The sequence below is a fragment of the Ornithinibacillus xuwenensis genome, assembly GCF_039614845.1.
GTDB classification, from domain to species: Bacteria; Bacillota; Bacilli; order Bacillales; family Amphibacillaceae; genus Ornithinibacillus; species Ornithinibacillus xuwenensis.
Genome location: NZ_JBDIML010000002.1, coordinates 115,344 through 173,014, shown reverse-complemented (window position 1 = coordinate 173,014; position 57,671 = coordinate 115,344). Strand labels below are relative to the sequence as shown.

Annotated in this window: 57 protein-coding genes; 27 read left to right on the top strand and 30 right to left on the bottom strand. The window is 36.8% G+C overall.

Annotated features, from left to right (window positions below):
* Positions 1–74: 74 nt before the first annotated feature.
* The 3 genes from chbG to ABC228_RS06680 all read right to left on the bottom strand — a co-directional run bounded on the left by chbG (position 75) and on the right by ABC228_RS06680 (position 3,524).
* Complete coding sequence (gene chbG, locus ABC228_RS06690; RefSeq protein ID WP_345824334.1) at positions 75–824, bottom strand: chitin disaccharide deacetylase; 750 nt, start codon at positions 822–824, stop codon at positions 75–77.
* Positions 825–896: 72 nt separating this feature from the next.
* Positions 897–2,201, bottom strand: a complete 1,305-nt coding sequence (gene celB / locus ABC228_RS06685) for a PTS cellobiose transporter subunit IIC (RefSeq protein WP_345824838.1) — start codon at positions 2,199–2,201, stop codon at positions 897–899.
* 12 nt (positions 2,202–2,213) lie between these two features.
* On the bottom strand, positions 2,214–3,524 hold the full coding sequence (locus ABC228_RS06680) for a 6-phospho-beta-glucosidase (RefSeq protein ID WP_345824333.1): 1,311 nt from the start codon (positions 3,522–3,524) through the stop codon (positions 2,214–2,216).
* 257 nt (positions 3,525–3,781) lie between these two features.
* Between ABC228_RS06680 and ABC228_RS06675 the strand changes: the two genes are divergently transcribed.
* Positions 3,782–4,510 carry a GntR family transcriptional regulator gene (locus ABC228_RS06675; RefSeq protein WP_345824332.1) on the top strand — a complete coding sequence of 243 codons (729 nt, stop codon included), beginning with the start codon at positions 3,782–3,784 and terminating at the stop codon, positions 4,508–4,510.
* 115 nt (positions 4,511–4,625) lie between these two features.
* On the opposite strand, the gene ABC228_RS06670 is transcribed toward ABC228_RS06675, so the two are convergent.
* From ABC228_RS06670 to ABC228_RS06655, 4 genes are all read right to left on the bottom strand, one after another.
* The gene (locus ABC228_RS06670; RefSeq protein ID WP_345824331.1) at positions 4,626–4,757 is read right to left on the bottom strand and encodes a hypothetical protein; all 132 of its coding nucleotides are present in this window, start codon (positions 4,755–4,757) and stop codon (positions 4,626–4,628) included.
* Between the two features lie 147 nt (positions 4,758–4,904).
* Positions 4,905–5,981, bottom strand: coding sequence for a helix-turn-helix transcriptional regulator (locus tag ABC228_RS06665; protein WP_345824330.1), 1,077 nt, complete (start codon positions 5,979–5,981; stop codon positions 4,905–4,907).
* 184 nt (positions 5,982–6,165) lie between these two features.
* Positions 6,166–6,879 (bottom strand): SDR family oxidoreductase, encoded by a 714-nt coding sequence (locus tag ABC228_RS06660; protein ID WP_345824329.1) that lies wholly within the window; start codon positions 6,877–6,879, stop codon positions 6,166–6,168.
* Positions 6,876–7,574, bottom strand: coding sequence for a DUF4386 domain-containing protein (locus tag ABC228_RS06655; protein ID WP_345824328.1), 699 nt, complete (start codon positions 7,572–7,574; stop codon positions 6,876–6,878). Before ABC228_RS06655 ends, ABC228_RS06660 begins: the two co-directional genes overlap by 4 nt.
* A 617-nt stretch (positions 7,575–8,191) precedes the next feature.
* Here ABC228_RS06655 and ABC228_RS06650 point away from each other — a divergent pair.
* Entirely contained in the window at positions 8,192–9,361 is a 1,170-nt protein-coding gene (locus ABC228_RS06650; RefSeq protein ID WP_345824327.1) for a hypothetical protein, read from the top strand.
* 51 nt (positions 9,362–9,412) lie between these two features.
* Positions 9,413–10,654: a metal-dependent hydrolase family protein gene (locus tag ABC228_RS06645; RefSeq protein WP_345824326.1), complete on the top strand. Its 1,242-nt coding sequence runs from the start codon at positions 9,413–9,415 to the stop codon at positions 10,652–10,654.
* Positions 10,655–10,840: 186 nt separating this feature from the next.
* On the opposite strand, the gene ABC228_RS06640 is transcribed toward ABC228_RS06645, so the two are convergent.
* From ABC228_RS06640 to ABC228_RS06630, 3 genes are read right to left on the bottom strand one after another with little or no spacing between them, the layout of a single operon-like run.
* The gene (locus ABC228_RS06640; RefSeq protein ID WP_345824325.1) at positions 10,841–11,353 is read right to left on the bottom strand and encodes a restriction endonuclease; all 513 of its coding nucleotides are present in this window, start codon (positions 11,351–11,353) and stop codon (positions 10,841–10,843) included.
* A 36-nt stretch (positions 11,354–11,389) separates the two neighbouring features.
* Entirely contained in the window at positions 11,390–12,283 is an 894-nt protein-coding gene (locus ABC228_RS06635; protein ID WP_345824324.1) for a DnaD domain-containing protein, read from the bottom strand.
* A gap of 49 nt (positions 12,284–12,332) precedes the next feature.
* Positions 12,333–12,890, bottom strand: a complete 558-nt coding sequence (locus ABC228_RS06630) for a sigma-70 family RNA polymerase sigma factor (protein WP_345824323.1) — start codon at positions 12,888–12,890, stop codon at positions 12,333–12,335.
* 316 nt (positions 12,891–13,206) lie between these two features.
* Between ABC228_RS06630 and ABC228_RS06625 the strand changes: the two genes are divergently transcribed.
* The 7 genes from ABC228_RS06625 (at position 13,207) to ABC228_RS06595 (ending at position 19,382) form a co-directional block, all read left to right on the top strand.
* Complete coding sequence (locus tag ABC228_RS06625; RefSeq protein ID WP_345824322.1) at positions 13,207–13,476, top strand: helix-turn-helix domain-containing protein; 270 nt, start codon at positions 13,207–13,209, stop codon at positions 13,474–13,476.
* Between the two features lie 7 nt (positions 13,477–13,483).
* A complete protein-coding gene (locus tag ABC228_RS06620; protein ID WP_345824321.1) occupies positions 13,484–13,951 on the top strand; it encodes a competence protein ComK in 468 nt (155 codons plus the stop codon).
* 889 nt (positions 13,952–14,840) lie between these two features.
* Positions 14,841–15,755, top strand: a complete 915-nt coding sequence (locus ABC228_RS06615; RefSeq protein WP_345824320.1) for a hypothetical protein — start codon at positions 14,841–14,843, stop codon at positions 15,753–15,755.
* Position 15,756: 1 nt separating this feature from the next.
* The gene (locus ABC228_RS06610; RefSeq protein WP_345824319.1) at positions 15,757–16,158 is read left to right on the top strand and encodes a hypothetical protein; all 402 of its coding nucleotides are present in this window, start codon (positions 15,757–15,759) and stop codon (positions 16,156–16,158) included.
* Positions 16,100–16,402: a hypothetical protein gene (locus ABC228_RS06605; RefSeq protein WP_345824318.1), complete on the top strand. Its 303-nt coding sequence runs from the start codon at positions 16,100–16,102 to the stop codon at positions 16,400–16,402. The genes ABC228_RS06610 and ABC228_RS06605 overlap by 59 nt, the downstream gene beginning before the upstream one ends.
* A 346-nt stretch (positions 16,403–16,748) precedes the next feature.
* Positions 16,749–18,677, top strand: coding sequence for a hypothetical protein (locus ABC228_RS06600; protein WP_345824317.1), 1,929 nt, complete (start codon positions 16,749–16,751; stop codon positions 18,675–18,677).
* Between the two features lie 435 nt (positions 18,678–19,112).
* Entirely contained in the window at positions 19,113–19,382 is a 270-nt protein-coding gene (locus ABC228_RS06595; RefSeq protein ID WP_345824316.1) for a hypothetical protein, read from the top strand.
* Positions 19,383–19,534: 152 nt separating this feature from the next.
* On the opposite strand, the gene ABC228_RS06590 is transcribed toward ABC228_RS06595, so the two are convergent.
* From ABC228_RS06590 to ABC228_RS06580, 3 genes are all read right to left on the bottom strand, one after another.
* The gene (locus tag ABC228_RS06590; protein ID WP_345824315.1) at positions 19,535–20,770 is read right to left on the bottom strand and encodes an IS110 family RNA-guided transposase; all 1,236 of its coding nucleotides are present in this window, start codon (positions 20,768–20,770) and stop codon (positions 19,535–19,537) included.
* A 241-nt stretch (positions 20,771–21,011) separates the two neighbouring features.
* The gene (locus ABC228_RS06585) at positions 21,012–22,676 is read right to left on the bottom strand and encodes an AlwI family type II restriction endonuclease (RefSeq protein ID WP_345824314.1); all 1,665 of its coding nucleotides are present in this window, start codon (positions 22,674–22,676) and stop codon (positions 21,012–21,014) included.
* Between the two features lie 17 nt (positions 22,677–22,693).
* A complete protein-coding gene (locus ABC228_RS06580) occupies positions 22,694–24,622 on the bottom strand; it encodes a Dam family site-specific DNA-(adenine-N6)-methyltransferase (protein WP_345824313.1) in 1,929 nt (642 codons plus the stop codon).
* 192 nt (positions 24,623–24,814) lie between these two features.
* Between ABC228_RS06580 and ABC228_RS06575 the strand changes: the two genes are divergently transcribed.
* Complete coding sequence (locus ABC228_RS06575; protein ID WP_345824312.1) at positions 24,815–26,599, top strand: DUF6119 family protein; 1,785 nt, start codon at positions 24,815–24,817, stop codon at positions 26,597–26,599.
* An 80-nt stretch (positions 26,600–26,679) separates the two neighbouring features.
* On the opposite strand, the gene ABC228_RS06570 is transcribed toward ABC228_RS06575, so the two are convergent.
* The 4 genes from ABC228_RS06570 to rlmH form a co-directional block, all read right to left on the bottom strand.
* On the bottom strand, positions 26,680–27,483 hold the full coding sequence (locus ABC228_RS06570; RefSeq protein ID WP_345824311.1) for a hypothetical protein: 804 nt from the start codon (positions 27,481–27,483) through the stop codon (positions 26,680–26,682).
* A 57-nt stretch (positions 27,484–27,540) separates the two neighbouring features.
* A complete protein-coding gene (locus tag ABC228_RS06565; RefSeq protein WP_345824310.1) occupies positions 27,541–28,242 on the bottom strand; it encodes a hypothetical protein in 702 nt (233 codons plus the stop codon).
* Positions 28,243–28,326: 84 nt separating this feature from the next.
* The gene (locus ABC228_RS06560; RefSeq protein ID WP_345824309.1) at positions 28,327–28,512 is read right to left on the bottom strand and encodes a hypothetical protein; all 186 of its coding nucleotides are present in this window, start codon (positions 28,510–28,512) and stop codon (positions 28,327–28,329) included.
* 206 nt (positions 28,513–28,718) lie between these two features.
* Positions 28,719–29,198: a 23S rRNA (pseudouridine(1915)-N(3))-methyltransferase RlmH gene (gene rlmH, locus ABC228_RS06555; RefSeq protein ID WP_345824308.1), complete on the bottom strand. Its 480-nt coding sequence runs from the start codon at positions 29,196–29,198 to the stop codon at positions 28,719–28,721.
* Positions 29,199–29,354: 156 nt separating this feature from the next.
* On the opposite strand from rlmH, the gene ABC228_RS06550 reads away from it, so the two are divergent.
* The 6 genes from ABC228_RS06550 to ABC228_RS06525 all read left to right on the top strand — a co-directional run bounded on the left by ABC228_RS06550 (position 29,355) and on the right by ABC228_RS06525 (position 34,195).
* Positions 29,355–30,158: a DUF2935 domain-containing protein gene (locus tag ABC228_RS06550; RefSeq protein WP_345824307.1), complete on the top strand. Its 804-nt coding sequence runs from the start codon at positions 29,355–29,357 to the stop codon at positions 30,156–30,158.
* Between the two features lie 213 nt (positions 30,159–30,371).
* Positions 30,372–31,127 carry a hypothetical protein gene (locus tag ABC228_RS06545; protein ID WP_345824306.1) on the top strand — a complete coding sequence of 252 codons (756 nt, stop codon included), beginning with the start codon at positions 30,372–30,374 and terminating at the stop codon, positions 31,125–31,127.
* A gap of 49 nt (positions 31,128–31,176) precedes the next feature.
* Positions 31,177–32,400, top strand: a complete 1,224-nt coding sequence (locus ABC228_RS06540; protein WP_345824305.1) for a polysaccharide deacetylase family protein — start codon at positions 31,177–31,179, stop codon at positions 32,398–32,400.
* A 29-nt stretch (positions 32,401–32,429) separates the two neighbouring features.
* Positions 32,430–33,347, top strand: coding sequence for a M23 family metallopeptidase (locus ABC228_RS06535; protein WP_345824304.1), 918 nt, complete (start codon positions 32,430–32,432; stop codon positions 33,345–33,347).
* A 24-nt stretch (positions 33,348–33,371) separates the two neighbouring features.
* Positions 33,372–33,767: a bactofilin family protein gene (locus ABC228_RS06530; RefSeq protein ID WP_345824303.1), complete on the top strand. Its 396-nt coding sequence runs from the start codon at positions 33,372–33,374 to the stop codon at positions 33,765–33,767.
* A gap of 143 nt (positions 33,768–33,910) precedes the next feature.
* Positions 33,911–34,195 (top strand): hypothetical protein, encoded by a 285-nt coding sequence (locus tag ABC228_RS06525; protein WP_345824302.1) that lies wholly within the window; start codon positions 33,911–33,913, stop codon positions 34,193–34,195.
* Positions 34,196–34,350: 155 nt separating this feature from the next.
* Here the strand turns inward: ABC228_RS06525 and ABC228_RS06520 are convergent, their stop codons facing one another.
* Positions 34,351–34,704 (bottom strand): MerR family transcriptional regulator, encoded by a 354-nt coding sequence (locus ABC228_RS06520; protein WP_345824301.1) that lies wholly within the window; start codon positions 34,702–34,704, stop codon positions 34,351–34,353.
* 81 nt (positions 34,705–34,785) lie between these two features.
* On the opposite strand from ABC228_RS06520, the gene ABC228_RS06515 reads away from it, so the two are divergent.
* The 8 genes from ABC228_RS06515 (at position 34,786) to ABC228_RS06480 (ending at position 40,038) form a co-directional block, all read left to right on the top strand.
* A complete protein-coding gene (locus ABC228_RS06515) occupies positions 34,786–35,118 on the top strand; it encodes a hypothetical protein (protein WP_345824300.1) in 333 nt (110 codons plus the stop codon).
* 105 nt (positions 35,119–35,223) lie between these two features.
* Positions 35,224–35,775 (top strand): GNAT family N-acetyltransferase, encoded by a 552-nt coding sequence (locus ABC228_RS06510; protein WP_345824299.1) that lies wholly within the window; start codon positions 35,224–35,226, stop codon positions 35,773–35,775.
* Between the two features lie 2 nt (positions 35,776–35,777).
* Positions 35,778–36,161 carry a nucleoside 2-deoxyribosyltransferase gene (locus ABC228_RS06505; protein WP_345824298.1) on the top strand — a complete coding sequence of 128 codons (384 nt, stop codon included), beginning with the start codon at positions 35,778–35,780 and terminating at the stop codon, positions 36,159–36,161.
* 36 nt (positions 36,162–36,197) lie between these two features.
* Complete coding sequence (locus ABC228_RS06500; protein ID WP_345824297.1) at positions 36,198–36,791, top strand: histidine phosphatase family protein; 594 nt, start codon at positions 36,198–36,200, stop codon at positions 36,789–36,791.
* A gap of 109 nt (positions 36,792–36,900) precedes the next feature.
* Positions 36,901–37,893: a phosphotransferase gene (locus tag ABC228_RS06495; protein ID WP_345824296.1), complete on the top strand. Its 993-nt coding sequence runs from the start codon at positions 36,901–36,903 to the stop codon at positions 37,891–37,893.
* A gap of 5 nt (positions 37,894–37,898) precedes the next feature.
* Positions 37,899–38,648, top strand: coding sequence for a class I SAM-dependent methyltransferase (locus tag ABC228_RS06490; RefSeq protein ID WP_345824295.1), 750 nt, complete (start codon positions 37,899–37,901; stop codon positions 38,646–38,648).
* A 73-nt stretch (positions 38,649–38,721) separates the two neighbouring features.
* The gene (locus tag ABC228_RS06485; RefSeq protein ID WP_345824294.1) at positions 38,722–39,183 is read left to right on the top strand and encodes a DinB family protein; all 462 of its coding nucleotides are present in this window, start codon (positions 38,722–38,724) and stop codon (positions 39,181–39,183) included.
* Positions 39,184–39,198: 15 nt separating this feature from the next.
* Positions 39,199–40,038: an alpha/beta fold hydrolase gene (locus ABC228_RS06480; RefSeq protein ID WP_345824293.1), complete on the top strand. Its 840-nt coding sequence runs from the start codon at positions 39,199–39,201 to the stop codon at positions 40,036–40,038.
* A gap of 39 nt (positions 40,039–40,077) precedes the next feature.
* Here ABC228_RS06480 and ABC228_RS06475 read toward each other — a convergent pair whose 3' ends face one another.
* The 6 genes from ABC228_RS06475 to ABC228_RS06450 form a co-directional block, all read right to left on the bottom strand.
* On the bottom strand, positions 40,078–41,793 hold the full coding sequence (locus ABC228_RS06475) for an ABC transporter ATP-binding protein (RefSeq protein WP_345824292.1): 1,716 nt from the start codon (positions 41,791–41,793) through the stop codon (positions 40,078–40,080).
* Between the two features lie 205 nt (positions 41,794–41,998).
* The gene (locus ABC228_RS06470; protein WP_345824291.1) at positions 41,999–43,342 is read right to left on the bottom strand and encodes a GH1 family beta-glucosidase; all 1,344 of its coding nucleotides are present in this window, start codon (positions 43,340–43,342) and stop codon (positions 41,999–42,001) included.
* 11 nt (positions 43,343–43,353) lie between these two features.
* Positions 43,354–44,382, bottom strand: coding sequence for a LacI family DNA-binding transcriptional regulator (locus tag ABC228_RS06465; RefSeq protein ID WP_345824290.1), 1,029 nt, complete (start codon positions 44,380–44,382; stop codon positions 43,354–43,356).
* 25 nt (positions 44,383–44,407) lie between these two features.
* Positions 44,408–45,241, bottom strand: a complete 834-nt coding sequence (locus ABC228_RS06460; RefSeq protein WP_345824289.1) for a carbohydrate ABC transporter permease — start codon at positions 45,239–45,241, stop codon at positions 44,408–44,410.
* The gene (locus ABC228_RS06455; protein WP_345824837.1) at positions 45,238–46,191 is read right to left on the bottom strand and encodes a carbohydrate ABC transporter permease; all 954 of its coding nucleotides are present in this window, start codon (positions 46,189–46,191) and stop codon (positions 45,238–45,240) included. Before ABC228_RS06455 ends, ABC228_RS06460 begins: the two co-directional genes overlap by 4 nt.
* Before the next feature lie 91 nt (positions 46,192–46,282).
* Positions 46,283–47,557: an ABC transporter substrate-binding protein gene (locus tag ABC228_RS06450; RefSeq protein ID WP_345824288.1), complete on the bottom strand. Its 1,275-nt coding sequence runs from the start codon at positions 47,555–47,557 to the stop codon at positions 46,283–46,285.
* 366 nt (positions 47,558–47,923) lie between these two features.
* Between ABC228_RS06450 and ABC228_RS06445 the strand changes: the two genes are divergently transcribed.
* Positions 47,924–48,295 (top strand): DoxX family protein, encoded by a 372-nt coding sequence (locus ABC228_RS06445; protein ID WP_345824287.1) that lies wholly within the window; start codon positions 47,924–47,926, stop codon positions 48,293–48,295.
* 282 nt (positions 48,296–48,577) lie between these two features.
* On the opposite strand, the gene ABC228_RS06440 is transcribed toward ABC228_RS06445, so the two are convergent.
* Positions 48,578–49,765, bottom strand: coding sequence for a S1C family serine protease (locus ABC228_RS06440; protein ID WP_345824286.1), 1,188 nt, complete (start codon positions 49,763–49,765; stop codon positions 48,578–48,580).
* 188 nt (positions 49,766–49,953) lie between these two features.
* Here ABC228_RS06440 and ABC228_RS06435 point away from each other — a divergent pair, with 188 nt between their 5' ends.
* Positions 49,954–50,856 (top strand): nuclease-related domain-containing protein, encoded by a 903-nt coding sequence (locus tag ABC228_RS06435; protein ID WP_345824285.1) that lies wholly within the window; start codon positions 49,954–49,956, stop codon positions 50,854–50,856.
* Between the two features lie 1,142 nt (positions 50,857–51,998).
* On the opposite strand, the gene ABC228_RS06430 is transcribed toward ABC228_RS06435, so the two are convergent.
* Genes ABC228_RS06430 through yycF form a run of 5 tightly spaced genes read right to left on the bottom strand, consistent with a single transcriptional unit; the run spans position 51,999 to position 57,565 of the window.
* On the bottom strand, positions 51,999–52,784 hold the full coding sequence (locus ABC228_RS06430; protein ID WP_345824284.1) for an MBL fold metallo-hydrolase: 786 nt from the start codon (positions 52,782–52,784) through the stop codon (positions 51,999–52,001).
* A complete protein-coding gene (locus tag ABC228_RS06425) occupies positions 52,781–53,713 on the bottom strand; it encodes a two-component system regulatory protein YycI (RefSeq protein ID WP_345824283.1) in 933 nt (310 codons plus the stop codon). Before ABC228_RS06425 ends, ABC228_RS06430 begins: the two co-directional genes overlap by 4 nt.
* Before the next feature lie 2 nt (positions 53,714–53,715).
* On the bottom strand, positions 53,716–55,029 hold the full coding sequence (locus ABC228_RS06420; protein ID WP_345824282.1) for a YycH family regulatory protein: 1,314 nt from the start codon (positions 55,027–55,029) through the stop codon (positions 53,716–53,718).
* Positions 55,026–56,855, bottom strand: coding sequence for a cell wall metabolism sensor histidine kinase WalK (walK, locus tag ABC228_RS06415; protein WP_345824281.1), 1,830 nt, complete (start codon positions 56,853–56,855; stop codon positions 55,026–55,028). Before walK ends, ABC228_RS06420 begins: the two co-directional genes overlap by 4 nt.
* Positions 56,856–56,860: 5 nt before the next feature.
* Positions 56,861–57,565, bottom strand: coding sequence for a response regulator YycF (gene yycF / locus ABC228_RS06410; RefSeq protein WP_345824280.1), 705 nt, complete (start codon positions 57,563–57,565; stop codon positions 56,861–56,863).
* Between the last annotated feature and the right edge of the window lie 106 nt (positions 57,566–57,671).

Here is a 57,671-nt window from a genome sequence, read left to right as displayed (position 1 = left end):
TCTATTTCCTACTATACCACTAACATCATAGTGTGATAGTCCGTTATAGTAATAGCCTAACATGGGCAGGCAGCTTATAGCATTCTATAATTCATTAGCTGAATCCCTAATTCATGGACGTAGTTTTTGATTCTGTCCGAAGTCAGAATTTCATACTCTTTCAATCGTGTATCGATATAGGAGCTTTTCGAGACGAGATCAGAATCAATATATGCTGGATGACAGTTAATCTCCACTGTCTCATCTTCATTTAGCTGCGAGACATTTCTCAATTGGCCTTCAAGCGTTTCATAGCTTACCTGCTCCCCATAAAAATCCCGCATCATAAAGGTTGTTTGTTTCACCGTGTTATAGTTTATAGCTGTTTTCGGTTCATTATTTGCCCTTCTAAGTGGGAGGCCATATTTATCCGCTATAGAAATGGCAATTGGTAATGCCAAGTCATGCTCGTGAACATTATGGTGACTATCCAGATGAGTGGGACTTAAACCAGTAGCTAAAAATCTTTCCACTTGGGCCGTCCATTCACGTTCAATATCTTCCGGCTCTGCATGATTGAAAATAACATGTTGGCTATAAAAGCTCCCATTAGGATCTGTTATGGATGGAACAGCTTGGGAAAGTGGTGTCCCACTTGTTAAAACGAGATGAACCCCAACCCCTAAATCGGGATTCTGATTAGCTAGTTCAACGGCATGATCGATGTGAGGTGAATTACACATCATCGTCGTTGACGTAACAATCCCATTTTGAAATGCATCTACAATTCCATACGTAACGGCACGTGTATAGCCAAAATCGTCAGCATTTACAATTAACTTCATATGATTACCTCAATTCTGTTAAGATGTTGAACGTACATTCCAACTACTTACGACGAATGATGCCTAGCAATTTTATACGGCCTCTTTCTTGCTTGTGTTCGCATTTGTTGCATTCTTTACCATGGTCCTGTCTAGGACCTTTAAGAATGGCAGATAAAGTAAAGCACCGACAGCCAAGTTAAATAGTTGTAAAACGGACCCCGCTATGGACCCACCTGTAGCCAAGTATCCACCGATAATCGGAGGTGTCGTCCACGGTACCATCACGACCGTTTTTGGAACAAATCCGATTGATGTAGCAAAGTATGCGATTGTCACGTTAACAAGTGGTACCAAAAGAAACGGAACAAATAATATCGGGTTTAAAACAATTGGCAATCCAAAAATTATCGGCTCATTAATATTAAACAATGCTGCTGGTGCACTCATTTTCCCTAAGCTTCTTACTTGCTTTGCCTTCACGGTTATAAATATCGCAATTAGAAGGGAAATACCTGTACCCGTGCCACCCATCGCAACAAACACATCCAGGAATGGTTTTGTAATAATGTTTGGAACATCGTGTGCAGACACTCCTTGTTCAAATAACGCTGTATTCTCTAACAATCCTGGTAGATACACCGATTCAATAACTGGTTCTAATATGTTGGATCCATGCAACCCAAAGAACCATAGGAATGACTTGGTAAATTCAATACCTAATACAGCTGGCAACGTACCAGCTACGTTTTGGAATGGTGCTTGAACAGCCTTATAAATTAAGTCTTGCAGGCTTGTGCCAATTACATCAATGAATAATACCTGTAATAAACCAAAGATAAAAAGTACAATCATGGCAGGAATAAGAGATGCAAATGATCGTGATACAGCCTCCGGAACACCATCAGGCATTTTAATCGCAAGATTCATCTGTGCTAATTTTCTGAATATTTCGGTTGCAACTACCGCTACCAAAAGCGAAACAAATAACCCCGATGCAGACATCCAATGAAGAGAAAGTCCACTACCATCCTCGGTCAATGGCGTTAAAATAATGAAAGAAGAAACAGATACTAACGCTGCTGCTAATGCATCCACATTATACGCTCTTGCTAGACTATAGCTGACCCCTATAGCCACGACTAATGATATGATTGCAAAGGTCCCATTCCATATATATCCCCCAAGATCCTTCCAGCTTTCTCCAAATATATTCACCATAAAGTTTTGAAACGGTTCGATTGGTAGATTATTAATAAGAACTGCTAATGACCCAATGATAATCAACGGCAAGATAGCTGCGAATCCATCACGTATTGCTACTAAATGTCGTTGTGCCCCTATTCTTCCAGCGACAGGAAGAAACTTATCCTCAAAAACTCCGAAAACCTTATTCATCATAATTCCCCCTTATTTGAATTGTGGTAAATAATGTTTATGTGCTTCTAATAACTCATCTAAAACTATTTTACTACGCTTTTCATCTGCCATTAATGGATTCATCACCAATGCCAAGTACGCATCATGATAATCTCCCGTCATGGCTGCACGAATGACAAGCTCTTCAAATGCCTTCATTTGCTGAATGATTCCCTTAACACTGAGTGGAAGCGACCCTACGGAAATTGGCTTTGGACCATCCTTCGTGATAACACAGTTAATTTCGACAACCGCATCATCTGGCAAATCAGAAATCGCGCCATTATTACGTATGTTCACGGTTTGAATATCTTGCTTATTATTATAGATTGAATCCATTAGACTACATGCGACATCACTATAAAATGCACCCCCTCGTTCCTCTAATTCCTTTGGCTTTTCGCGTAATTCAGGGTCTTTATATAGTTCAAAAAGGGATTCCTCTAGTTGTTGAACAACCTCTGCTCTTGTTCCATTCGCTTCATATGCTGCTAGGTCCTTCTCCAATACATCTCTAGTTTGAAAATAGTATTGATGATACGGATTCGGTAGTAGTCTAGTAGATTCTATAAATGTTTTGGACCAGCCAAGGCTAACGATATTTGCTGGCGAATAATCAAGCCCATCACTATCAATCAGCTTTTCCAGCACCTCATCGATTCGGTCGATACCTTTCACAAACACTTTCTGCCCAAATACAAAATGATTCATGCCGACAAATTCTATCCGAACATCATCAGGTGCTACATGTAGAATTTCAGCAACCGAATGGCGCATATTATACGGAATATTACAAACACCAATTATCTTTTTATGTGCTGCATATTTTAACAGTGCTTCTGTCACAATTCCAGCCGGATTGGTAAAGTTTATCATCCACGCATCTGGGCAAATGGCGTGCACATCATTGGCAATCTCCATCAGTACTGGTATCGTACGGAATGCTTTCAATACACCACCAGCACCATTCGTTTCCTGGCCAATGAAACCATGACGCAATGGAATTCTCTCATCCTTCGCACGTGCATCCAAACGCCCAACGCGAATTTGTGTGGAAACAAAATCTGCATTCTTTAGTGCTTCCTTACGATCCAATGTCCATGTTAGCTGAATAGGCTTCGACGATTTTTCAATCATTCGCCTTGCCAAATTCCCTATAATTTGGAGCTTTTCCTCTCCCTCCTTAATATCAACCAGTACAAGTTCCGTTACTGGAAAGCTATCATAGCGTTTAATAATTCCTTCGATTATTTCTGGTGTATAACTGGATCCACCACCTATAATAACGAGTTTTAATGCCACTAAAAGCTCACTCCCTAGTTCTTTGTTGTAAGCGCTTAAATTTTTAACGATTTAAATTTAAGCATCCACTATTGGTTTCTTATTTTAAAATGTATCATACATATTTTTAATTGTCCATACATATTTGGGCGTAATGTTTATATTGTACGTACATTTAAAATTAGGGAGTGAATTGTAATGCTCTTTGTTGCCGATTGTTATTATTTATATTATCTTGTACACTAAAAATATACAGAAAGTTTTAAGGAGTTACGACAATGGAAAAAAGCCAATCATTGCATGCTTATATAAAAGAGGAGCTACTAAATCGAATTAAGTCAGAGGAATATAAAAAGGGAGAGAAAATCCCTACGGAGCTTGAATTATGTGAGGATTTTAATGTCAGTAGGACTACCGTTCGAACCGCACTAAACCAACTCACGCTAGAAGGCTATTTGACTCGACAACAAGGGAAAGGCACCTTTGTAGCCGAGCAAAAATTAAAACAAACCCTATCCCATACCGTGAAGCGTTACAGTGATCAGGTAGCTGTTCAAGGAAAAAGGGCAGAAATAGAGCTTATTGCTTTAAATGTTATTCCCGCTAATGAATTTCTAGAAAAGTCATTACAAGTTTCGTTACAAGATCCGATCCAAAGTATTGAAAGGGTTCGGAAGGCGAATGGCGAACCAACACAATATGAAATATCCTATATCCCATGGGATGTGGCACCTGGGATTACAAAGGAACACGCCGAAACATCATTATACAGTTCCCTTAGGAATAACTTTAACGTTCACATCGCTAAAACTGTCGAACATATCGAAATTACTATTGCAAACGAACGTACAAGTGCCTATTTAAATTGTGAAGAAGGCTTACCATGCTTCTATATTGAAACCACTGCCGAAAACGAGCTAGGACACATTATCGAATTCTCACGTTCCTACTTTCGCGGAGATAAGACCAATTTTATGATTGAGCGGAATTATCCATTGGAAGGATAGTTTTATAAATGGAAAGGAAAGAAGGGATCCTATAGGACTCGTAAACCTAACCTTTTGGATTCCTTCTTATTTATGAACTTCTTTTATAATATAGTATAATAACCGTCCCCACATTTTACTTTTTCTTTTTTAACTGCCTCAAATACCCCATGGATGAAGCAAAAGCTGCTGCTCTTTTTGGGATGCCTCTTCTTACAAGTTCTTCTGCAGTTTGTTCAATTTTGTCTCCATCACCTTTAAATTCCATGTTACGATCCTCCCTTCTACCCCATATTATTTACATGGTAAGGAAATATATTTACACGGTTAAGGGAATAAGGCTTTCTAGTGCGGGAAACAGGGTATTTATTACGATCATTACTTTAGTATTTCCTTTAACTATGGTTTTTTTCAGTTATTTTGTTCTTTCAATTAATTCCAAATACTGTGTATCCCCATAACCAATTGTTGGGAAAACCTCGAATAATCGCTTAAGCAATTCTGGTGTAGGAACGTGTTTGTTTTTTTCAATGTATTTTGTAACAGCATTGGTTTCTTTCTGCATTTCTAAAAATAACTCTATTGCCTGGAACATCACTGGAAGCAGCTCTGTTGTTGGCTTCTTATGATGGACTAATACCTCTTCATAGACACTAAAATAACTACCTAGTGTAAGTTCCGTTTGATTTACTTTAAATTCATCCTCTCGAAAGCTATTCAGAAATACGTTTCCTGAATACTCAAACTGCTCCAGATAAGCTAGGATCGTTAGCAGATTCATCTGACAAAACATGTCTTCGCCAAACCACAACACAATAGCGTTATACGCTTTCTTAAACAGAGGACTTAAGGGCTCTATCACCTTGTTTTGGTAACTTTCCACAGAATCATGATGTCCTGCCGCTCTCGTTTGAATAAAATCTCGGTCAAAGATTGGGGACGTCGCCTTATTTACACACATTGCTTCATTGAACGGTACGTAATCCGAATCACCCATAAGCCGTTTTGTTTTAAAATCCACATACATTTCTTGACCGTTTAGTATGTTCAGTACATCTTGTTCAAACAATCTTTCTTTCCTTTTTCTTACCTGATTAACCTCAGTTTCTCTAGACCTATTCATAATCCAACTATCCTCTCCTTGATAAAGCGTTAGCTTGGCAAATGATTGTATCGGCTTTTGATTACGTTGAAATTCTCTTGGACTAATACCGAATACCGTTTTAAAGCTCCTACTATAGGCTTCTTGCGATGAATAACCATAATCAACTGCAATATCAAGTATCTTTCGATTATTGGCTAAATCTTTCGTCGATAAGTGCAGCCGTCTAAGAAGAATATAGCGCCTTATACTTATACCTGTTGCTTGATGAAATTTGAAAGAACAATAATAAGGGGAATACCCCATATAATTAGCTAAGCCGTCTAGCGAAAATTCATCTTTTAAACGCTCTTCGATCCAATCAATCATTGACTGTATATACGCATTCATTTGCTTCACTCCTGAATAAAATGATAGCTTACTCAGACTTTAATCTTTTGATAGTTGTTGTGATGTAATACTATACATAGGGTTTATTACTATTTAAGCATATACATGTAATTGCTATGAAGAAAAGCCTAACCAAAACTTTGTTTGTTTTGGTTAGGCTTTATTATAGATTAAGAACATTCTTCTATTTATTATAAATAACCGGCGTTTTAAATTGCCACTTTAGCCACATGGCATCATCTGTCGCGAGCTCAGCCATAAAATGGCCTACATTAATTCGACTCGTCTTACCAGCATTGAAAATTGGGCTTCTTACTGGAGAATCATAGACTTCATAGGAACTCTCTTCATCGCTATTGATTAATTTATCAGGCCGGACAGCAATCCATTCCATATTTTCATCCTTCTTACCAATTTCATTAACGAAATAATTTGCCGATTTGACATTATCACGATGAGGAGGCAATAGCAGTAGTAATGAAAGGATGATTCGTTCTAGCATGGGATTTTTCTCACCTGCCATAGTATTCGTATATCCTGTTGTACTCATCAGGATGATTTTTACCCTATCGCCACCGATTTCTCTAACTGCTTTACCGATACTTTTTACGGCATCCCATACCAAACAGCGAGGCTTACCGAACATTCCCTTGATTGTAGGATTGTGACCGAGACAGGATATAATAACTGTACAATCACGCACAAGAGATATCATCTCCGCATCCTTTAATTCATTAATGTTTCCCTTTACGATTTCTACTAGTGAATCTTCTTGTATATCTTTGGGAAGAACTGCGCTTTGCCTGATGAGAATCCTCGTATTCACTTTTCTTTTCATCAATTGCCTGACGACTTGTTTACCAGTAGCGCCACTTGCACCGAGAACTAAAACCCTCATCTTCTAGCCCCGCTTTCATTAGGGGGTAAATCAATTGGATTGAACCCTCTGACGATAAGAACGATAGCAAAACACAGCTCGAAAATGGCGGTTGGTGCATTTAAGATAAAGTAGACTGGATTCGTTATCGTTAACATATTCAACATCAACAGGATCGTAGCCACTAAAGTGAAGAAAGAACCCACCATTCCCCATATCGATAACCATTGTGGAATAAGCTTCATTTTAAATAAACAATAATAGAGTATCAAACCGCCAATACTCCAAGGCAATATCATGCCTATATGATTCAGGATATCTCTACCCTGTCTAAGCAATTCCGCTACGGTTTCAAAATAAGCTACATCCGCCTGGCTAGCCGTTCCATAACTCTGACTCAACCATAGCAAAAGCAGAAGCGAGCCTATCCCAACAAACAGAAACCCTCCTCCAATTATCCGAAACCCAAAATATCCAGCCGCTAACTTACTGCTGTAGTTTTTAAGGATTGGATAAAATAGCACAGCTATTAATACATAGACTACGGCCATTGCCGCCTGAGAAAATATCGCAATCAACACTTGCGTTTCAATCCCGGCCAGTTTTTCAAGATAATCGGATTTTTCTAACGCAGGAACAGAGCTAAATATTCCAAATACGAGACCGAATAGTAAAAGTAGCGCAATCATGAATGCTGTTCTTCTGTTAGCTATCATGTTTATTCCCTCCCATCTAAATTCATTTTTTTGGTAGTTATTCATTGATATATGCCTTAATAACCCTTTTATTACCAATTACATGATTTCCTCCCTCATTATCGCTGATGGAAGCCCTGTTATATGGCAATTAGAAGAAACCATATCGTGGCAAGCATGTCTATGGGATTTTCAGAAAATCATAGGCGTTCATTCTTATTTAAAAATCACTAACATAAAATAATACTTCTAGCTATAGTAGCGTTCTCTAGTATCCATTCTAGAACCATACAGATTTTGGTGAGAATTAAGAATAGTGATGTGGTTCATGTTGGATTGTATCCACGGAATCATCCTTTCTGAAGCTTTTAAAGGTTCATACGGTTTATGAAGTATAAGGTTTCAGAAAATTCAATACGCTTGAGGTGTTTGTAAGAGAGTGAATCGTTAACAGATAGCGTTCCATACTCCATCTAAAAAATTTTTTAATAAATCAGAACACATATACACCAACATAGTATGCGGTTTCATATTAGTGAGATTTATTAGACAATTACGAAAAGTGTGTAGACACGTAATTTACATCATGATATAGTAGTAAAAATTTATTTATAGCACACATAAGGAGGAGGAATCGTATGTTAAGTAATCCGCTTATCGCAACTGTAGTTATTTTTGCATTTATTGCACTTGGGGAATGGCTTTCCATTAAATCCAGGGCAAGGATTCCCATGCTACTCACAGCAATGGTGGGCTTCATGATTGTAAGCTGGACAGGTTTACTTCCAGAGGACATCTTGGATAAATCTCAATTTGCAGCACTAGGCGCTATTCTTATTGGTCCTGCCATCCTGCATATGGGCACGATGATTCCTTTTTCTTTGCTGAGAAGCCAAATCAAAGCGGTACTTATTTCGTTGGGTGGCTTACTGGTATCTTGTTTCTTAATTTTGTCTCTCGTCACACTTATTTTCGATTACCCGACAGCAGTTGCAGGTGTTGGTCCGATTAGCGGTGGGATCATTGCTTTATTGGTAACTTCTGAAAAGTTGACTGAAATTGGCTTATCCAGTCTGATTGTCGTTCCAGCATTAATTGTTGCGTTTCAGGGTGTCATCGGGATGCCGTTAGCCTTAAATTTCATGAGAAAATATGCATTAAGATTACAAAAGGATATCGATAATGGAACCTTTGTACCAATGGCAACGGATGAAGAACTCAATGGGAAGGCTGATGATGAAACTGAGCCAAACCCAGTCAAAGCTAGTATGACATTGAAGCTGTTTTTCGTATTTGTTGGTGCTGCGATAGGCATTGCACTTGGAGAGGTAACACCAATTCATTATAGTCTATGGTGTTTGGCAATCGGAATTGCCGGACTTAAGCTACGTCTATTCGAACCAAGAACACTGGAAAAATCGAACTCATTTACCCTAACAATGATTGGCATTATCTTTGTGGTGATGGGAACGATGGCAGGCGTATCTCCACAGGATGCATTAAGCAACTTACCTAGTGTTGTGGCCGTACTTGCTATCGGCACAATCGGACTTTCCATTGGCGGATTTTTAACATCAAAAGTCGTAAAATGGCACCCCTATAAAGGAATGCCGGTTGCTTTAACCGCGTTATTCGGATTTCCTGGAGACTACATCCTTTGTGAAGAGGTTTCCAGAAGTATTGGTCGAAATAAACAGGAAGAAAAACTGATTTTCAATGAGCTACTGGCACCAATGCTCATTGGTGGGTTTACAACGGTGACCATCGTATCGGTTATCATTGCTGGTGTTTTGGTACAAACCTTGTAAGCTAAGCGATGCAAAATAGAACGATAATAAATGAATGTGGGGGAATGAATCATGGTAAAACAATTGATCAAAAATGGATTAGTAATTGATGGGAATGGTGGAGAAGCAAAGAAGGATCAGGTTGTTGTCACAGAAAACGAGCGAATCGTATATGTCGGTCCAGAAACGGGTTATTCACCGACTGGAGAAGAGGTTGTTATAGATGCAGCAGGAGGCACTGTTCTTCCAGGATTAATTGATACACATGTCCATATGATGATGGAATATGAACCACTTTCCGACCGGCTCACGACACCATTTTCATTCATGTATTATCAGGCTGCAAATTACCTAAAAAGCACATTACATGCTGGTATTACGTCCGTTAGAGATGCACTTGGCACGGACCTTGGGGTAAAAAAAGCAGTGGATGAGGGGTTAATTCCCGGCCCACGTCTACAACTTAGTATCAACGCTCTCACCATTACGGGCGGTCATGGGGATGGTTACACGGTATCGGGGAAAACATTAGACCTTTTACCTTCTGGGTATCCTGGGATGCCAAGTGGAAAATGTGATGGCGTGGAAGAAGTCCGCAAAAAAACTAGGGAAATGCTACGAGCCGGTGCCGAAGTCATCAAAGTGCATGCCACTGGAGGCGTTCTAAGTGCAACTGACCATCCAGAATTCACCCAGTTTTCCTTAGAGGAATTAAAAGTAATTGTAGAAGAAGGGCGTTTCCGTAAAGGTGTAAAAGTCATGGCCCATGCACAAGGTGCAGAAGGAATTAAAAATGCCGTAAAGGCAGGAATCCATTCCATCGAGCATGGGATCTTTCTCGACGATGAGGCCATCGAGCTTATGCTAGAAAATGGTACATATTTGGTCCCTACTTTATTAGCTCCTGTTGCCGTATTGGAAAATGCCGCGGAAGTAGGGATGCCGGCTAGTGCTGTCGCAAAATCGAAGGAAGTCATTGAGCATCATAAAGCAAGTTTCACCAAAGCGTATAAAGCCGGAGTAAAAATTGCGATGGGAACCGATGCCGGTGTTATGAAGCATGGCACCAATCTCCGTGAACTCGGATTAATGAACGATGCAGGCATGTCACCGATGGATACGATTGTCGCATCCACTAAAACAGCAGCCGAATGCCTGGGCTGGGAGGATAAAGTTGGAACACTTGAGCAAGGGAAACTAGCGGACATTGTCATTGTAAAAGGAAATCCATTAGAGGATATTTACTCACTTGCCAATAACGATAACATTCAAGTTGTTATGAAGAATGGGAAGGTAGAGAAAAACTTTTTATAACGTACTAATTTATGTACTGTTAATAGCATGATTGTCAGTAGCCGAAGTAAAGGAAGAATACACCTCGGATGGCGCGCTCCCCTTAAGGAACACAGATTAACCAATAACAATCTGTTTTACCTTAGGGGGAGTTTTTTTGTGTATCCTCGGAACTAGAATAAAGCATCATGATTCCCCGTTTTTTTCTTATTTCGGCACATACATCTTCTGCAACAGAACTAGGGCCTTCACCTCGCTCGGCATTTCCTCATACCACTCCACAACCATCTCTACCAGTTCATCAATTTCAATAATCCGAACAGAGGCTTGATTTGCAACCTCTAAGGCATTTTTTGTAAAGCCATTAGTCGAGAAAAATAGACTCCTCGCTTCCAACGGATGAGCACCGGTTAATTGTTGCACCTCCTTAGACGATACCTTCCTCTTCCAGTGCTTAACCTGCGCCTTGATTAATGGCTGTTCGAGTCCAAAGATATCATGGTAGGCTAGGACATCAACGCCACCATCAGGACCTTTTCCCTTTTCTACGGCTTGAAAGCCCATGGCACTAAGTAATCCTGCTATTAGCTTTTGCATGTTCCATGGGTCTAGCTTGGAAATACTATCTTTAATAACATTCAATACTACATCCTCCTCTCTCCATATGTATTTTAACAAGGCTCTTCGGTCATGAATCATAGTCAGCCAATATTGTCTCATTGCAAATTCTCCTCACTTGGAAAAATGAATAAACTATTACACCACTCTTGATGCCTTATACTCCTTCAACAACTCTGCCACATCTACTTCCTCATGGACTTCTATTCTTTCCTGCTGTTCCTGCCGCTTCCGCTTACTCTCCGTAAACCATTCCGGAACAACCTCTCCTTGTTGGGCTCTTCGGTTATTCCAATTACCTCCATTGCGAGAACTGTTTTTACGCTTCGATTCCCTCGCCCTCAGCATTTCCACCGAATTAATCCCCTCCTTCAACCAACCATTCAAAATACCTTTCACATACCCAAAGTTAAATTTCCCCCTTTCCAGGGAACGCTTCATCGCTTCCATGACAAACGCATCCCCAACATCATTTATCCAAGTCAGCAGCTCTTCCGCTAAAAAAGGACTAACCACGCCGAAGTTCTCTTGGTAAAAACGAATCGCGTCTGTTGTTTGTTTTCGTTGATTTTGATTTGTTTCTTTTTGTTTATTTAATGGGGCCGTGTGCTGGTCTGCTTGGTGGTCCACCTGCTGGTTGTTTGACGGATCCATCTTATCAATCGTTCCCTGGTTCAGAGGCTGGTCCACCTCTCGCTTTTTGTTTAACGCAACTGATTCCATTCTGTCCTCAAACGCATATGAACCTTGCTTAAATAATCGCTTCATTTTATAAATAGGTGCAACATTTCGGCCATTCGATTGGCATTCTATTAAACCTCTCTCTACCAATTCCTTTCTCCCCCGTTTGAAGGAACTATCTGCCAGACCACCCTTCAACTTCAACACTGTTGCAGGCACCGTAAACTCCTGAATCCAAGCCGCTTTATTATTAATATGTAAAAGGGTATGCCATAAATTCACTGCAGAAGCAGACATTGGCTCTCTCTCCATCAGATCATAAAAGGCATTAATCTCTTTAATATAATTCATCTATGTATCTTCCTTTCTATTATTGGGTGGGGAAAGTCCCCACCCATGTCTATTGGTTTGACAAGTCATCAGAACTAGTAAGCACACCAGAAGCCTGTAGCTTCTTCCTAGCCTCCCTCCCCCAGCTCTTCACCGCGTCACTACTAACTCCCTCAAGCTCCGCAATCTCTTTCTGCGACATCCCTTGAACGATGTAATATTCCACCCACTTCCACTGGTTAGTCGTTAGCAGTTTCTTTACCTTATTCCATATCTCCTCATCGGAAAATTCTATTCCTTGAGGCGATTGAAGTGGAGCAATACTAGTTGATGAATAATTGCCATCGTACTTATCCGTATTTTCCTTCTGAGCATATGCCTCACTAATTTTCTGTTCCCTAGTTTTATTCCGGATCATATCTATCAACCGATTCCGAATGACAAAATTGAAATACGTTGCAAGTGGGCCTTTTTCCGGTTGATAGTTTTTATAAGCAAGCCACATGGCATAAAGCCCCTCTACATAGAATTCATTATGCGAATCTCTAATCTGCAGCTTGTGTATGTGATAGTGAATTCGCTTTTCATTCTGCTTGAAAATTTCTTCAAATGTGAAACCCTTATCCATTTATCTCTCTCCTACATGCTTTATTGTGCCGGCACTATCAGGATAGTTTGTAGATTAGAAGCTGTCACATCGCCTAACTTCGGAGGATATAGCTGTAAAACAGTCGTTCCTATTTGGAAAAATAGATTTTGAAAAGACATCCTATCTCATAATTGTTCTTTTGAGGTAGAAATGCAGGTTAACCCTTTTCTTAAATAATTTTCGAATTCTATAATTCTTATCGAATCATTTCCATATTTTTGAAATATCCACACGTTCGTTTGTGGTCTATTGTAGACGGTCCTATGAAAATGGGAACAAAAAAGGACGTGCCCGTGTGGAAAAAGACGAGTTAAAGGTAATATCAGAGCTATTCGGTAAGGAACTTAGAAAAAATAGAGTGATTGAAAGAGATATTACTCAAGAAAAGTTTGCGCGAATATCTGGAGTTGGTCCGGAACACATTGGTGAAATAGAAAGAGGAATAAAGTTACCACGTATCGAGACCTTGTTGCGCTTGTATAAAGCAGGGATGGATATTAATCGGGCTTTTGATCATATGATTGAGGAATTAAACGCCATGGGTATCGATATAGGTAAGGAATAGAGTTTTTATGAAATGTATTTCCCCTCATTATGAAATAAGTGAACAAACTGTTGCATTAATTCCTGCAAATCATATGAACTATAAAACTATCGCAATCGAAATGGACAGAACAATATACATAACGAAAACCCCTTACGAAATTATCGAAAGGGGTTGTTTGAATAATTTTAGTTCTTTTGATGGTAGAAGAGAAGCTATTAAGCACCTTACTGGGTTTAAGAGAAAAGTTCCTATTCCGATTAGTGTTTATCGTAACATCTTTGTCTTCCCTACTCATAGTTTTAAGGATTGGGATTGTTGTTGGGTGTTTTATCATCATGTGGAAAGTATTGTGGAGGAGAGGCTAGACAGCAATCAATCCGTAATTATGTTTAAGAATGGAATGGAAGTTACGGTGGATGTACCTAGGTCGGAGTTGCTTAAGCAATTGGAAAGAACTAATTTGATCGTTTCTATTATTCGAAAGAATTCATAGGGAACTAGCTAAAGAAATCATATCTCTGTATTATCTCTTTGTAAGTGCCTTTATCTTTGACAGCATAGATGATATAAGGACTGTAGCATTTTTGATGGATTACTGTATTTAAATCATCTAGGAAAACTTGATCATTCAATTTGTATAGTCTCTTGCATTTAGGACACCGTAATCGGTCGAAGTCGTTTTTCATATTATATCCTCTCATCAGGTTTTTTTACTACTAAATTAATTCAACAAAAGATTGGGAATTCCTTCTGGGGGAGGTGGGTTTGGTTAGTGTTGTTTTACGTGTTGAGAGAATTTCAAATAAAGGGTTTTGTTGGGTTTGGGTATGGTTTAGCGTGGTGATTTAAGGGGCAAAAAACAATGAGGGTATTCCTAAAAGCTAATCTTTCTGGAATCCCTCACTATAGAATATAAGTTATCAGTTATCAATCAATATATTTATTAAAAGTGAAAATTCTAAATAACGAGACTAAATCCAAAATGTTTAATAACCTGTAAACCCTTTCATATCAAGGGTTCACTTGTTTTTTTGATTTTATTATAAAGCGAAAAGCTTTATTAACGTAAATAGGTAAAATAGAAATTCAAAAGTAGAGGTTTCGTCATAAAGAATGACGGGACCTTTTTAAGTGGTTCTTCAGAATAATGAGTTGCGCGATGCAATAGATGATAAAATATTAAATAAAGTTTGTGAATAAACGTACTTAAACTAACGGGTAGTTTAGTTGAAGAAGTAATTTGGGTTTATATGGTAAAATGTTGTTAATATGTTGAAAAGAAATAAATTTACTTATTACCTTGTAAATAAAAAGGTAGCCTTGATTGAGGGAAGATATTCGGTTGATTATAGGGAGATTAGCGTATCACAGGAGGTATTAATTTGAGTTTTGAAGCAAAAGTATATCAGATCTTAGTAGCATCCCCATCAGATGTACAGGAAGAAAGAAAGGTTATTACAGAAACTATTTATAGATGGAATGCATTAAACTCCTTTGATGAGAAAGTTGTTCTACTTCCAGTGAAATGGGAGACACATAGTAGACCCGAATATAGGGGGGAGGATACTCAGGGGATATTGAATGATCAGTTCGTTCGGAACTGTGATATTTTGATAGGGGTTTTTTGGACTAAAATAGGTACTCCCACAGCAAATAGTGGATCGGGGACCTTGGAAGAGATAGAAGAGCTTGTAGGTCAAAACAAACCTATTATGCTTTACTTTTCAAATGCTAGTTTACCCAATGATGTTGACATAGAACAACTTCAAAAAGTTCGCGAATTTAAAGATAAGTATCAAAATCAAGGTATATATGGGACTTATAATGATAATTATCAACTATCAACGGAGATAATGTCTGATTTAACAAGAGAGGTAAGAGCATTAAATCAAGGTGAAAGAACTGTTATAAGTGTGCCCCCCAAAAAAACCGCAAAGAATGATAGTGAATCGAGAAAAAAAGCTTTGAATATAGAAATAAATTCACTTTTCAGAGAAAATGAAAGGATATTTAAAGAATATGGTCCACATAGTTTAAGAGCTGAAAGATTAGTATCAGATTCCGCTGAAATATGGAAACAGAAGTGTGTTGAGGTATTAATACCAAACAATGACAAAATTGACCAATTGTTAAGTGCAAATATTGATCTAATTCCACAGGAAAAACTAGATTTATTGGACAAATTTAAGAACCATATAGAGGGGTTTAAAGAGAATCATATGGGGGATTTAAAAGACAGACACGTACCGCTTTTCCCGAAAAAGATTATTAACATTCTAGAAGAGGAGGACGAGTGATATGCCTGAGGGGGGAAGATACGAAAAAATTCCAAGACCTGAAAGCATAGAATATTTTATAAACGCTATCAGTGGTCACAGTAAAGTACAAGAAGTAAATCAAATAGATACACAGTTATTTGAAGTTATCAAGAAAAATGGAAAAAGGTTATTAGTTCATTTAACAAATTATTATATTGTTACTGCAGCTGAAGTAATAGAAATTTTATCACAATCTCCAGATATAGATGCAATTGTAACAATAAGCCAATGGAACCAATGGTCCGAATCGGGGAGAGAACAGGCAATTAGTCAAGGCGTAGGGTTATTTATTATGCGCCAATTTATGGGGGCTCTGAATTTCGATGGACAAAGATTTTATCAATTCCTTACTGCTGACCAGCGTGAAAAATACAAATATTGAAACTAATGCTGTTGATTTTTATTTATTTGGTTCATTTTTATACTCAAAAAATCCAAATGATATAGACCTTTTGATTGTTTACAACAGTAATAAAGTCGGTATAACTGATGTATTATCACTAAGAAAAACTATTTATAATCTATTTTTGCTGAATCACTCTCTGATTGCAGATATTACAATCCTATCAAAACAAGAGGAGAGAGAGGTTAATTTTATTTCAAGTGAACGAGCCGAAAAACTATAGGTGTAAAAGATGTTAGGGTTAATATTTATCCTAATCATTGCTTTAAATATCATCTATTTTTGGATTAATTTTGGCTTCCTATGGTTTATCTTCACTATCATTATTTTAGTTCCTCCCGTATACATCATTGTAAAACGTGATTTAAAACACAGTAATAGCGATGAAAAAACGAAAAGTAGAATTGCTAATGAACACTATTCATTTCTGCTATGTTTGACTGTCATTCCCTATTGTTTATTAAAAAAGTATAGAAGTACAGCAATACTATGTATTGCAATAGTTTTGTTAGCTATAACTTAAGAAATTGCTTTAATTATTATAGGGAAAGTTGGGGGAATTATAATTTATGGAGAGGATTAAATTTTATTCAGAGTACGATATGGAAAGTGGAATCAACATTAATAAGATTATTGATTTTATAAATAATTACCAAAATAAAGATATTCCCGAGTTAGATAATATTAATGGTGTTCTTGAATACTTCAATATGATTAAATTTTTTGAAGTTGAGAAATTTAATCGTATTATTGAAACAAATACTAAAGAGAGAATTAATGAAGTAAAAAATACATTGAATAAAAAAATTGGTAAATTTATTGGTGCCCATAAATCAAATGGTTTTCTGCATTTTTACGCAGAGGTTGATATTAATTATAAGAAAGACTTTTGGGAATTAGTTGATAAGTATAGTATTTATATGAACATAGATAGTGCTGAATTTAAGCATTTCTTAAATAATAGTGACTTCCATTATTCAGCAATTCTTCAATTTAAGAAAACAGTAAATTACTTCGATGAAATTTTGCGTGAACATATTTTACAAGATAATAAAGGAGCTGAACAATTATTAAGAAAATATATTTATAATGAGAATGAAAAAGAAGTATTTCTCCCCCATTCATTAACAGAAGAGGATAAAGAAAAAATATTAATAAATTATATTGAGTCTGAACTTCCAGAAACCAATTATCTTGAAATGATCGTTAATTTTCCTAGCAATAGTCAATTGAAAATTAGAGATCGAATTAAACTACTGGCAAAGCGAAGGTATAGTGAAGAAATAGAAAAGATTTTAAGTGGTAGCAATAGTATTAAATACAAGACAGGAGTGTCAGTTAAATATCCTGCTGATCAAAAAGAAAGTGTAATATACAAAGAAAATGGACGAGTGTTTGAATGTAGTGTAAGTAGAAAATGGATTGTAAACAACTTAGACTATAATACTTTATGGAATAATTTCATTCATATTTTTGACTTTTTTGATGATCAAATGAGGTTAAATCTAGTAAGTAAACCAAATGAAATAGGTGTTTTCGAAAGAATTATAACATCTAACTTTGATCATTTATATAAAGATACTTCAGCATTTAAACGTAAAGATATGATGTCAACATTACAAACTAATAGTTATATGCATCTATTAAGTAGCTATCAAATAAGGTTTGAGGATATGATTGAGTGGTTTTTTAACAAGTATTTGTTAGAGGAGTTTGGGATCAATAATTATATTGTTAAAATGCCAACTAATGCATCATCTGATTTTGAAAAATGCAGGGCAATATTACCAGAAATTGAAAGCATATTAAAGCAGTTCAACCTTTATTTGGAAGATGGGGAAATTGATCAGGAATTACTTCAAATATCTTCATCTCATTTGTTCTTTAAGGATTGCAAAAGTAGTGTCCAAAAAAAATATGTGTACCCTGTGGAAGGAAAAATAGATCAAGCGTCCTTTCTTCTTTTCTCTGATCAAAGTGGCATATTTTATTTGCCAAATTTAGGTGAAAAGTATAAAAATTTTTATCATTTATTAAGAAGTGAAAAAATTAAATTAAATGATTTTAAAGAATTTCAAATTAAACGTATTGAATGGCTGATAGAAAACGAGTTTCTATATATAGATAAAAATGGGTTTATAAAAATTTTAAATCATACTAGGATTATTCTATTCTGTGACCTGTATTATAACGAAGTGATAAGTTATTGGAACTGTCACCCGGTCTTAAGAAAAGAGATTGATATTCTTATTGATGAAAAAATATTAGAGATTGATAACAGTTTATTTACTAAAGGAGAGCAGGATTATCTTGATTATCATTTAAATAAAACAAAATTTAGTAATTCATTAGATTTACGTAATAGCTACCTTCACGGGACTCAAACAACCGACGATGAATTACATAAAATGAATTATCTCTTATTTTTAAAGTTAATAGTAATTATTATCGTAAAGATTAATGATGATTTATGTATTAAAGCTATTAGAGAATCTTAGATTGCGACATATGTATCCACTCGGAAAATATTACTGGAAAATTATATGGGATTTAATATTGAACTACCGTGGCAGTGAATTCTGTACTTCATAAAAAGGCACGTTTATCTAATAAGTTACCCTTTTCTTGTTCAATTTAAGGGTGTTATAGTTATAGAAGGGTGAAAGAAGGTGATCATTAGATTGATTGCCTTTTTCTTTTTGGAGAATACAATAGTGTTGTTGGAATATTATATTAGTATTGAAATAGAGATATTGAGCAATCGGGCAGAAATTGTAAAAGTCAGGATAGAGCTTTGTTTAGCTAACAAGTTATTTAACGACATAAATTCTACTGGTTCACGGGGAGGTTTTAAGTAGTAAAATGAGTTTCTCCTAAAAACTGCTTACCTTTCTGCTATATTAAAAGTAACTAATACAGGAAGGGTGATAATTATGTTAAATGATTTAATGAATATGGATGAAGGCTTAAAGAATTTTCTTTGTAAGAGGATATTCGAGGATCGAATTGCCACTCAAAGTGAAATAATTCAATTGGCCGTTCAAGAGAGATATGAAGAAACCGAGGTCTACAGGGGCTTAGAAATATTTTTGTACAATAGTCTTATAGATCAGGTCCAGGATATAATGCCTTCTCCTATAAAAGGAGACTTTCTCATTTCCGACAACCGATACTATGAGTTTAAGGCAAATGGATATTTATAATAAACCATTGTCCCACTAAACCAGCTAATAGTTGTCAATTTTTTTCTCTAAAAATCTAAAATAGCTTATGATATACTAAATTTGCGCATGCCAAATAACCCTCCTGTAATATTGAATTGGAAGGTTTTGGGGTATTTGGTTAAGTTGTTTATTTAAGCAATATCTTGGAAGGTAGTATTATTTTTCAATAATGCGTAAATCCAATGTAATAACTTGTTTGCACATGCTATTATGGCTACTTTATAAGGTTTTCCTTCATCTCGCTTTTTATCATAAAAGGCTCGTAACTTCCTGTTACGGGGAATGATTTCATCCGTTGTTTTCTGTTTCCGAGAATCACGGATGGCTGAGCGAACAGCCATAAATAAAGCGTGTCTTAATCGGCTAGATCCTCTTTTAGTGATTCGATTCACGGTTCCTTTAAATCGACCAGATTCATAGACTCTTGGATCCATGCCGGCAAATGCAACTAGTTTTTTAGGGTTATCAAATAAATCTATTTCCCCAATTTCTGAAATAATCGTTGCCGCGATCTTTTCACCGATACCAGGGATGGATTGGATAATCTTACATTCTTCAATTTCTTGTGCCAAAGCATCTATTTGATCCTCAAGTTTAGATAGGTGCTTTTGGTACTCAAGCAACATCTTGATATACATTTCGATGCTTATAATATGACTCTGATATAGTGTTTCCTGAAAAGGATCACGAAGTGCTGCTTCTATTAACTTATCAGCTTTTGAAGTTGCCCATTCCAACGAACGTCTTGGACAGTATTCATGAATGCTTTTATCTAGAATGTCTTTATCTGTCTCCAATAGATCCTTCGATGTCGAATAGTTTAATAGGGTAAGTAAAGATACAGTAGAATATAAGTCCCCAAAAACCCCACGATACTCAGGGAATACCTGATCCAACACAGATTGAAATTGTAATTTAGTTTGTACATATAAATTAGTAATATTTTCGTGTTGTCTTGTAAGATTACGTAAATTTAATAATTGTATTCCACGTTTCTGCTGTGGCTCTAGCTCTTCCTTATAGTACAGCTCGCAGAGATGTCTCGCGTCAATTACGTCTGTCTTAACCTTTCGTAAACTAGAACTCTTTGCCTTGTAAGAAATAAGTGGGTTAACGATGATTGTTAAATATCCTTTTTTCTCTAAATATTGAACAACTGGTGTGTGATAATGCCCTGTAGATTCTAGTACGACAGGAGGTCGTACTCCAGTATTATTCTCAATATCAATTAAAAAATGACGCAATTTATCTAGACCTTCCAAGGTATGCGGTACTTTAAAACTAGCTTTATAAGGCTTCTTCTTATCTAGGAAACCTTGAATCTGACTTTCTCCTTTTGCTACATCCAGACCTACTACTGGATTCATTGATTATCTCCTCCTAAGAAGTATTTGCCGGTACCCCTAATCCTTCTTGTAGTATCACAGCTTCGCTTGTTATACGGGATCCTTGTCCCAACCAGCCTCAATCATGTTTCTACAAGTAGGGGGCGAACAGTTTAGTTGTCGGGATCTAATCCCACGGGTGCAGTCGTTCTACCCCGGCTACAATGTAAATGATAAGACCATATAAAATAAATAAAGTCTAGCTTTAATAAGCTAGACTTTATTATATCGCCCGAATTTTTCTTTGTATTTCATTACTCATATGTTTTTTCCAATCAGGTGCTCTATGGTTACTAAATGACAGTAAATCATTAAAAAGCTGTTTTAAAATAAACCTTGCCTCTTTACCTTTATGGGCACTAAATATCTTTTCAAATAGATTTGAGAAATCCTTCAACGTAATAGGTACTATTTGGACAGAAAGTTGAGAATCATCATTTCTATACCAAACACCTATTCTAAAAGTTTCAGCAGTATTAGTATTTATATTATTAGCTATAAATAACCCATATACTCGCTTACCTTTTAGTTCATAATCATCTACATACTTTGCAACGTGCCTTCTAACTGGTTCTCCTTCTGCCGCTTCTTGTCTTGAAGAACTTGTTAAAGTTACTTCAACCACAAAAACAAAGTCTTCAAACTCAAAAATCATGTCGGCATCTCCACCCGCTGCATGCCTTACTGGTTTAAAGCTCCTATCAACGGTAAATTTTCTTGCTTCCCATGGATAATTTTGTAGAGAATTAATCGCTAAAAATGCTCTCCAAATAGTCCATTCAAGATAAGCTGGCCCTTCACCACTAGGAATTAATGATCCTCTTTTTCCTATTCTACTTGGTTTTTGAAGTTCTTTCATATAATCAAGTATATCTTTCCATTGATTAACCTGATCTTCTGCATACTTTTTTTCTAACGTATTTATCCATTGGTTTTCTAATTTAATTCGTAACTGTGATAAATCTTGAACAGATAACTCAAACAAGTTAGGTAACGGCTTAACATCTTCACCATTTTGAAGTAATAGTTGATATAAACTTTTTATAACCTTAATAGCTTCATTTTCATTGTCAGTAGGTAAGGATGCACCCTTAGCTATTGTAGATGGATATTTATTTGCTTGTACTGATTGATATTCGGTGCTTAATATTTGTGAAACAATGGTTTCTTTATGTTCCGCTATACTGAGTTTAGATATACCTTCTTCAACGAAAAGACCTGTAAGCTTTAAGTAACGCATGTTTACATCTGCATAGGAATTTAAACTGCTTGCATTTACCCTACCCTCAAAACTCGCTGCTCGTTCTCTATACTCTCTATCAAACTTCTTCTTATTATTACTTTTATTCCTTTTATTTCTATAACTTACTATTTCGTCTACTAATTGAGTAATATTGTCCATACTGTAGTGAACTATTATTATTGATGCCATCTCATTCTTAGTTATTGAAGCAGTTTCTCCACGTTTTTTTAATTCACTTATCACTTCTAAGACAATACGCAATGGATTAAAAGGCTGATCTATATCTCCATCAGGTAATGGGTGTATCGATGATGGTAGCTGATGGACTAATAAAGCACGTAAAAAACACTCTTCCTGTTCAGGAAGCGATGAAGAATTAATTAACCTTCTTCCATTTTCGGTTACAATATGTGTGTCTGGGTCTATAAACCCTAATCTAATTAGGTTTACTCTCCATTTCCTAGCAACAGTGTTGTCACTATTCGTTTGTATGGAAATGACACCTTTATGATCGAGTAAAAGCGCCATCCCTTCTTCATTATGTTTGCTAAAATCACCATGAAACTGTGAATTCACAAGAACTTCCAGACCATCTTTCAAGCGTTTTGGGTTTCTTACTCCATTATCAGCAATTAACCAAGGCATATTACATCCTCCACTCCCTAATAACCAACAAATAAATATTCTTCTACATCATTTTTATTTTTTCCAACCTTTTCTCTTTGATTACCAAACGAGTATTTATGGTTAACCGATACCACATCAACGTTTTGCTTGTACTTGGATAGTATTTCAAGCATTTCCGATTTAGTTGGTAAGGAATTAGAAGAATATGACACTATTAAAATGCTATCTTTGTGTTTCTTGAAAAGCTTATCAAAAGCATCATGGGCACCGTTCCTTGAATTAAATGGTGTCGGATAACTTTTGAACTTTTTCGTTTTAGTATTTTCTTGAATCTCTACACCCTTCCAATCCTTGGCTAGTCCTTCTACAAAATGATACCTACGAACATACTCATTATCTGAATAAGGACTATAATAAGGTGGGTCAATATATACTAAATCAGCCTTACGTCTACTGGTCATAGCATCCCCATGACGTGACTTGTTTTGTTTTCCATTATCAAAAACTGCATTATTATAAAATTTTACTGCTTCTAAGAAGTGTTCTTTTAAAGTTAATTGTAAATCTCTTCTACCATCATTATACCTATCTAATCCTGTATAAGTAAAAATACCTCTGGGTCTTCTTTTCATACATGCTCTTATCAACGAAGACATAGCCAAAGCTTGCTTATTTTTATTTTTTAATAATGGTATTGCCATTCTTAATTGGTCAATAAAAGCATTATCCTCATCATTAAAATATATTCCTTTGAAAGTTTCAGATACAAAATCATCTAATTTTATTTCTGCATTAAATAATTTATTTAAATCTTTGTCTGTTATTACAGTTTGATTATTTTCTACTAAAGCTTTTGTAAATGTGGAAGAGAATGCCATGTAATCATTACTAAATACTTCTTTCCCTTGGGCTTTAAACATATATGAAACAATGCCACTTCCAGAGAATATATCCGCAACACTATTAAATTCAAACTGGGATGCTACTCCCCAAATATGCCTTAATAAATTTCCCTTGCTCCCCATAAAACGGGTGCTAGGATATTTTTCAACTTGAGATGAAAGTTGTACTTTATCTGGAACAACAACAATATTTTTCTTTGGCTCGACTTTAACCAATACGTCTTCACCGTTACGCTTATTTCCTTTACTACTAATATTTCTTTTTGTTTGATGGACACTAATGTCAAAGTCACCATACAATTCATGAACTAAAGGATTGTTAGAATTAGTTAATAATACATAACAGCCTAACTCATGTAATCTTTTTACTTCATCTGCTAACTCCCTATGGTCTTCTTCATAAAATTGCTCTTTAGTATAACGTTTAAAATCGGAGTATTCACTAATTGGTAAATACGGTGGGTCTAAGAAAACAAAATCGCCAGGTTCTGCATAATCTCTTAAAACTTGTTTATAGTCACCATTAATTATATTTGCATTTTTTAATACCTTACTAGCCGATCTAAGCCTTGATTCATCACATATTTTTGGGTTTTTATAATTACCAAAGGGAACATTAAATTTCCCTTGCTTATTTACTCTATATAAGCCATTGAAGCATGTTTTGTTTAGATAAATCGTTCTAGCAGCTCTTTCTACTGGTGAAAGTTTTGCAATATCTAGTTTACGTGTTGATAAAAAAAAGTCCTTATCATTAGGCATTAGTTTTAACCGTTCAATTAATGCCTCCACCTCACTAGAAACAACTCTATACAAATTAATTAACTCTTCATTACTATCTGCAATTATTGCATTTGATGGTTGTAATGAATAAAAAAGTGCTCCACCACCAAAAAAAGGTTCGATATATTTATTGAACCTTTTTGGTTTAGCATCTTCCAATACATTTAAAAGCTGTGTTTTCCCACCTGCCCATTTTAATATAGGCTTTGAAGCTTCTATTTTTTCAATTTCTGTATTACTAAAATCAAACTCTAAATTATTACTAGGATTATAGGTCATTTTTTATTCACCTTTCGACCTTGACAAATTATATTTTCATTCTACTACAAAAACAGATAATATACCATTCTTCGCGCTAAATTTCAATGCTTACACTCTAAACCAATTTTAAAACACTATTAACCAGTACTTAAGGTTAAGCCCTAAAAAATGGTATAATTATACTACAATGTTTACGAAGGAGAGGATATATTGAGTGCTTCAAAATTCACTGTCTATCTATTAAAGCAACAAGATCAAGATACTGAATTTAGCGAAGTCTGTAAAAACATCGTAGAAAATTACAATCAAAATGAAGCAGAGAGAAATAACAATGTAGAATATAAAGAGCAGGACACCTTAGAAAATACTGGATTAAAACATATCGAAGAAATTAAAATATATGTTGCTCCACATAGAACAATACCTAAGTGGAAAGACACCTTAAAGAATTTAATTGAAAGCAATGACCTAAATGATATCGAAAATATTAATTACTCCTTTCTTTTCTTTATTAAAATAAAGGATTGTATTTTTGCAATTACAGGTGGAAAAGGACACCTCGTAATAAATGAGCATAAAAACTACTTTTTTGGATTAGATATTTTGTCAAAAATTATGGAGCCAAATGACAATATAATTAAAAGTACTGGTGATAGGGCATTACATGGAAATAGATTTAGTGGCATTCAACAATTCAATAACTTTGTAAATCTTAGATCTGAAGACAGTATTAGCAGTTATTTTAAACAGATTAATACACATTTAGACAAAGGAGTAATTTCAAAAGAATTTGGTATTGAAATTAATAATGGAAGAGACGGAGTCAATTTTTTAGCACGGGATTCTATTAAACTAGGAAAATCCTTAACCCTTAATGAACTGGACTTATTTATCCTGAATATAGATCGTTTAGTGAACAAGGAAGACACAAAGTCACTAATAAATAAATTTACTGAGATAAACAACCAAGACAGTCTATATTCCGAATTGAATGAACGTTTGGAATCAGATCTAATGAACCTCATAAAAAATGAAAATATAGATAGCAATATTTCATTACTTAGCTCTACACAATTTGACTTAGAGTGTGACTTTTATATTTTAAAGAATAAATCACATAAAAGAAACTTACTTGAATCAGAATTACAGTTAAGCCTTAATAACATAATAGATGTGCTAAAAGGGAAATATTCTAAACCTGAAGACTTACAAAATCTTAAACTTATAGAAGATTTTCTAAAACCCGTAAGGCTGTATGGTATTTTAGATGGTGAAACAGAAGTAGATGATCGTATTTTTGATTTGTTAGATGTCCACTTAAGACATAATGAAAGTAGTTATATATTTATAAGTGGAAAATGGTTTCTTTTAGACAATCAATTTATAGAGGAAATAGATAGTCAATTTAAATCACAAGTTACTCCTTATTATGTAGAATCAGATGAATTTAACTTTTTAAATTCATGGAATAGTGGTAGCGAAGGCGAGTATAATTTTTCTCACTATAAGAACGATGATGTTCAGGTCTTAGATAAAATACTCGTTGACAATATAGAAGTATGTGACTTAATGACAATAAAAGATAATAAGACTATTTATGTTCACGTAAAAGATGGACTAGCTGGTGATACGCGAATATTATGTGCACAAATTTTAATTGCTATGCAGGCTATACAAAATGTTAAAACCCATGCAGACACTTTTTTCTTAGAAAAATACTATGAATCTATATCTAATAAATTATCTACAGATTCAGAACAATTAAAGAAATCAGCAGAAAAATTTATCAACAAATTCCCCACACAAGATGAATTTGTTAGTTGGATAATTAAAAGTTCACCTACTTTTATTTTTGCTTTTAGGCCAAATAATCACGATATTCATGAGCCTAAGACTATTTCATCAACGCCCGCCAAAATAGCTATGTTAAATATGGTTAGAGAAGCAAAACTCTATGACATTGATTTAAAAATAGTCGCTATTGCAAATTCATGAAAAAATCAGGCTGTTATAGAGATTTAATACAGCCTGATTTTTAATAAAATAATTATGAAGTATTTTATTAGTTACAATTATTATAAGGATTGGAGAAAATATAAGAACTTTGCTAGAACACCACTAATAAAAACCCCTCCCAAAAATATAAGGATTAAGCTATTTTTAACCAATATATTTATTGGTTTTAGGGGTTTTTTAGTAATCATCTTATATAGCAAAGAATAAGAAAAAATTATTAAACTTATCATTATTACAATCCCAGCAATTTGAGATATTAAAAAATAAGTTTCTTCCTGATAGCCATTTGTAACTAACCCCCACAAGACTCCTGGAGAATCTAAAATATCAATATCAATGAATTTATTTTCAACCACCTCTAGATTAGAAGGAGGATAAATCGGCACTTTAATTAATAATATGTATACAAAAATTATTAACCATAATAAAAGCGTATAGTATTTATATGCATTTGGTAGATTTCTTTTTCTATATAAAACTAACAATGAAGCTAGAACACCTACCACCACTATTATAGATAAATAAAGCATAATTAAACTTTTATATTGTATAAAAGATGATATTAAAATCCCAAAACCAATTATCGATAGTGCCCCATACATTATTATAATTCCTAGTTCATCATCATTATTTTGTGAAGAATTCCTAAATTCTGTATTTTGATTAATTGTAGTATAATGATTATATTCATTATAGCCGTTTATGGTTTTTCCTTTATTTACTATTTTTGTACTATTAAAACTATTACTTATAGCTTGATTATCACTATGTTTATTAATCACTGTAGTTTTGTTAACAGTTATAAACAATCCTAAAAATGAAAGTACAATACCTACTACACTCAATATAATACTTAACTCCAACAAATCACCCCCTAGAGTAACAATTAATATAAATATGAAGAATAATGTAATAATTTGTTACTCTTCTTCTTGAAAATTCAAAAGATATTTATCCTCAATAATATATGGAAGAGGTTTCTTTATTTCACTAGCTGATTTTCCATCTGTAAATAGGTTTACCACTATAATATATATTTCTTTATTCCCCATTTTCACAGTTTTTACATGACTATTTTCGTTCATTTCAAAAGATAAGTTTCTCTTATCTAAGTTATATATTAATAGATAGCCAGTTGGCTTACCATAATCCAAAGCATATCGATAGGCTTGGACCAAACCTTTTCTTATGTATGCCTTATCATAACCTTTGTCTAAATTGAAGAGTTTTACATCAAGAACCATTGGATCGTTTGTTTCTAGTAAGGCTACTAAGTCAGAACGACCACTTGATGAATGTGGGGTAGAAAATGGATAATCCATTCCATGGTTATGAAGATACTCTTGTAAATCAAGTGTTAAATTGTCTTCACCACGTTTCGTATCACTCTCATAAAGAGTAAAAAGTCTATTTTTGTGAAACCACTCTGTTCTAAAAGTGTATCTTAATAATAGATATAATATAGTACTGCTATCCTCAATTCGTTCATATATATACTCATATAAAGGATAAAAATATTGTTCAGCTATAATTCTGCAACGATCTTCTATTTTTCTACTAGAAGAGATATGCATGAACAACGAACTTAATGAGCTTAACTCATTTTTTGCAAATAGATTCATAATTGAATAACACATTGCTATTTTATCAACATAATCATCTGGAAATTCAATAAAACGTCTATGTCTTCTTTCACCGCTTTGCTCTTAGTAAGACTCAATGTTAAAATCACGTTTCTCTATTTCTTGAATTATTGATTTAAGTAAGCTATTTGTCTTAATAAAATCCAAGAATATTTTTATTTCTGCATTAAAATTTTCTTCACGTGCTTTTAAAACCGCACTTGCTCTATTCTTTAATTTACTTTTTAAATTTTCAATTACAGGATTCATATTTAATTTCCATCCTTTTATAATTACTTAGAGTAATACATCTTGAATGTAAAAATTTAAATATCATGATATATTATATCAAATTATACAAAAATTTTGGTAGTATTTTCAAAGTGCCTTGTTTAAAGAATGTTAATTAAATTAGGTCTATAATAGTTTTGATAACATTGCTTTTTCCAATACTACTTCATTTTTTTGTTTTACCATCACTTGTGGTACGGCTCCCCCCTATTAATCCGAAAACCCCGATAAACCTGCTCCAACAAAATCAATCGCATGACCTGATGAGGAAACGTCATTTTAGAAAAGGACAGTGCATAATCACTCCGCTTCTGTACTTCCTCACTAATTCCAAGCGATCCGCCAATCACAAATGCTAGCTTACTCTTTCCATAGGTCGCAAGCTCGTCCATTTTGGCAGCTAGCTGTTCGGATGTTAGCATCTTTCCGTTAATCTCTAAGGTAATAACATATGTATCCTGTCCCACGTGGGAAAGGATCCGTTCGCCTTCCTTCCGCTTCACCTCAACCATTTCCGCTTCGCTCATATTTTCAGGGGCTTTTTCATCAGCCACTTCTATGATATCTACCTTTGCATAAGCAGTTAATCGCTTTAAGTATTCTACGATTCCTTGCTTTAAATATTTTTCCTTTAGCTTTCCGACCGATATGATGGTAATTTTCATTGTAAATAATAGGCTCCTTCTATCTATACTTCTGCTTCTCTCAATTCCATTTTCTTGTTTTAAGTTTATCAAACGAAAGAATATTTACCAGTAATTAATAATTGTTTACATTTCCGAATACATTTAACTGATGAATGACAAAGGGGTTGAGGTCAATTGGCAAATTTACTACAAAGTGCTTCATTTGAGCATCAATTTTGGCTACAGGTGTTGGGCGATCATTCTCGGTTTATCCATGATTCGCTTTATCCTTCTGAAGAAAGGGATGTCGCGATTGCAAAGAACTTTATCCATACATTTGATGGGTTGCTGAATCAATCGAGACAGCTTTCGAACAATAATGTGATTGCATTTACGAAGGAGGCGGAAACAGCAGCCGAGCATCTGAAGGAATATAAGTTTTCCATTATAAGAAGGCATTTAACAGGAGAAATTGGGATTCACCTATCACCGACCTTTATTAATCATATGGTCAATGAACTGGAAGAGTATATTTTGGTCATGAGTTATTTAAAGGAAGGAAAAGCTCCACCGATTTTTCATGAGCTGCATCATCATTTACTTTGGTTGGCGGATGCTTCTGGGCATGCGGGGGCAATTAATGATGAATTGGATGGCGTTGAAAAACGATTAAAGGAAAAGAGTTCGACATTTACGAAGCATTTTAATGACTTTTACGTAAAGGCTGTTGAGTTAACGGGTTATTTACGTGCAAATATTACCACCTTCCCAGCATTAAAACGATTTAATAATGATGTAGAGGTGGAGATGAACCTATTTCGCACCTTTCTTCATGAAGTAGAGGAAATGGAATTATCGGATACGGTATTAAGCACGTTTTCCGCATTAATGGCAGACCATATGTACCGGGAAGAATGCTATTACTTGATGAAGCTTGCAGAATCCACGAATACAACACCCCCAGATTGTGATCCGACAAAACCACGAACAGTAGAATGATAGTAAAAAAAGGGCGATATTTCTGCTAAAAAGGAGAATTCTTCCATAAAAGATTCTCCTTACTCCTACTTATTTCCTATTTCATTCGATTCTTTATTGACATTCCTCGACATAGATTTACAATGAAATTAGAATTATTTTCCTAAACTACCAGGTATGAAAGTACTATTTATTCCATAGATACGTATATTAATAGGAAGTGAGGACGATTTTATGACAAAGGAAACAGAGAAAAAAGGACTAGGGTGGTTCAAGGGGAACCGTGCCAACACTGATACAGCGGAAGCATGGGAGAACCTTATTCAGGATAAAGAAGCTGTACAAGCACAGCGAGAAGAAGAAATAAATGTACCAGAAGAGGTCATCGAACAGGCTGAGAGTGCCAATCGCAATATTTTCTCGAAGGAAAATCAAGATAAAGTATCACTAGACTTAATTGTTGCGGTTGAAAATATGTTAAAGGATCGTCAGCTATTTAGCTATAAGAATAATGATCTTGAAAAACGGCTTCAGGAAGCCTATGAAACATCGAATCGCTACAAGCAAGATTTAGAGAAACGTGACCAGCTATTAACGGAGAAAAACCGCGAGATTGAAGGATTGGAAAATAGCTTAGCCAATAAACAGATGAACTATGATCAGCTTTTGGAAGATTATAAGGAAAGCCAGCAATCCACTAACAATGAGTATGAAAAGCTATCCACACAGCTTGAAACCGCACAGGATAAATACAATAAGCTGAATGAAGAGTTTACGAATAGTAAATACGATAGCATGCTTAAAATTAACGAGTTAGAAGAGAAGATTAGAAGCTTAGAAATAGATAATAACAAGCTAGCGACGCAGCACCAACAAATTGTCGATGAGAAGAATGAATTAATGCAGACGATAAACGACTTCACACAGCGAATGTCATTCTCCTTTGCGCCAAAGAACAATTCAGCGGCTTCATCAGACCAGTCAGAGTAGTTTTGTAGGATAGGCAATAATACCAGGGGGAAGGAGGAGCCTATTTGGAATGTATCAGTTAAAATTGCTTGAATTAATTGGGATTGAACTGCATCAAAACAACTATTATTTACATGTTCGTTTACAGCTGGAGGAAGATAGTTCCTTCTATTGGCAGCTAGATGAGGAAACAGCAAAAGCACTACAGGCTATTACCGATTTTACGGGAGGATATCATTATCGATTATCCTTTAAATCAAAGCAAGACACAGAGAAAAAACAGTACATAGGCTTCATTCATCAAACCTATCGAGAACAAAGTAAGCGCTTCGAATTTAGCTGTTCGGAGGAATTTATTGTCGATTTAAATCAAATAAAATTAGTCGAATCTTGTAAAGAACTGGACAAGCTATCATTTTTATCTCATAATCTATTAGATGAAGTACAACCAGAAGACGCAGCAAGACCACAAGAAAAAACGAAACGTAGGTTAGCTTGGCCACTTACAACAGCCCTTATTACGTTAATTGCAGTTATTGTTACCTATACAGGGCATTCCATTTTAACAAAAGCAGTAGCCATACCAAGCAAAACAGCAACGGTAGATTTTTCTTTGGAGAATCCGATTAGCGTTGAGGAAAAAAATGAGCCTAGACCGGAAACCATTTTACTAGAAGAAAACATTACCATTGAGGAAACCCAGCTAATTCCTTCCTTTGAACTCGTTGATACATTAGCTTACGATGTTCCAGAAGGCATGGTTGCCCTCACATTTGATGATGGTCCTTCTCAATTCTCCGTAGACATTATGGATGTGTTAAAGAAGTATGAAGCTGGAGGAACCTTCTTCTTTATTGGCACAAACGTTGAAAAGTTTCCAGAGCATGTAGCCTATATTCATGAAAATGGCTATTCCATTGGGACGCATTCCATGACACATGCTCATTTAACAAGCAGTTCTGTTACCACGCAGGAGAATGAACTCCTTCAATCCTCTGAAGCTATTAAAAGCATTACAGGTGAAGAGGTCGTGTTATTCCGTCCACCGTTTGGACAGTTTAACGACAGTACGGAGCAGATTGTTCAGGATGCCAATCAGAAAATTGTGATGTGGAACAATGATCCGAAGGACTGGGAATCTCGAGATAAAGATAGGATCATTGAGCAAATTAAAACGACTGATGTGTCCGGCGCTATTATTATTCTTCATGAAACACAAGCAACAATCGATGCGCTACCAGCTATCATTGAATATTTGCAAGGGCAGGGCTTGCAGCTTGTAAACCTACGCTAGCTTTCGTATAGAATGAAAGGAGAGCGGACGTGAAGCGAAAGAAAAAACGGAATAGTAGTGTTGTAACCTTTACGATTCTATCAGACGATGTGAATAAGGTCGTGACGCGATTTCGTATGCGGAAACCTCTCGTATACGTGCTGTTTACAATACCGATTATTCCGGTAGTAGCCTTAATCTATTATGTCTATGTGAACCTCAATCAGCAGGCTGAAATTGAGGCTCTTTCTGGTAATCTAGCAACCGAAACGACCAAGAGTGAACAATTAGAGCAAACCGTTTCGATGCTAGAAGCAGAAACCGGTGATACAAAAGAAAAGCTAGAAGAGCTAACCGAGCTTGAACAGCAAATGCGAAATTACATAAATGAATTACCTACCATGGTTGACCCAAGTGGTGGATTACATATTTCAGTAGATGAACAGGATATGGTAGAGTCGGCGGATGGTACAAGCTTTTTACCTTCTTCTGAGCTTTTGGTGCAATATAAGGATACGCTTGCTGTGATGGATGAGGTTAGTGATGAATTACGCTATACACCAACCGCATGGCCAACGATTCCGAACTCATTTTCTTCTGATTATGGCGTGCGTTCTGATCCATTAAACAGTTCCGAAGCCTTCCATACTGGCGTTGATATCCGAGGCTATTATGGAACACCAGTATACGCAACTGCCGATGGTACGGTAACCATGGCAGAGTATTATGGTAGCTATGGTAATGCCATTCGAATCCGGCATTCTGGCACATACCAAACGCTATATGGGCATCTTTCCAGTATCGACGTAGAGGTCGGCGATGTCGTGAAAAAGGGCGATACGATTGGAACAATTGGTAGTACGGGAAGAAGCACCGGACCGCACCTACATTATGAGGTGGTCAAGAACGGTGAACCAATCGATCCGAAGCCTTATTTTAATATTTATGGTGAGTACGATGTGGAATAGTTTAATAGAGAAGGGATGCTACAAATGATGAGTAAGAAAAAAGACGAAAAAGTGATTGAAACGATAATTGGCTCCGAAACGGTGATCGAAGGAAAGGTTACCCTCCCAACAAGCCTACGTGTTGACGGAAAAATTATAGGCGAAATCGAATGTCAGGGTGATGTGTACATTGGAAAAGACGCCTATGTAGAGCCTAGTATTAAAGCGAAAAATATCGTCATTGCTGGTGAGGTAAAAGGTGATATTGAAACATCTGAGAAGATTCAAATTGAATCGAAGGGCAAGCTTACTGGAAGCGCAACTTCAAGAGGAATCATTATTGAAGATGGCGGCTTATTTAATGGAAATAGTGTTATTGTCGAGAATGAAAAAGGCAGTTCCAAGAAAAAGAACAAGCACGCTGAAAGTGTTGCGAACTAAAAAATTTACACATCAAACGGCAAGATCAAATCAGATGATGATTTGGTCTTTTTTATTTTTCTGGTGAAAGTTGCATATTAATGTTACAAAGGATGAAACATTCCATTTACTTATTCGTATGATTAGTAAGGAGGAGAGTATTCATGTTCTTTTTCATTATCATCGGTTTTCTTGTGTTTTTTCTATTCTTTAATTGGCTATTAGGCCATCAAAAAGGAAATATTGTGCTGGATTTGGATGATCGTTATATTAATCGAAAGAAATATGTAGCAGCAATCCAAACGCAGCTTGAAAGTGAAGGTAGAGAAGTCACTTACGTGGGAAATAACATCTTTATCATTGACGGAAAAAAGTATATGTTCACGGAAAGAAATGTGAGTATGGGCGGCGTTCCATTGCAGCGAACGGTTCTTCAGCCTGTTGATTAATCATTCTTAAATGTTGAATTCATAACATGGATTGCCAATTGTTCTCTGTGTTGTTTATCGTGCAAAACCTACTGAGTATAGTATGGTATTGCACTTTTTTGTTTTCTCAACGGTATCAGAACATTTCTATTAGCTTACAAACTAGTCAAATCACACTAAATCACTGCAAGCGCATCAATAATCTCCGTCAATTGTTCCTGACGTTGCTTAATGGCTTCCGCTTCCCTTCTTAATTCCTCCCGTTTTTCCTCAAGCTTTTGACGGGTTTGTTCAATCAGCTCGTAATTACCACAGCCGTTATTTCGTTTTAGTGTAAACAATAGCTGGATTTCCTTTAATGCTAATCCTAGTGCCTGCATCTCCTTAATCACGAGAAAGTCCGCTATTTCCTTTTCACCATAAATACGGCGATTATTTTCCCATGTCGGTTGGATTAATGCCAGCTCCTCATAATATCGCACCGTATCTTTTGTCGTTTGAACCGCTTCAATAAATTGTCCAATCTTCATATGCCTAGCTCCTCCAAAAAGTTCTTTACATGGGCTTAACCCCACAATGTATCGTAAGAAAAAAGGAAAGAGGTTGATTCCATGCTTTATCTCATATTAATCTGCTTGTATTGTATCATTTCATTAATTGGCAGTGTTGTGTATCAAAGCCAACATTCCAATCAATTAACGTTCACCCAAAAGCTATCCCTATCCTATTTTACAATGATTCATATTCTTTTTCTTATGCTGACAGTTCTAGATGTGATTCACGTCTATTCTAGCAATATCGCTTATCTATCAATTATGATTTTCGTCTTGCTTGCTCGAATGATAAACGGCAGAATCGTTTTTTACAAAAATAATTGGCATCATTATGTCATTCTAGGAGGAATATTTGCCCTACTATTTACCTTCTATGTATTCGACATCTGATGGTTAGGTCCATTATAGCAAAAATAATCCTTACAATAGTTCCTTTCCCATTACAGGCTAATCCTATGGTATGATTTAGCTAAAGCGCAGCTGGAGGGGATGGCATTGTTTTCGTTAGAGATTGATGAGGATTTAACATTAAGGCTATTACACCAAGGTGATGCGAAGGATTTATTTGATTTAACCGATCGGTCACGTGAGCATTTGCGCGAGTGGCTACCATGGCTCGACCAAACCAAAACAGAAAGAGACTCCAAAAATTTTATTCAAAGTGCGGAGCAGGGATTCATTGATCGGAATGGATTAACATTAGGAATCTATTACCATCAAAAGCTAGCTGGTGTCATTGGCTTCAATAGCTTTGACTGGACAAATCGGATTGGGATCATCGGCTATTGGCTCGGAGAGGATTTTATCGGAAACGGTATTATGACTCGTGCTGCCGCTGCGATAACCGAGTATGGTTTTCATCAGCTTGAGCTAAACCGAATTGAAATCCGTGCTGCAGTTGAAAACACAAAAAGCAGGGCAATCCCAGAAAGACTAGGCTATACGAAAGAAGGACAAATTCGTCACGGTGAATGGCTCTATAATCATTATGTAGATCTTGTTATCTACGGCATGCTTGCTTATGAATGGGAGCTGGAAAGGAGTTAGGGATGAAGTTTTATATTGCATCTGGTTTTGATAACCAAGCCGCTGTACATTATGTTCGCGATCAATTAATCCTTGCCGGCCATTCCCACACGTATGATTGGACGAAAAATAATCGTGCCACCACAGAGGAAGCATTAAGAACCATCGGTGAAGCAGAGAAAGCTGCTGTTGCCGATAGTGATGTATTCATTGTCCTCCTCCCTGGTGGAAAAGGAACCCATACAGAATTAGGAATTGCGTTAGGCTTGAATAAAAAGATTTTCATTTACTCGAAAGAAAAAATAGATGTAACGACGGCTACAACATTTTATTATGTACATGGTGTCGAGCATTTTTATGGTAATCTAGCTGAATTTGTCACGACACTCGTGGATTCAACACGGTAATAATAGATTTCATCAAGTTTGAGAGGAGAATTTCATGTGACCACTATTTATTTAGTACGACATGGAGAGACGGATTGGAATGCCGAAAGAAGAATGCAAGGACAAACAGATATCCCATTAAATGCAAAGGGAATTCAACAGGCAGAAGCTTGTGGCGCTGCACTTCATGCCAGTGATTATGATGTTGTCATCTCGAGTCACCTGAAAAGAGCTAAAAAAACGGCTGATATTATCAATACATATTTAAACCTCCCATCTGAGCAAATGGAAGAGTTTGCGGAAAGACATTTCGGTGATGGTGAGGGGTTAACGATTGAAGAAAGACAATCGCTCTTCCCGGACCATGACTATCCAAACCAAGAGCCACTCGATGTGTTTTCAAACCGTGTCATGAATGGGATGGATCGGGTCCATGCCAAATATCCTACCAATCGCGTCCTAGTAGTTGCACATGGTGCTGTTATTAATCGGATTCTAGCCAATCTCTCTAATGGCGAGCTTGGTTTTGGCAAAACGATTATTGAAAATACAAGTATTACAACGATTGAAAAGCAAAATGATGGCTGGGCCATTCTTGGATATAATCAAGTTGATCACTTATTAGCAATGGAACTAAAAACGAATGCATAAAGAGAAAAAGCTGTTGTAAAAAACAGCTCTTCTTTTAACCTTAATAACGAACATACATTCTTGCCTTTAACCTTTAAAAGGGGTATGGTTATGTCATAGGAGGAGTGCAATGGGTACCCTGTTACAAGAAAACGTAATTCTAGATGATCTCAAAAACGCATGTAAAAATCAACTCGGAATGGACATCCTTTCCGCCGAACCAATCCGTCGTGGCTGGTTAAATTTAAAGTGGAGGATTCATACAAAGGATGGTGTCTTTCTTCTAAAACAATACAACAAAGAACGATTAAAAAAGTATTCCATTCCAGCATTACAGCGAATTTTTGCCGAACAAAACAACTTACATAGACAAGGATTTCCATGTCCAAAAATTATAGCAAACCAAGATAATCTCTTTTTGGAATCACCACTTGGTGAACGATTTATGGTAATGGAATATTGTTCCGGAAAGACGGTGGAACCTGGTAAGCTCTCAAATGCAGAGCTGTATGAACTAGGGTATTACACCGGTAAGCTTCACGCGCTATGGGAGGAGTTACCCCTAGCACCTCAGACGACTTTTCAACCACCGAAAACTTCTCTTCGAATCGCTTATTGGGAAAAGGTCATAGAAGCTGCTAAAAATATGGGGAAATCTCACCTTCTTCCTATTTTAGAAAAACAACTTCGCCTCACCAAGTCCTTTCCGTTAGAAAACTTAAACCTAGACGCAGTTGGTTGGTCCCATCGAGATCTATGGGTAGATAATCTATTATTTGACCAGGGCAAGCTTACAGCCATTCTAGACTTTGACCGCATGAACTATGATTTCCCACAGCTAGATGTTGCACGTGCCATTATTTCTGGTGCTTTAAATGAAGACAAGCTGAATGTTCAAGGTGCTTTCGCATTTTTAAATGGGTACCGATTCTATCATTCTATTGGCAGCGACTTCTTACCCAATGCGCTCAAATTATTATGGTATATGGAATCAGAATGGTGGTTAGATACAGAATTGGATGCGCGCAAAGGCCCGCCGAAGCGTTTTGTACAGGAGATGGTTTGGCTGTCAGACCACCTCCACGAGTTAGATACGATTCTGGGTAATTACGAAGGAGGGTAAACCAAATGAATCATCAAACAAATCTAGAAGAATATCATCATCCCGCCCGCTATGATATGGAAAATGAGGGGTACTTATCCGATGTCCGTTACCTGTTAACATGGGCGAATAAGGTCAACGGTACCATTATTGACCTTGCTTGTGGGACAGGTAGAGCAACCATCCCTTTAGCAGAACAAGGACATCAAATGGTTGGTGTTGATATTCATCGTGGAATGCTAGCACAAGCAAAGCGTAAATCGACTCATCTAAGCATGACATGGGTGGAGCAGGATTGTAAAAGCCTCAATTTAGGTATTAAGAGTCCGTTCATTTATATGGTTGGCAATTCCTTTCAGCATTTCCTAAAAAACGAGGACCAGGATGGTCTGTTGAAATCTGTTCATCATCACTTGGAAACAGATGGAGTCTTTCTTTTTAATACACGTTTTCCAAGTCGTGAGGAGCTGTTGCAGCCTAGTACAGAAGAATATTGGAAGAGCTATACTGATTCGTCAACTGGAAAACAAGTTGATGTTTATACCATGAGTAACTATGATAGTCTTCAGCAAATTCAACACTATACAACCATCCGCAGAACGGAAGGTGAAGGTGATAACTGCACGAATATTAGTCTGCGTTATACGCATCCAAAGGAAATGGAGCGACTTGCTGAAAGTAATGGTTTTCAGATTATCGGTGTTTATGAGGATTGGCAGGAAACCCCACTATCGAAAGAAAGCCAAAACATGATTTATATCCTAAAGAGGAAATGATGATTCTTTCTACATTTCCCGGGAAATATCGACAGGTACTATGTGATTTTGTCGAGTAAAAGGAGGAGATTTGATGTACGCTTTTTTCGCCTATAATTGGCAGGTTCGCGACCAATGGTTTGCATGGTGTGAGGATGTTCCTAATGAGGAGCTTCTAAAAGATCGTATCGGTGGTATTGGAAATATCCTACATACGCTGTTACATATTGTTGATGTTGAATACAGCTGGGTTCGGGCAATACAGAAGAAGGATGATAAACCGATTGATTTCAGTGACTATACCACATTACGTCAGGTAAAAGCTTTGTCCGATCAGTACCGTGATGAACTAGAGGAATATTTGCAGGCAGAGGCTACCACGAACAAGCAAAAGACGGTAACCGCTTCTTGGTTAGATGGGACTTTTACGAAGGAAGAAATTCTACACCATATTATTGCCCATGAAATACATCATATTGGGCAATTATCAGTTTGGGCTCGGGAAATTGGGAAAAAGCCTGTTTCCGCAACTGTGTTGGATAGAGGATTGTTCTAAGAAAGGATGAGATACATGAAGTTTGTGACAAGTGATGGGACTGAACTATTCATTGAAAAAGCAGGTAAGGGCGTTCCATGTATCTATTTACATGGTGGACCTGGTTATTGGAGCAAGTCTATTCAGCAATATGCAGGTCCTCTACTAGAGCAAGATTTAGAACTACTATATGCTGACCAACGAGGCTGTGGCCGTTCTTCACTTGCAACTAACAAAGACTATTCATTAGAACGATTACGCTTAGATATAGAAGAAATACGCAACTATTATCAGATTGATAAATGGTATCTCATGGGTCATTCCTTTGGGGGAATACTTGCAGTTAATTATGCTTATCAGTACCCAGACAATGTAGAGGGAATAATTCTATCCAATGCAACCCTAAATATGATCGATTCCTTTCAGCAGCAAATTCAGAAAGGTAGGGAATTCTTACAGCTAGATGACATCGATATTCCAACGGATGACATAGCCACTTTAACAGAAATCTATTTCGATACTGTGCAGGAACTTATGGCGAAGGAGTTATTTAGTAAGCTACAGTTTAAGGACACATCGGATAAAGAAAAGCTCGATGATGTTGATCAAGAGCTGGACGCAAAGCCAGATTTTCAGCAGTCCGTTTTTTCTTCAGGAGAGTTCTTTCAGGATTTTACATCATTAACTTCGGCCATCACGAAGCCTGTACTTGTCATGTCAGGAAGCCATGATTTTGCGGTTGGTCCTACCCATCAGGAAAGCTTCCAGTTTCCGAATGCCATTTATAAACAGTTTGACGGTGGTCATCATCCATATGTCGACCAACAGGATAATTTCCAAAAAGCTATTCGAAATTTTATTCAGTTGCATTCATAAAAAAAGAAGATTTGCCCACTCAAGGCAAATCTTCTCCTATTATTGCATTTGAACCTTATGCAGGTTCGCAAATACGCCTTCACGTTTTAATAATTCTTCGTGACTTCCTTCTTCTTCAATTCCTTTTTTCGTTACGACCATAATCCGATCTGCATTACGAATTGTTGCCAATCGGTGCGCAATCACAAGGGTTGTTCGGTCTTTCGCTAAATCATTCAGTGCTTGCTGAATGATCATTTCGGTTTCGGTATCCAGTGCAGAAGTTGCTTCATCTAAAATTAAGATTGGTGGGTTCTTCAAGAACATACGAGCAATCGCGATACGTTGCTTTTGACCACCAGATAGTTTTAAGCCACGTTCTCCGACTTGTGTGTCATAGCCATCTGGTAATTCATGAATGAATTCCTCTAGATGTGCTCTTCTTGCCGCTTCTCGAATTTCTTCCTCTGTCGCATTCAGCTTCCCGTAGGCAATATTTTCACGTAATGTCCCAGTGAATAGAAATACATCCTGCTGTACAATTCCAATATGCTCACGAAGCGATTTCTTCGTCATATCGCGAATATCCATACCATCAATTGTGATTTGACCACTATCCACATCATAAAAACGAGGGATTAAGGACGAAATTGTTGTTTTCCCTGCACCAGATGGTCCTACAAAAGCAACGGTCTCACCGGCATTAATATTAAAGCTCATCGCTTTAATAATCGGTCCTTGTGTTTTTTCATAGCCAAAGGTTACTTTATGGAAGGAAATGAATCCTTTTAAGTCCTTTGCAGGAACAGCACCCTTTCTATCCTGTACATCTGGTTCTGTGTCTAGAATATCCACAAAACGTTTAAATCCTGCCATTCCTTTTGGATAGAGCTCAAGGAGTGCACTGATTTTATTGATTGGATTAAACAAGACATTGGTAAATAAGATAAAGCTTACGAGCTCCCCGTAGGTCATTTTATTGTTGAAGGAAAGCCAAGCTCCAACCACTAACACAACTAATACAATCAAACGCATCATCATATAGATATTGGAATGAACAAAGGCCATCACACGATAAGCGCCGACTTTTGCATTTCGGAAGTTGTAGTTATCCTTTGTGAAGCGTTTCATTTCATAGTCTTCATTCGTGAAGGATTGAACGACCCGAACTCCAGAAACCGCATCCTCAACTCGTCCATTTACCTCTGCGATTTCCTCATACATCGATTTCCAAGCCTGATTCATTTTAATATTACTATAGGTAATTAACCAAATTAGAATTGGAACAATTACGAGGATGATTAAGGTCAGCTGGAAGTTAATATTAAACATTAAGCCAAATGCACCAACAAAGGTCATCATGGCAATAAATAAATCCTCTGGACCATGGTGTGCAAATTCGCCAATATCAAATAAATCATTCGTAATTCTACTCATCACATGTCCTGTCTTGGTATTATCAAAGAAACGGAAGGACTGTCTTTGGACATGCTGAAATAAATCCTGACGCATGTCTGTTTCGATATTCACACCTAATTTATGTCCCCAATAGGTTACCACGTACTGCATAAAGGTACTTAATAAATAGACTGCCAATAGCGATATACTAACGAGAACAATGACACCCCAGTCTTCCTTCGGGAGTAATTCATCAATAAATTCTTGTACAGCAATTGGAAAAGCAAGCTCTAATATGGCAACAAAAACTGCACAGGAGAAGTCAATAATAAATAGCCGCTTATGTGGTTTGTAATAGGAGAAAAACCGTTTTAACAAGTCAAGCACTTCCTTTATGTATATAAAATTCATTCCGAATAGGTTTATCCTTTTATACTATACATCTTTACAAAGTATAAAGAAAATTATAAGTTTATTTAATTGGCTTATCAAGATTATTTTTTTTCGCTATAAAAAGACTTTTCCCCGCTCCACCTAATAAAGCGCAAGAAAAGTCTTTTCCCATGTATCGTATTAAATAAAGTTACAGCTCATACCAGCCATTCTGAATGACTTTCTGATACCAATAATAGCTATCCTTTTTCGTCCGTTCTAATGTGCGATAATTCATATGAACTAAGCCAAATCGCATCGTATAGCCCTCTGCCCATTCATAGTTATCAAGTAATGACCAACAAATATAACCAGCTATTGGGACACCGGACGCTATACTCGCTTGCAATGCTGCTAAATGTGTCTTCAGATAATCAATTCGTCCCTGATCCTTCACTTGATTATTTTCCACATCATCATTATAGCAAGCACCATTTTCCGTTATATAAATCGGTGTATTGCCATAACGTTTATGCACATAGGTTAACACCTTATAGAAGCCTTCTGGATAGATAGGCCAATTAATATCGGTTCGATTATACCCCATATCCAGGTCTTCACAATCGAATAGCCCACTACCTTCTTTATATCGAGCAACATTCCCATTGTAATAATTGATTCCGACGAAATCTATCTTTTCCTGAATGACTTCCATGTCTCCAGGTTCGATGTTTAACGTTACACCCTTTTGCTTATACCAATCTACTAAATAGGCTGGATATTTCCCTAGAAATACTGGATCAAAAAACCAGTCGATTAAGTAGCCGACTTCACGTTGACACGCTTCAATATCCTGCTGCTGATTACTAAAGGGTTCCTTCCAAGTTGTATTTGGTGCATATCCGATTTCACCAGTCATGCCAAGCTCTCTATAACGCTTAACCGTTTTACCATGTGCTACGAGAAGGTGGTGAGAGATGGTAGTTGCTGCCTGCAGACTTTGTTTCCCTGGCGCATGCACACCTAAATAGTTTGATAGAAATGATACACACCAAGGTTCGTTTATCGTAATCCACTTACTTACTTTCCCTTCAAATTCCTTAAACATGATTTCCGCATATTCTACAAATGCATCAATCGTAGCACGGTTCTCCCATCCGCCATTATCCTGTAATGCTTGCGGGAGATCCCAGTGGTATAGGGTACACATTGGTTCAATGCCCTGTGCTAATAATTCATCGACAAGACGATGATAATAATCTAGCCCTTTCTGATTTACCTCACCAGTACCATTCGGAAGAATACGGGGCCATGAAACGGAGAAGCGATAGATATCACAGCCGAGATCCTTAACTAATTGAACATCTTCCTTGTATCGATGGTAGCTATCACATGCAATATCACCATTATCCCCATTTACGACCTTACCAGGAGTTTTGGCGAATGTATCCCATATGGACAAGCCTCTTCCATCTTCGGTTGTTGCGCCTTCAATTTGGTAGGCTGCCGTTGCCACCCCATATTTTATGTTTTTCGGTAACTGTATAATTGCCATGCTTTACCTCCTCACAAAATTTGCTTTCGAACTGGTGTACAGGATTCTCGCAAGACGAGTTCAGGATCAACTAATAGTGGTTTTTTCTCCATCTCCCCATTAATTAAATCATTTAATAAATGAGCAGCTAGCTTCCCTAGTTTTTCCTTATCCTGCTTTACCGTTGTTAATTGTGGTGTACTATATTGACACGACTCTATATCATCACAGCCGATTAAGCTTATATCGGTTGGAATCGTTAACCCATGCTCTTCAATTGCTTTTTTTGCTCCAAATGCCATTAAGTCAGAAGCTGCAAAGATCGCCTTCGGATATGGAGGATTTGCTAATATTTTCTTCATTGCCTGGTAACCACTTTGTTCAAAGAAGTCCCCATGGTAAATCCAATCCTTATTAATGGGAATGCCAAATTGCTTCATCGATTCAATAAATCCTTGTTCACGTAAAATTGCTACCGATGAATCCTTCTTTCCATTAATGAAGCCAATATCACGAATGTTTTGCAGGTATAAATGCTCAACTACTTTACTGGAGATTTTTTCATTGTCTGTCATGACATAGCTATATCTCGGCCCAGTCAAATTCAAGTCGACTCCAACACACGGTATCTCACTTTGGACGAGCTCATAAACCGCTTCTTCTATTTCTTCACCAGCAATAATCAAACAACCATCCACTTGGAAATGACGACAGCGAGCTAAATAGCTTCCTTGATCCTGATGAAATTGTTCATTCGAAAACATCAAAATATCGTAGCCAAGCTCACCAATGATTTTCTTAAAGGATGTCATCACCTTATTGAAAAACGGATGGGTGAAATCAACATTTATTTTACCTGCGTAGATTAATCCAATTAGATTGGATTTCTTGGTTGCTAGAGACTTTGCTGAAAAAGTAGGGCGATAGCCCGTTTCCTCAATGACCTTTTGTACCTTTTGCTTTGTACTCTCGCCAATCCCACCATAGTTATTGATAATTTTCGAAACGGTTCCTGGTGATACTCCTGCCATCTTTGCAATATCTTTTATGGTTAAGTTCATGTCTGTTCCCTTCTGACTTATGAAATTATTTTAAAGATCCCTCTGTAATACTCGAAATAAATAGTTTGTTAAATAGTAGAAATACGATTACTAATGGAATGGTCGCCCAGAAAACCCCTGAAAGCAGCATTCCAAAGTCGACATTGTTAGTCGAATTTAACGAGGATAACGCTACTTGTATTGTATAGGATTCTGGATCTCGTAGCACAGTAAATTGCCATAAGAATTCACCCCAAGTTGCCGTGAATACAATAATTCCTAATGTTGCAAAGGCCGGCAAGATGATAGGGAGTACAATACTTCTAAAAATACGAAAGTTCGAGCACCCATCTAACTTCGCAGCCTCCACTAACTCATCGGATACGGACTGACTAATATACTGTCGCATTAAAAAGATCCCTAACGGATTTAAGAAAAAGATAATCATCGCACCAAATAGGGAATCCAGTAAGCCAAATTTCGCTACTAAATAATATTGTGGAATAATCCCCAGCTGCGGTGGAATAATCATCGTTAACAAAATGGCTAGAAATAGCGCGTTTTTACCAGGAAACTTAAATTTCGAAAAGGCAAAGCCGGCAAGCGAACTAATGAAAAGCACCACCAAGGTGACTACCGTACAGAGAACTAATGTGTTCCACATCGATTGCCAAAATGGAATCTTATCCAGTACGGCGAGGAAATTTTCAACTAATCGTTCTCCTGGTGTAATTGTTGGCGGAATCGAATTATAGGCAGCACTTGGCCTTGTCGCCATTACGAACATCCAGTAAAAAGGAAATATAGAAATGAAAGATGCAACGACTAAGAATGAATACATGAAAAACCGACTAAGTGAAAATCGTTTTTTTACTTTCATGACTTATACCCCCTTCTTCTTTTTCCAATACCAGATGTTAAAAAGGTGTTTAATGCTGAAAAGATAATAATGATGACTAACAGGATAATCGCTGTAGCTGAACCAGTACCAAACGATTGTAAATTAAATGCATCACGATACAAGTACATCACTACTGTCATAGCCTCTGTGCGACTAAAAGCTGAACCGCCCAGGAAGACTGTTGGCTCTGTGAATAATTGAAGTGCACCGACCGTTGAAAAGAATACAGTTAGTAGAATAAATGGTTTTAATAACGGAATGGTAATGTAACGGAACTGTTGCATGATATTCGCACCGTCAATTTTGGCAGCTTCATAGAGCTCCTTCGGTATACTTTGCAGGCCGGCTAAATAAATGATGGTATTGTAGCCGATCCACCGCCAAAATACCATAAAGGAGATTGCGATTTTAACTCCCCACTCATCTGTTTTCCATGCTACAGAGTCCATTCCAAACAAGTTTAATATGTAGTTTGCTAGTGACGTCTCATTATTACTGAAGAACACTCCAAATACCAAGGCTACCGCTACCATCGATGTGATATACGGCATAAAAATCATCGCTCTGAACGTGTTTTTTAATTTTAAGAAGGCTTGATTTAATAGGAATGCTAATATGATACCAATAATAATTTGTGGTGCTGTTCCCATTAACCCCATTACAATCGTGTTATAAACGGACTTCCAAAAAATTGGATCTTGTAAGACGATGGTAAAGTTTTGTAGACCAACATATGTCATCTCACCTAACCCATTCCATTTTTGAAAGGCTAAATAGAGACTGAATAGTGCTGGATATAAGCCAATAATGGCAAATATGATAAAGAAGGGTGAAATATATAAGTAGGCACTTATTTTATCTTTTTTTTCTTCAGAACGATACTTTCCTCTCCCCTTAAATACCAATGCTTCCCCTTCCTTTCCTTCCATATTTCGATAACACTGCGTTAACGTGTTCAGCGGGGGAAATTCCCCCACTGATTTCACTTCACGCCAAGCTGTTAACAATCAATTCCGATTCCTAGCGACTGATAACTCCTTTTATACGCTCAACTGCTGCATCCCATTCCTCATCAGCATCTGCACCTTGTTGAACATTTTCTAATGCGGTTAGGATTTCATTATGAACACTTACATAGTCTGGTCCTTTATAGATAACCGAAATGTCTTCTGTTGCTTTTGCAAAGTACTGTGCTGTACTTTGACCACCAAAGAATTCATCTGTTGTGTTTTTAAAGTCTTCCATTTCGTATACCTCAGGAGAAGAAGGGAATAATCCAGCTTCACTTTGGAACGATACTAATTGATTTTCTGGTGATACTAACCATTCTACAAACGCATATGCTTCTTCAGGATGATCTGTTTCTTTTGGAATGGAAATGTATGAGCCACCCCAGTTTCCAGCAAATTCTGGCGGTAATGTAGCAATTCGGAATTGACCTGCTGCATCTGGCGCATTACCTATCATCCAGCCTTTTAACCATGCTGCTCCCATTTCAACCGCAAAATCACCATTATTAACGGCATTACCCCATTCAGGTGTCCACATTGTATATTCGCCAACTAGACCAAGAGAGTCCATTTCAACGGCTAGGTCATATGCTTGTTTCACGGCATTTCCATCATTTTCAATTAACAGATTACCTTCTTGATCAAAGAAACTTTGTTCGGCACCATCAATAATTGCACGATAGGCCATTTCCATACTATCAACCATTGGTTTACCTGTTTCTTCCTTGATTTGTTTCCCTACTTCGATAAAATCAGCTTTTGTTTGGATAAGTGCTTCAACCTCACTAGGCTCTGTCGGTAACCCAGCTTCCTCAAATACATCAACACGATAGAACATTGCTTTCGGTCCAATATCAGTAGGTAATCCGAATAGGAAGTCACCTTCACTGTTTTCCGCGATATTCCATTTCCAATCTAAATACTTATCTTGTACATCCTTCGCCCCAAGGTCATATAAATTGGAAAAACGATCTTGCGCATCCTTAAAGCGATCTAGCTGGTCAACCTCCAGCATGGCGATATCAGGAGCACCACTTCCTGCTGAAAGTGACGTGAATAAGCCATTATGATGTTCCTCTGTCTCTGCTGTACGTACTTTAATTTTCACATCTGGATTTTGTTTCTCATATTCCTTCGCTAAATCCTCATAATTCGTGGCACCAAAAACCCAAAAATCTAATGTAACCTTCCCATCACTACTCGCCTCATCATCGCCACAAGCTGCAAGGAAAAATACCAGTGCAATGAATAGCCCCAATGTCCAAAAATACTTACTCATTCTCATTAACTCATTACCCCCTAAAAGTTTAGTAAATCCATCATCATGAAGTAGAAACAAAGGCTGCTTTAAAAACGTAAGCTCATGTAAACCTCCTTACTTCACACATTTTGATCTGTCTTATGACCATCACCTTACGAAACTTCATGGAAACCGGTTTCGTAAATGCGATAAAAAAAACAGAACTAACTCTAAGGAAAGCGCTTTCTAAATTGTATTATATTTATAATATACAAAAAAATCAACCTTTAATACATAATTTTGTAAACCGGTTTCCAAAAATGGCGGATTTTTAGATGGAAAGTTTGTCCTATACCATGCATATATATTAGTGAATTCATACTTATTTTCTAGGAGGAGATTCGAATCAGAATGCAACTGAACACCGCAAATTGGATTTGCTATGCAATCGGCTATGTATTTATAACTTCTGGTGTAATGAAGCTAGTCATGCCTGAATTTAGGCAAACATTTTTCAATCTCGGTTTACCTTTTCCTGAATCCACTTTGCTGCTTATTGCAATTATTGAACTTGCTTGTGGCGCGCTTATTATTGGAAGAATGTATGTGAGGCAGGCAGTGATACCGTTAATTATTATTATGCTTGGCGCAATCTATCTAACGAAATTTCCAATCCTTATGAAACAAGGCATTGTATCTTTTGCGTTTCATGCGAGACTGGATATCGTGATGCTTATTCTTTTATTCATTTGCTGGAAGCATATCAGAGGAAAAACTTTTTAAGAGGATTGTGCATAAGTTTGGACCCTAAAAAGGAATAATACCCAGAATATCCACAAAGTTATCCACATATGCACAAATGTTCGTAGTTATTTTGTGTTTTGTTAAGAAATATTTACTAAATATAGTACTTGCCTTCTTATCTTTATTATTTATACACATATTGTGAATAAAATTACTGAAAATGTGGATAACCTATAGGTCTATTTTCATTCACTTTTCTACCTACATGTTCATAAAAGGAGCTATCTCTACTACAAAAGAGAGATAGCTCCTTAAACTTTCTTATTGTTGAACCCCTAAGGTCATCGTTGTATTCACACGTTCTCCATCGCGATAATACGTAATCTTAATCTCATCACCAACCTCTTTCTCTTGGTATAAGATTTTTCTTAGGTCAATTATATTCATAATTGGCTTATCATCTAAGTGTGTAATAACATCTAGACGCTGTAATCCCGCTTCATCTGCAGGTGATAGTGCTTCAACACTCCATACATAGACGCCACCCTTGACATCGTTCGGAAGATTTAATGTTTCCGACCATTCTAAATGAGGAATTTCTTCTAAGGAATAAATCTCAACCCCTAAGTATGGTCGCTTCACCTCACCAGTCTTCTCTAATTCATCAATTATCGGTCTAGCAGAATCAATGGGAATGGAAAAGCCAATCCCTTCAACCGCTTCCTGATTTATTTTCATGGAGTTAATTCCGATTAACTGGGCATCCATGTTGATAAGTGCACCACCACTGTTTCCTGGATTGATTGCTGCATCTGTTTGCAATACCTCTGCCTGCCAGTCTGCACGTCCATCTAAATTGAAATCCTGTGGAATCGTTCGCTGCGTCCCACTGACAATTCCTTGTGTCACCGAACCAGAAAACATATGGCCTAACGGATTTCCAATGGCAATAACAGGCTCTCCAACCTTTAGCTTTTCGGAGCTTCCAAGTTCAATGGTTTTATCAATCACATCACCATCTATCCGTAAAACAGCTAGATCAGAAAATAAGTCATCACCCAATAATTCCGCTTTCAATATCGTATCATCACTTAACAGAACCTCAATCTCATCTGCTCCATCAATAACATGATGATTCGTTACAACATAGGCATATTGATCATCTTTTTTATAAATAACACCAGAACCAGTTCCAGCCTCACTTGCCTCTTGCTGCTCCCAGAAATCAGACTGATGTTGAATATTGGTTACGCCAACAACCGTTGGCGAAACAACCTCAACAATCTCTGTTATTCGCGTAGATACATCTACAGAGACAATCTGATCGGTATTGGGATTATTGGAGTCCCTATTAACCGTGCCTTGACTCGAATCGGTTTGCAATACTTTCGGTAAAGCGACTGTAACCAATAGAATGCCAATCACAATCCCCAATAATAAAGGTATTACCCAACGATTTCCTCTATTTCGATGAGGATTTGGTGGGTAGTGACTATTGTAATATCCCATTTATAAGTACTCCTTTTACTAGCCAAATTTCGTTCTGGCTACATGAAAATCATATTTATATTATGGTCAACATCAGACGGATTAAACCGAAGAAATCCGTTTCCTGGTTAAAATTATGTAATATTTTGCAAATGATAGAATTTTATACTAGATTTAGTATATAAAACTTTTTATGAAGGAAGTGAAATATGGAATACAAATCTCGAACAGCCTCTCCCGAACTAATAATTCTAGAGGTGCTTAAAAATAGGTTCGTTTTATCAGAAAAAGAAAAACAGCATTACCGCAATCTAAAAAAAGGATATGAAGGCGAGTTGTTATTTGATAAAAAGTTAAGTAGCCTGCAAGAGGGGTACCTCATACTCAACGATTTGTTATTAAAAGTAAATAACACCACCTTCCAAATCGACACCATGATCATTGCAAATACAATCTACGTATTTGAGGTCAAAAATTATGAAGGCGATTATCTATATGACTCTGACCGAATCTACAAAAAACCTAGCTTTGAAATCGTTAATCCACTGATTCAATTAAACAGAACCGAATCCTTACTACGTCAACTATTACAAAGCTTAGGATTTAATTTTGCGCTAAATACTTCTGTTATCTTCATTAACCCCGAGTTCACTTTATATCAAGCTCCTCTTGATAAATCCTTTATTTATCCCACGCAAATCAATAGTTTCTTAAGACAATTGAATGCCACACCTATTAAGCTGAGCAACCAACATAAAGCTCTTGCAAAGAAGTTAGTTTCGCTTCATCAACATGAATCTCCATATACGCAAATACCAGCATATCATGAGGAAAGCTTACGAAAAGGCATAACTTGCAAGGCATGTTCTTCCTTTACAAGCACCATTGAAGGTCATAAACTCATCTGTCAAGCATGTGAATATCAAGAGGCTTTCGCAGATGCCGTCATACGAACCGTACAGGAAATTCAGCTTCTTTTACCGAAATCCAAAATAACTACCAATCTTATTTATGATTGGTGCAAGGTTGAAGTATCTAAGCGGAGAATTGAAAAGATTCTTAAGAAAAACATGGAGCATATAAAGAATAACCGATGGTCGTATTTTGAATAAACAGTGGTGCTGGGGCGGTGCTATATTGCGCAATAAGTAGGCGAGCGCAGAGGATGGATTTGGTTTCATGCATATTTTGGATTTTAAACATGCATGAAGAGGGATCTCACGCACTTTTCGGACTCATTTTCTGCTTAAAACATACATGAGAGGGGTTCTCATGTACTTTTCGGACTCATTTTCTGCTCAAAACACACATGAGAAGCCCCCTCATGCACTTTTCGGACCCAAATTCTGCTCAAAACATACATGAGAGCACCCCTCATGTACTTTTCGGACTCAATTTCTGCTTAAAACATACATGAGAACACTCCTCATGCACTTTTCGGACCCAATTTGCGCTCAAAACATGCATGAGAACACTCCTCGTGCACTTTTCAACTCCAATTTGCGCTCAAAACATACATGAGAGCACCCCTCATGTACTTTTCGGAATCAATTTCTGCTCAAAACAAACATGAGAACACTCCTCGTGCACTTTTCAACTCCAATCCCCGCTCAAACATACATGACAACCTCTCTCATGCACTTTTCAAACCCAATCCCCGCTCAAAACATACATGAGAGCCCTCCTCATGTACTTTTCGAACCCAATTTCTGCTTAAAACATACATGACAACCTCCCTCATGTACTTTTCGGACTCAAATTTTGCTTAAAACATACATGACAACCTCCCTCATGCACTTTTCGGACTCATTTTCTGCTCAAAACACACATGAGAACCCCCCTCATGCACTTTTCAAACCCAATCCCCGCTCAAAACATACATGAGAGCCCTCCTCATGTACTTTTCGGACCCAATTTCTGCTTAAAACATACATGACAGCCTCCCTCATGTACTTTTCGAACCCAAATTCTGCTCAAAACATACATGAGAGCACCCCTCATGCACTTTTCGAACCCAATTTCTGCTCTAAACATACATGAGAGCACCCCTCACGCACTTTTCGGACCCAAATTCTGCTCAAAACACACATGAGAACCCTCCTCATGCACTTTTCAAACCCAATCCCCGCTCAAAACACACTTGAGAGCGCCTCTCATGCACTTTTCGGTCCCAACTTCTGCTCAAAACACACACTCCAGCCACCATTCTCATCCGCTCCCTCTTCCCAACAAAAAAAGTAGTGTAGAATTTACGCTACACTACTTCATACATGGCGGTTGGTGCACTTGGATCTGTATCATACAAGTCCATTTTAATGCCGCGCTCTTGTAAGATATTATCAACAGACATCCGAGCCAAGTCTTTCATATTATTATCTTTGCTTAGATGTGCTAAATAGATTCGTTTTGTATTGTTATCAATAATATCGGTTAACGCCAATCCACAATCTTCATTTGATACGTGGCCGGAGTCACCTAAGATACGTCTTTTTACACTCCATGGGTAACGTCCCATTCGAAGCATGCCTACATCGTGATTAGCTTCGAATATATAGGCGTCCGCACCTTCAACGGTCTTCTTAATTCTTTCGGATACATAACCTAAATCTGTTACCAGGGCGACCTTTTTATTGTTGTTGCGAAACGTATAAAACATTGGCTCCGCAGCATCATGTGATACGCCAAAAGATTCCACATCAATATCACCAAAGGTCTTTGTTTCTTCCATCTTAAAGACAAATTTTTGATCAAGTGATAGCTTGCCAATCGAACCATCCATTGCCTTCCACGTTTTCTCATTGGCATAGATAGGTAGATTGTATTTTCTTGCTATGATACCTAACCCTTTAATATGGTCGCTATGCTCATGTGTCACTAATATTCCGGATAATTCTGCTGGAGATACTTGTACCTCATGAAATAGCTTGTCCATTTGCTTCCCACTAAGCCCTGCATCTACTAGTAATTTCTCTTTATCTGACTCTATATAAAAGGCATTACCAGTGCTGCCTGATGCTAGGACACTAAAACGCAATGTCATGATGCTTCACTCCGATTATTTTCAAGCTTACTATTTAAAATCTCTAGCATGCTTTCTTTAAATTCTTCTTCTCCCTCTAGCGCTCTTGTGTTTTCAATACTTATTTCGAGTACATTTCGAACATAGTTTTGATCGACTGGAACGACAATTTGCTCAATCGCATTTACAAATCGATCCCGAGAATCATTAACGGTTATTTTCCAAGTAGGTGCTAACAGTTGCTGTCCACTATCCAATGGAAGCTGTGTATACAGTCCCATTTCTACTTCGGTTACTTTATCACCAGAAATGATAAGGTTATTCTCATATAGTTTATTCACTGCACTTAAAGGTTTTAACAGAGATTTCTTTTCACTCTCAACCTCTGGCTCTCCTAATACCGATTGGGTATAAGCAATTGCCTCATTGTTATCATTTAGGTAAATGAAGATCATACCATTTACATTATAATAGACAGGTCTATTATTTTTCATTTGGAAAAATACAAGGATATTATTCGATTTATCCCAGTACGCAAATTGGTACTCATCACCTAAGTATACATGAGAGGAGACCAATTCTGCTATGGTTTCTTCCTTAGCATTTTCTGGAACAACAATCTTGTTATTAATTAATGAGAGAATGAACGTATTATTCACAACATTTATTTCCTGATTTTCTAAGGCTTCAATCTGCTTAATCTCCGAATCCTTAAATGATTTCTGCCTTATCCTAACAAATCCTTCATCCGGTAAATTTTCCGGTAGGTCATCTGGTAGGACAATATTACCGCCTTCTAAGCTTTCTTCGATTGCTGCTTCTACTCCCTGGCCTGAGTCAAGCACAGCAAGGTCTTCACTTCTTTGTTTTTGAATAACAAGATTCAGCAAATAAATATCAAGAAGTAAAAAGCAGAGGATAAATAATGTTTTAATTTGCCCCCATTTCATCCTCAGCTCACTCCCTTACTAAATAGTAGCTCATCATCAATTGAAATAGGCTCCCAGTTGTCATTTACCTTCATGTACCAGGTAGGTGTAAACGATAATTTCTTAATTGGTGTTTCCTGATAGCTTAATCGGTAACCTACTTGAATATCTTGTATTTCACTAAGTTCGATTGCCGAATAATCTTCTAAATAAGAGATAATCTCACTTCCAGATGGCAGTTCTACCTCGACATCTTCACGAATGTTGGTAATATTAAATAATGGTCGCTTCAGCTCTGATAGCTCATTATTTATCCATAGCTCTTCTATCATAGCGAGATTATCATTGCTAAAGACCGGATAGCCATTATAGAACATGCGATAACGAAACGAACTCAATGAACTATCCAAATTCTCTAGATGAAATTCCTGAGTCCAGCCTTTATAACTATTCGTTCTCGTGATGCTTTTATCTAACAAATCCAGTATATCGATTTGATTACCTAAATACTCCAACGGATTAACAAATTCCATTCCAATTCTATTACTATAGACTTGCATAGTTCGTTGACTATCCTGAAACCATAGTTCATTTTCTTCTGATTGGTTAATAATGGCTCTAGATGGTTCTTGAAATAGGGCATTCCGCATTTTATTCGGATCAATTTCTGCATAATTACTGGAGTACTTCATAAAGGTGATCGAATCACTAGGAATATAGATAGCGTGTTCCGATTCCTCTATTACTTCATACGCTATTAACTCTTCCTCGCCATTCATATAGCTTTGTAACAAATCGCGTTTTTGCGTATTATTCACATCAAATTGAACTTGCGTTTGTCCATCTGTTGATAAGAAGGTAAATGTTAAGGAATTATTCGATGTAAAGGTTATATATACCCTCTCAAATAAGACATTTTCTGGTAGTCTTATCTCTTCTGTATTATTAATCGTAAACAAGCTCGGAATTAGTTTCATTGGTAATGCATCTGGGAAAATCATCTCGATCTTTTTATCATCATCTGGCTTCCCATTTGCCTCATTAATTCGTATATTGTAAAGGACCCATTCTTGCATATCCTTATACAGTGCTTGGCGATCTGTTGGATCTTCAAATCCAGAATAATGATTGTATTCATCAAAAATAAGCATATAGGGCTGGATTAGTGATTTCTTCGTTTCAACTGTCCCATCTAGATCCATGTCCTCTTGACTTACATACCCGCCTTCTTCCACCAGTTTATTGGTAGATTGATAACTCCAGAGGCTAAACGTTAGCATAAAACTAATACAAACTAAAATAACTAATGCATAGGATTTCACTACTTCAAGGTTCATTTGTTATACCTCCGCTTCTTACCCATCAGCGGTAGTGTAAATATTATTGTCGTTCCTTTACCTTCTTTACTCTTTGCCCAAATCTTCCCGTAATGTGCTTCGACTAATTCCTTTGATATGGCAAGACCTAATCCGGTACCACCAAGCTTTCTCGTACGCGCTTTATCCACACGATAGAAACGTTCAAAGATCTTTTCCAATTTGTCATGAGCTATTCCCATGCCCTGATCCTCAACCGAAACGAGTACTTGATGTTTTTGCTTTACAGCTTTAAAGATTATCTTTCCACCCTCTGGTGAATATTTAATAGCATTTGAAATAATATTATCCATCACTTGTATTAATTTGTCCTTATCAATCCAAACAAACAGCTTTTCGTTCGGTAATTCTCGAACAAACTCAATATGCTCTGGAACATTGAACTCGAAACGATCAATAATATGATTGAATAGGCTAATAAAGTCTGTACGTTCCTTCTGTAGCTGATGTTCCTTGTTATCAATTTTTGATAGTTGCAGTAAATCATTAACCATTCGAATCATTCGATCGGTTTCATTCTGCGTTACTTCCAGAAACTTCGGTGCAATTTCTTTATTTTGCCACTCACCATCTAATAAGGCTTCTATATAGCTTTTCATGGTTGTTAATGGTGTTCTTAACTCATGGGATACGTTGGATACAAACTCCCGGCGATCCTGCTCTAATTTCTCTTGTTCGGTAACATCACTAATTACCGTGATAAAGCCAGTTATCTCATTATATTCATCGGTTACCGTCGAAAAATTAGCTCGGATTAAGAAAATATCAGTATCATCGCTGAAATCGATTATCATCGAGCCACTTTCTTGTAAATCGGATAAATCCACAATCTTTTCATCTAACTTCAGGACATCGACCAGGTATTCCCCATAACTATCCTCTGTATTAGTGCCAAGTAGAATAGTGGCAGCCTCATTCATTAATGTCACTGCACCCGTTTCATCGGTAGCAATTACCCCATCGGACATATTCTCTAAAACAGAATTCAGCTTACGAGTTTCCTCTTCTGTTTTAGCATAGGAGTGCTTTAATTGATCATTTAAATCGTTAAAGGCAATGGCCAACTGACCGATCTCGTCTGTGCCATATACATTTACCTTCTGCGTAAAGTCTGCTTTCCCCATGATTTGTGCTTGTTTACGCATCTCCATAATTGGCTTCGTTATTGCACGAGCCACTAATATACCGATTAACGCTGAGACAATAACAGCCAAAATAGAAGCATTTAAGAAGATTTGATTAATTTCTTCTAACTGATCATAGATACTTTCATAAGAAGCCTTTACATAGATTGCTCCAATTGCTTCCCCGTCCATATCTAATATTGGCGTTACCTTTATATAGACTCGATTGTTATCAATATCTTTATTACGGTATTCTTGTTCACTACCTGAAACAATCGCTTTAAGAATGTTTTGATTCGTAGTCTTTTTCCCAACATTGCCTTGATCGGAATAATTGTTAGTGGCAAGAATTTGACTTTGACTATTTACGACTAATAGATTCCAGGAACTATTCGTATCAATATCGCGAATAATTCCCTGTAAATCCTGCTGCAAAGTAGTTTTCTGTTCATCATCTTTACGCTCTTTATTGAATGCATCCTCTACGTAATGTGTCAATAATTCAATCTGTCCATCAACCGTATCTTTAAAATTTGTCGTAAGCTTCTCTTCCAAGGAATAGGAAAAATAAGAGCCAATTACTTGCACAGCAACTAGCAATAGTAAGATAAAGATTATAATAAATTTTAATTGTATCGATCGAAAAAAACCGACTTTATGCATAAAACCTACTCCTGATCAGGATTACGTAAATAATAACCAACACCTCGACGTGTTACGATCCATGTTGGATTACTTGGATTTTCCTCTATTTTTTCTCGCAGTCTTCTTACCGTTACATCGACCGTTCTTACATCCCCAAAATAGTCATATCCCCATACGGTTTCTAGGAGATGCTCACGAGTCATGACTTGCCCAATATGACGGGCTAGGTAGTGTAACAATTCAAATTCACGATGGGTTAGTTCTATTTGCTTTCCATCTCTTGATACGGTATAGGCATCTGGATGAATAACAAGTGAACCAATTGTAATATCCTTGTTTTCCTTTGTTGACTCCTCTGGAGCATTTTGTTGCCTGCGTAGATTTGCTTTTACACGTGCAATCAATTCCCGATTACTAAATGGTTTGGTTACATAGTCATCCGCGCCAAGCTCTAATCCTAAGACTTTATCGATCTCAGAATCCTTCGCTGTCAGCATAATAATCGGTATTGTTTGGGTTTTCCGTATTTCACGACATACCTCATTACCATCTTTATTCGGTAACATAATATCTAATAAAATTAAATCTGGTTTTTCTTCTTCAGCAAGCTTGATAGCATCATCACCATCATAAGCACATACAACTTCATAGCCTTCTTTTTCTAAGTTAAATTTTAATATATCTGCAATTGGTTGTTCATCGTCTACTACTAAGATTTTTTGGACCACGATATCACTTCCTTTTTATTTTTCATCAAAATTAAAGAAAACCATTTATGTTCATCGTGTATTTTCTTTATTTTAACGTAATTCAGTTGAAATGTCTTGTTCCTCA

What these genes read in the sequence shown, in the direction of transcription:
- ABC228_RS06470 (WP_345824291.1), bottom strand. Translation starts at nt 43,342, where the DNA reads ATGGCAATTATACAGTTACCGAAAAACATAAAATATGGGGTGGCAACG.
- ABC228_RS06460 (WP_345824289.1), bottom strand. Translation starts at nt 45,241, where the DNA reads ATGAAAGTAAAAAAACGATTTTCACTTAGTCGGTTTTTCATGTATTCA.
- ABC228_RS06670 (WP_345824331.1), bottom strand. Translation starts at nt 4,757, where the DNA reads ATGGAATTTAAAGGTGATGGAGACAAAATTGAACAAACTGCAGAAGAA.
- ABC228_RS06635 (WP_345824324.1), bottom strand. Translation starts at nt 12,283, where the DNA reads ATGAATTATATTAAAGAGATTAATGCCTTTTATGATCTGATGGAGAGA.
- ABC228_RS06660 (WP_345824329.1), bottom strand. Translation starts at nt 6,879, where the DNA reads ATGAGGGTTTTAGTTCTCGGTGCAAGTGGCGCTACTGGTAAACAAGTC.
- ABC228_RS06600 (WP_345824317.1), top strand. Translation starts at nt 16,749, where the DNA reads ATGGAGAGGATTAAATTTTATTCAGAGTACGATATGGAAAGTGGAATC.
- ABC228_RS06665 (WP_345824330.1), bottom strand. Translation starts at nt 5,981, where the DNA reads ATGAATGCGTATATACAGTCAATGATTGATTGGATCGAAGAGCGTTTA.
- ABC228_RS06675 (WP_345824332.1), top strand. Translation starts at nt 3,782, where the DNA reads ATGGAAAAAAGCCAATCATTGCATGCTTATATAAAAGAGGAGCTACTA.
- rlmH (WP_345824308.1), bottom strand. Translation starts at nt 29,198, where the DNA reads ATGAAAATTACCATCATATCGGTCGGAAAGCTAAAGGAAAAATATTTA.
- ABC228_RS06490 (WP_345824295.1), top strand. Translation starts at nt 37,899, where the DNA reads ATGAATCATCAAACAAATCTAGAAGAATATCATCATCCCGCCCGCTAT.
- ABC228_RS06595 (WP_345824316.1), top strand. Translation starts at nt 19,113, where the DNA reads ATGTTAAATGATTTAATGAATATGGATGAAGGCTTAAAGAATTTTCTT.
- ABC228_RS06565 (WP_345824310.1), bottom strand. Translation starts at nt 28,242, where the DNA reads ATGAATCTATTTGCAAAAAATGAGTTAAGCTCATTAAGTTCGTTGTTC.
- ABC228_RS06435 (WP_345824285.1), top strand. Translation starts at nt 49,954, where the DNA reads ATGGAATACAAATCTCGAACAGCCTCTCCCGAACTAATAATTCTAGAG.
- chbG (WP_345824334.1), bottom strand. Translation starts at nt 824, where the DNA reads ATGAAGTTAATTGTAAATGCTGACGATTTTGGCTATACACGTGCCGTT.
- ABC228_RS06480 (WP_345824293.1), top strand. Translation starts at nt 39,199, where the DNA reads ATGAAGTTTGTGACAAGTGATGGGACTGAACTATTCATTGAAAAAGCA.
- ABC228_RS06620 (WP_345824321.1), top strand. Translation starts at nt 13,484, where the DNA reads ATGAAATGTATTTCCCCTCATTATGAAATAAGTGAACAAACTGTTGCA.
- ABC228_RS06485 (WP_345824294.1), top strand. Translation starts at nt 38,722, where the DNA reads ATGTACGCTTTTTTCGCCTATAATTGGCAGGTTCGCGACCAATGGTTT.
- ABC228_RS06465 (WP_345824290.1), bottom strand. Translation starts at nt 44,382, where the DNA reads ATGAACTTAACCATAAAAGATATTGCAAAGATGGCAGGAGTATCACCA.
- ABC228_RS06440 (WP_345824286.1), bottom strand. Translation starts at nt 49,765, where the DNA reads ATGGGATATTACAATAGTCACTACCCACCAAATCCTCATCGAAATAGA.
- ABC228_RS06530 (WP_345824303.1), top strand. Translation starts at nt 33,372, where the DNA reads ATGATGAGTAAGAAAAAAGACGAAAAAGTGATTGAAACGATAATTGGC.
- ABC228_RS06580 (WP_345824313.1), bottom strand. Translation starts at nt 24,622, where the DNA reads ATGACCTATAATCCTAGTAATAATTTAGAGTTTGATTTTAGTAATACA.
- ABC228_RS06515 (WP_345824300.1), top strand. Translation starts at nt 34,786, where the DNA reads ATGCTTTATCTCATATTAATCTGCTTGTATTGTATCATTTCATTAATT.
- ABC228_RS06525 (WP_345824302.1), top strand. Translation starts at nt 33,911, where the DNA reads ATGTTCTTTTTCATTATCATCGGTTTTCTTGTGTTTTTTCTATTCTTT.
- ABC228_RS06420 (WP_345824282.1), bottom strand. Translation starts at nt 55,029, where the DNA reads ATGAACCTTGAAGTAGTGAAATCCTATGCATTAGTTATTTTAGTTTGT.
- ABC228_RS06630 (WP_345824323.1), bottom strand. Translation starts at nt 12,890, where the DNA reads ATGGATAAGGGTTTCACATTTGAAGAAATTTTCAAGCAGAATGAAAAG.
- ABC228_RS06560 (WP_345824309.1), bottom strand. Translation starts at nt 28,512, where the DNA reads ATGAATCCTGTAATTGAAAATTTAAAAAGTAAATTAAAGAATAGAGCA.
- ABC228_RS06445 (WP_345824287.1), top strand. Translation starts at nt 47,924, where the DNA reads ATGCAACTGAACACCGCAAATTGGATTTGCTATGCAATCGGCTATGTA.
- walK (WP_345824281.1), bottom strand. Translation starts at nt 56,855, where the DNA reads ATGCATAAAGTCGGTTTTTTTCGATCGATACAATTAAAATTTATTATA.
- ABC228_RS06540 (WP_345824305.1), top strand. Translation starts at nt 31,177, where the DNA reads ATGTATCAGTTAAAATTGCTTGAATTAATTGGGATTGAACTGCATCAA.
- ABC228_RS06520 (WP_345824301.1), bottom strand. Translation starts at nt 34,704, where the DNA reads ATGAAGATTGGACAATTTATTGAAGCGGTTCAAACGACAAAAGATACG.
- ABC228_RS06455 (WP_345824837.1), bottom strand. Translation starts at nt 46,191, where the DNA reads ATGGAAGGAAAGGAAGGGGAAGCATTGGTATTTAAGGGGAGAGGAAAG.
- ABC228_RS06610 (WP_345824319.1), top strand. Translation starts at nt 15,757, where the DNA reads ATGCCTGAGGGGGGAAGATACGAAAAAATTCCAAGACCTGAAAGCATA.
- ABC228_RS06650 (WP_345824327.1), top strand. Translation starts at nt 8,192, where the DNA reads ATGTTAAGTAATCCGCTTATCGCAACTGTAGTTATTTTTGCATTTATT.
- ABC228_RS06450 (WP_345824288.1), bottom strand. Translation starts at nt 47,557, where the DNA reads ATGAGAATGAGTAAGTATTTTTGGACATTGGGGCTATTCATTGCACTG.
- celB (WP_345824838.1), bottom strand. Translation starts at nt 2,201, where the DNA reads ATGAATAAGGTTTTCGGAGTTTTTGAGGATAAGTTTCTTCCTGTCGCT.
- ABC228_RS06495 (WP_345824296.1), top strand. Translation starts at nt 36,901, where the DNA reads ATGGGTACCCTGTTACAAGAAAACGTAATTCTAGATGATCTCAAAAAC.
- ABC228_RS06590 (WP_345824315.1), bottom strand. Translation starts at nt 20,770, where the DNA reads ATGAATCCAGTAGTAGGTCTGGATGTAGCAAAAGGAGAAAGTCAGATT.
- ABC228_RS06645 (WP_345824326.1), top strand. Translation starts at nt 9,413, where the DNA reads ATGGTAAAACAATTGATCAAAAATGGATTAGTAATTGATGGGAATGGT.
- ABC228_RS06545 (WP_345824306.1), top strand. Translation starts at nt 30,372, where the DNA reads ATGACAAAGGAAACAGAGAAAAAAGGACTAGGGTGGTTCAAGGGGAAC.
- ABC228_RS06430 (WP_345824284.1), bottom strand. Translation starts at nt 52,784, where the DNA reads ATGACATTGCGTTTTAGTGTCCTAGCATCAGGCAGCACTGGTAATGCC.
- ABC228_RS06655 (WP_345824328.1), bottom strand. Translation starts at nt 7,574, where the DNA reads ATGATAGCTAACAGAAGAACAGCATTCATGATTGCGCTACTTTTACTA.
- ABC228_RS06505 (WP_345824298.1), top strand. Translation starts at nt 35,778, where the DNA reads ATGAAGTTTTATATTGCATCTGGTTTTGATAACCAAGCCGCTGTACAT.
- ABC228_RS06425 (WP_345824283.1), bottom strand. Translation starts at nt 53,713, where the DNA reads ATGAAATGGGGGCAAATTAAAACATTATTTATCCTCTGCTTTTTACTT.
- ABC228_RS06605 (WP_345824318.1), top strand. Translation starts at nt 16,100, where the DNA reads ATGGACAAAGATTTTATCAATTCCTTACTGCTGACCAGCGTGAAAAAT.
- ABC228_RS06640 (WP_345824325.1), bottom strand. Translation starts at nt 11,353, where the DNA reads ATGAGACAATATTGGCTGACTATGATTCATGACCGAAGAGCCTTGTTA.
- ABC228_RS06585 (WP_345824314.1), bottom strand. Translation starts at nt 22,676, where the DNA reads ATGCCTTGGTTAATTGCTGATAATGGAGTAAGAAACCCAAAACGCTTG.